At 60.1% G+C, this 57,671-nt stretch carries 55 protein-coding genes, 1 tRNA gene and 2 riboswitches (2 of these 58 cut by a window edge); of the genes, 39 read left to right on the forward strand and 17 right to left on the reverse strand.

The genetic code is table 11. From position 1 onward, the window contains the following. From KI811_RS14235 to KI811_RS14300, 14 genes are all read left to right on the forward strand, one after another. Positions 1–2,138, forward strand: partial view of a type IV pilus secretin PilQ gene (locus KI811_RS14235; protein WP_214187142.1) — the 3' portion only. It extends 481 nt beyond the left edge of the window; the window shows 2,138 of its 2,619 coding nt (coding positions 482–2,619); its start codon lies beyond the left edge, outside the window; the stop codon is at positions 2,136–2,138. 17 nt (positions 2,139–2,155) lie between these two features. Continuing rightward, the gene (locus KI811_RS14240; RefSeq protein WP_214187143.1) at positions 2,156–2,941 is read left to right on the forward strand and encodes a hypothetical protein; all 786 of its coding nucleotides are present in this window, start codon (positions 2,156–2,158) and stop codon (positions 2,939–2,941) included. 78 nt (positions 2,942–3,019) lie between these two features. After that, complete coding sequence (gene aroC, locus KI811_RS14245; protein ID WP_214187144.1) at positions 3,020–4,201, forward strand: chorismate synthase; 1,182 nt, start codon at positions 3,020–3,022, stop codon at positions 4,199–4,201. Further along, complete coding sequence (locus tag KI811_RS14250; protein ID WP_214187145.1) at positions 4,170–4,709, forward strand: shikimate kinase; 540 nt, start codon at positions 4,170–4,172, stop codon at positions 4,707–4,709. The genes aroC and KI811_RS14250 overlap by 32 nt, the downstream gene beginning before the upstream one ends. A 1-nt stretch (position 4,710) precedes the next feature. Next, on the forward strand, positions 4,711–5,793 hold the full coding sequence (gene aroB / locus KI811_RS14255; RefSeq protein ID WP_214187146.1) for a 3-dehydroquinate synthase: 1,083 nt from the start codon (positions 4,711–4,713) through the stop codon (positions 5,791–5,793). Between the two features lie 2 nt (positions 5,794–5,795). Next, positions 5,796–6,788 (forward strand): tetratricopeptide repeat protein, encoded by a 993-nt coding sequence (locus tag KI811_RS14260; RefSeq protein WP_214187147.1) that lies wholly within the window; start codon positions 5,796–5,798, stop codon positions 6,786–6,788. Further along, positions 6,767–7,129: a roadblock/LC7 domain-containing protein gene (locus tag KI811_RS14265; RefSeq protein ID WP_214187148.1), complete on the forward strand. Its 363-nt coding sequence runs from the start codon at positions 6,767–6,769 to the stop codon at positions 7,127–7,129. Before KI811_RS14260 ends, KI811_RS14265 begins: the two co-directional genes overlap by 22 nt. A 43-nt stretch (positions 7,130–7,172) precedes the next feature. Next, positions 7,173–7,625, forward strand: coding sequence for a type II 3-dehydroquinate dehydratase (gene aroQ, locus KI811_RS14270; protein WP_214187149.1), 453 nt, complete (start codon positions 7,173–7,175; stop codon positions 7,623–7,625). 3 nt (positions 7,626–7,628) lie between these two features. Further along, a complete protein-coding gene (locus KI811_RS14275; protein WP_214187150.1) occupies positions 7,629–8,702 on the forward strand; it encodes a M24 family metallopeptidase in 1,074 nt (357 codons plus the stop codon). A gap of 95 nt (positions 8,703–8,797) precedes the next feature. Continuing rightward, the gene (gene accB, locus KI811_RS14280) at positions 8,798–9,277 is read left to right on the forward strand and encodes an acetyl-CoA carboxylase biotin carboxyl carrier protein (protein WP_214187151.1); all 480 of its coding nucleotides are present in this window, start codon (positions 8,798–8,800) and stop codon (positions 9,275–9,277) included. A 76-nt stretch (positions 9,278–9,353) separates the two neighbouring features. Then, entirely contained in the window at positions 9,354–10,694 is a 1,341-nt protein-coding gene (accC, locus tag KI811_RS14285; protein ID WP_214187152.1) for an acetyl-CoA carboxylase biotin carboxylase subunit, read from the forward strand. Positions 10,695–10,697: 3 nt separating this feature from the next. Beyond that, positions 10,698–11,096, forward strand: coding sequence for a glycine cleavage system protein GcvH (gcvH, locus tag KI811_RS14290; protein WP_214187153.1), 399 nt, complete (start codon positions 10,698–10,700; stop codon positions 11,094–11,096). Between the two features lie 93 nt (positions 11,097–11,189). Beyond that, complete coding sequence (locus tag KI811_RS14295; protein ID WP_214187154.1) at positions 11,190–12,026, forward strand: menaquinone biosynthetic enzyme MqnA/MqnD family protein; 837 nt, start codon at positions 11,190–11,192, stop codon at positions 12,024–12,026. Between the two features lie 240 nt (positions 12,027–12,266). Beyond that, a complete protein-coding gene (locus KI811_RS14300; RefSeq protein ID WP_246551773.1) occupies positions 12,267–14,426 on the forward strand; it encodes a putative bifunctional diguanylate cyclase/phosphodiesterase in 2,160 nt (719 codons plus the stop codon). A gap of 2 nt (positions 14,427–14,428) precedes the next feature. Here KI811_RS14300 and KI811_RS14305 read toward each other — a convergent pair whose 3' ends face one another. Next, the gene (locus tag KI811_RS14305; protein WP_214187156.1) at positions 14,429–14,881 is read right to left on the reverse strand and encodes an NUDIX domain-containing protein; all 453 of its coding nucleotides are present in this window, start codon (positions 14,879–14,881) and stop codon (positions 14,429–14,431) included. A 69-nt stretch (positions 14,882–14,950) separates the two neighbouring features. Further along, positions 14,951–15,247 carry a PxxKW family cysteine-rich protein gene (locus KI811_RS14310; RefSeq protein ID WP_214187157.1) on the reverse strand — a complete coding sequence of 99 codons (297 nt, stop codon included), beginning with the start codon at positions 15,245–15,247 and terminating at the stop codon, positions 14,951–14,953. Positions 15,248–15,539: 292 nt separating this feature from the next. Between KI811_RS14310 and KI811_RS14315 the strand changes: the two genes are divergently transcribed. The 10 genes from KI811_RS14315 (at position 15,540) to KI811_RS14360 (ending at position 28,581) form a co-directional block, all read left to right on the forward strand. Next, entirely contained in the window at positions 15,540–16,958 is a 1,419-nt protein-coding gene (locus KI811_RS14315) for a phosphoglucomutase/phosphomannomutase family protein (RefSeq protein WP_214187158.1), read from the forward strand. Between the two features lie 265 nt (positions 16,959–17,223). Continuing rightward, positions 17,224–18,084, forward strand: coding sequence for a Fe-S cluster assembly protein NifU (gene nifU / locus KI811_RS14320; RefSeq protein ID WP_011365755.1), 861 nt, complete (start codon positions 17,224–17,226; stop codon positions 18,082–18,084). Continuing rightward, positions 18,081–19,256 carry a cysteine desulfurase NifS gene (nifS, locus tag KI811_RS14325; protein WP_214187159.1) on the forward strand — a complete coding sequence of 392 codons (1,176 nt, stop codon included), beginning with the start codon at positions 18,081–18,083 and terminating at the stop codon, positions 19,254–19,256. Before nifU ends, nifS begins: the two co-directional genes overlap by 4 nt. Before the next feature lie 198 nt (positions 19,257–19,454). Further along, a complete protein-coding gene (locus KI811_RS14330; RefSeq protein ID WP_214187160.1) occupies positions 19,455–21,293 on the forward strand; it encodes a UbiD family decarboxylase in 1,839 nt (612 codons plus the stop codon). Positions 21,294–21,338: 45 nt separating this feature from the next. After that, the gene (locus KI811_RS14335) at positions 21,339–24,764 is read left to right on the forward strand and encodes a DEAD/DEAH box helicase (RefSeq protein WP_214187161.1); all 3,426 of its coding nucleotides are present in this window, start codon (positions 21,339–21,341) and stop codon (positions 24,762–24,764) included. A 165-nt stretch (positions 24,765–24,929) separates the two neighbouring features. Continuing rightward, positions 24,930–25,006, forward strand: a riboswitch (cyclic di-GMP riboswitch). Positions 25,007–25,081: 75 nt separating this feature from the next. Continuing rightward, positions 25,082–26,071, forward strand: a complete 990-nt coding sequence (locus KI811_RS14340; RefSeq protein ID WP_214187162.1) for a hydrogenase small subunit — start codon at positions 25,082–25,084, stop codon at positions 26,069–26,071. A gap of 72 nt (positions 26,072–26,143) precedes the next feature. Continuing rightward, complete coding sequence (locus KI811_RS14345; RefSeq protein ID WP_214187163.1) at positions 26,144–27,613, forward strand: nickel-dependent hydrogenase large subunit; 1,470 nt, start codon at positions 26,144–26,146, stop codon at positions 27,611–27,613. Positions 27,614–27,618: 5 nt separating this feature from the next. Then, positions 27,619–28,089, forward strand: coding sequence for a hydrogenase maturation protease (locus tag KI811_RS14350; protein ID WP_214187164.1), 471 nt, complete (start codon positions 27,619–27,621; stop codon positions 28,087–28,089). Further along, a complete protein-coding gene (locus KI811_RS14355; protein WP_214187165.1) occupies positions 28,077–28,340 on the forward strand; it encodes a TatA/E family twin arginine-targeting protein translocase in 264 nt (87 codons plus the stop codon). Before KI811_RS14350 ends, KI811_RS14355 begins: the two co-directional genes overlap by 13 nt. 67 nt (positions 28,341–28,407) lie before the next feature. Next, complete coding sequence (locus KI811_RS14360; RefSeq protein ID WP_214187166.1) at positions 28,408–28,581, forward strand: twin-arginine translocase TatA/TatE family subunit; 174 nt, start codon at positions 28,408–28,410, stop codon at positions 28,579–28,581. Positions 28,582–28,733: 152 nt separating this feature from the next. Here the strand turns inward: KI811_RS14360 and KI811_RS14365 are convergent, their stop codons facing one another. Continuing rightward, complete coding sequence (locus tag KI811_RS14365) at positions 28,734–30,998, reverse strand: MlaA family lipoprotein (RefSeq protein WP_246551774.1); 2,265 nt, start codon at positions 30,996–30,998, stop codon at positions 28,734–28,736. Between the two features lie 236 nt (positions 30,999–31,234). Here KI811_RS14365 and KI811_RS14370 point away from each other — a divergent pair, with 236 nt between their 5' ends. From KI811_RS14370 to KI811_RS14420, 11 genes are all read left to right on the forward strand, one after another. After that, positions 31,235–32,305 carry an ABC transporter substrate-binding protein gene (locus KI811_RS14370; protein ID WP_281874437.1) on the forward strand — a complete coding sequence of 357 codons (1,071 nt, stop codon included), beginning with the start codon at positions 31,235–31,237 and terminating at the stop codon, positions 32,303–32,305. 79 nt (positions 32,306–32,384) lie between these two features. Continuing rightward, positions 32,385–33,128, forward strand: a complete 744-nt coding sequence (locus tag KI811_RS14375; RefSeq protein WP_281874434.1) for an ABC transporter ATP-binding protein — start codon at positions 32,385–32,387, stop codon at positions 33,126–33,128. After that, a complete protein-coding gene (locus KI811_RS14380; RefSeq protein WP_214187169.1) occupies positions 33,118–33,900 on the forward strand; it encodes an ABC transporter permease in 783 nt (260 codons plus the stop codon). Before KI811_RS14375 ends, KI811_RS14380 begins: the two co-directional genes overlap by 11 nt. Before the next feature lie 168 nt (positions 33,901–34,068). Beyond that, positions 34,069–34,911 (forward strand): formate dehydrogenase accessory protein FdhE, encoded by an 843-nt coding sequence (locus tag KI811_RS14385; protein ID WP_214187170.1) that lies wholly within the window; start codon positions 34,069–34,071, stop codon positions 34,909–34,911. A 586-nt stretch (positions 34,912–35,497) separates the two neighbouring features. Beyond that, entirely contained in the window at positions 35,498–36,601 is a 1,104-nt protein-coding gene (locus KI811_RS14390) for a hydrogenase small subunit (RefSeq protein WP_214187171.1), read from the forward strand. Then, on the forward strand, positions 36,585–37,502 hold the full coding sequence (gene hybA / locus KI811_RS14395; protein ID WP_214187172.1) for a hydrogenase 2 operon protein HybA: 918 nt from the start codon (positions 36,585–36,587) through the stop codon (positions 37,500–37,502). The genes KI811_RS14390 and hybA overlap by 17 nt, the downstream gene beginning before the upstream one ends. A 1-nt stretch (position 37,503) precedes the next feature. Beyond that, positions 37,504–38,829, forward strand: a complete 1,326-nt coding sequence (gene hybB, locus KI811_RS14400; RefSeq protein WP_214187173.1) for a Ni/Fe-hydrogenase cytochrome b subunit — start codon at positions 37,504–37,506, stop codon at positions 38,827–38,829. 29 nt (positions 38,830–38,858) lie between these two features. Further along, positions 38,859–40,541 (forward strand): nickel-dependent hydrogenase large subunit, encoded by a 1,683-nt coding sequence (locus KI811_RS14405; protein WP_214187174.1) that lies wholly within the window; start codon positions 38,859–38,861, stop codon positions 40,539–40,541. An 83-nt stretch (positions 40,542–40,624) separates the two neighbouring features. Next, positions 40,625–41,122, forward strand: a complete 498-nt coding sequence (locus tag KI811_RS14410; protein ID WP_214187175.1) for a HyaD/HybD family hydrogenase maturation endopeptidase — start codon at positions 40,625–40,627, stop codon at positions 41,120–41,122. A gap of 41 nt (positions 41,123–41,163) precedes the next feature. Beyond that, positions 41,164–41,337: a twin-arginine translocase TatA/TatE family subunit gene (tatA, locus tag KI811_RS14415; RefSeq protein ID WP_214187176.1), complete on the forward strand. Its 174-nt coding sequence runs from the start codon at positions 41,164–41,166 to the stop codon at positions 41,335–41,337. Positions 41,338–41,525: 188 nt separating this feature from the next. Next, entirely contained in the window at positions 41,526–42,779 is a 1,254-nt protein-coding gene (locus tag KI811_RS14420; protein WP_246551775.1) for a sensor histidine kinase, read from the forward strand. Positions 42,780–42,788: 9 nt separating this feature from the next. Here the strand turns inward: KI811_RS14420 and amrS are convergent, their stop codons facing one another. Beyond that, positions 42,789–43,799 carry an AmmeMemoRadiSam system radical SAM enzyme gene (gene amrS / locus KI811_RS14425; RefSeq protein WP_214187177.1) on the reverse strand — a complete coding sequence of 337 codons (1,011 nt, stop codon included), beginning with the start codon at positions 43,797–43,799 and terminating at the stop codon, positions 42,789–42,791. Positions 43,800–43,816: 17 nt separating this feature from the next. Next, positions 43,817–44,209 carry a TraR/DksA family transcriptional regulator gene (locus KI811_RS14430; protein WP_214187178.1) on the reverse strand — a complete coding sequence of 131 codons (393 nt, stop codon included), beginning with the start codon at positions 44,207–44,209 and terminating at the stop codon, positions 43,817–43,819. A 133-nt stretch (positions 44,210–44,342) separates the two neighbouring features. Between KI811_RS14430 and KI811_RS14435 the strand changes: the two genes are divergently transcribed. After that, complete coding sequence (locus KI811_RS14435; RefSeq protein WP_214187179.1) at positions 44,343–44,969, forward strand: nucleotidyltransferase domain-containing protein; 627 nt, start codon at positions 44,343–44,345, stop codon at positions 44,967–44,969. On the opposite strand, the gene KI811_RS14440 is transcribed toward KI811_RS14435, so the two are convergent. Continuing rightward, the gene (locus KI811_RS14440) at positions 44,966–45,496 is read right to left on the reverse strand and encodes a YbhB/YbcL family Raf kinase inhibitor-like protein (RefSeq protein ID WP_214187180.1); all 531 of its coding nucleotides are present in this window, start codon (positions 45,494–45,496) and stop codon (positions 44,966–44,968) included. The two genes, KI811_RS14435 and KI811_RS14440, sit on opposite strands and share 4 nt — an antisense overlap. A gap of 255 nt (positions 45,497–45,751) precedes the next feature. Next, positions 45,752–45,828: transfer RNA gene (locus tag KI811_RS14445), tRNA-Arg, on the reverse strand. A 142-nt stretch (positions 45,829–45,970) separates the two neighbouring features. Between KI811_RS14445 and KI811_RS14450 the strand changes: the two genes are divergently transcribed. Continuing rightward, positions 45,971–46,819: an MBL fold metallo-hydrolase gene (locus KI811_RS14450; RefSeq protein WP_214187181.1), complete on the forward strand. Its 849-nt coding sequence runs from the start codon at positions 45,971–45,973 to the stop codon at positions 46,817–46,819. Between the two features lie 15 nt (positions 46,820–46,834). Here the strand turns inward: KI811_RS14450 and KI811_RS14455 are convergent, their stop codons facing one another. Beyond that, a complete protein-coding gene (locus KI811_RS14455) occupies positions 46,835–47,530 on the reverse strand; it encodes a DUF1573 domain-containing protein (protein WP_214187182.1) in 696 nt (231 codons plus the stop codon). A 199-nt stretch (positions 47,531–47,729) separates the two neighbouring features. Between KI811_RS14455 and KI811_RS14460 the strand changes: the two genes are divergently transcribed. Beyond that, on the forward strand, positions 47,730–49,238 hold the full coding sequence (locus KI811_RS14460) for a DUF3426 domain-containing protein (protein WP_214187183.1): 1,509 nt from the start codon (positions 47,730–47,732) through the stop codon (positions 49,236–49,238). A 112-nt stretch (positions 49,239–49,350) separates the two neighbouring features. On the opposite strand, the gene KI811_RS14465 is transcribed toward KI811_RS14460, so the two are convergent. Next, complete coding sequence (locus KI811_RS14465) at positions 49,351–49,521, reverse strand: DUF362 domain-containing protein (protein WP_214187184.1); 171 nt, start codon at positions 49,519–49,521, stop codon at positions 49,351–49,353. 264 nt (positions 49,522–49,785) lie between these two features. On the opposite strand from KI811_RS14465, the gene KI811_RS14470 reads away from it, so the two are divergent. Beyond that, complete coding sequence (locus tag KI811_RS14470; protein WP_214187185.1) at positions 49,786–51,051, forward strand: acetate kinase; 1,266 nt, start codon at positions 49,786–49,788, stop codon at positions 51,049–51,051. 140 nt (positions 51,052–51,191) lie between these two features. On the opposite strand, the gene pta is transcribed toward KI811_RS14470, so the two are convergent. From pta to KI811_RS14510, 8 genes are all read right to left on the reverse strand, one after another. Next, positions 51,192–52,193: a phosphate acetyltransferase gene (gene pta / locus KI811_RS14475; protein ID WP_214187186.1), complete on the reverse strand. Its 1,002-nt coding sequence runs from the start codon at positions 52,191–52,193 to the stop codon at positions 51,192–51,194. 118 nt (positions 52,194–52,311) lie between these two features. Then, a complete protein-coding gene (locus KI811_RS14480; RefSeq protein ID WP_214187187.1) occupies positions 52,312–52,803 on the reverse strand; it encodes a MogA/MoaB family molybdenum cofactor biosynthesis protein in 492 nt (163 codons plus the stop codon). Continuing rightward, positions 52,800–53,282 (reverse strand): cyclic pyranopterin monophosphate synthase MoaC, encoded by a 483-nt coding sequence (gene moaC, locus KI811_RS14485; protein ID WP_214187188.1) that lies wholly within the window; start codon positions 53,280–53,282, stop codon positions 52,800–52,802. The genes KI811_RS14480 and moaC overlap by 4 nt, the downstream gene beginning before the upstream one ends. Positions 53,283–53,479: 197 nt before the next feature. Beyond that, positions 53,480–54,697, reverse strand: coding sequence for a molybdopterin molybdotransferase MoeA (locus tag KI811_RS14490; protein WP_214187189.1), 1,218 nt, complete (start codon positions 54,695–54,697; stop codon positions 53,480–53,482). Then, on the reverse strand, positions 54,652–55,395 hold the full coding sequence (locus KI811_RS14495) for an energy-coupling factor ABC transporter ATP-binding protein (protein ID WP_214187190.1): 744 nt from the start codon (positions 55,393–55,395) through the stop codon (positions 54,652–54,654). The genes KI811_RS14490 and KI811_RS14495 overlap by 46 nt, the downstream gene beginning before the upstream one ends. 6 nt (positions 55,396–55,401) lie before the next feature. Then, positions 55,402–56,088, reverse strand: coding sequence for an ABC transporter permease (locus KI811_RS14500; protein ID WP_004513213.1), 687 nt, complete (start codon positions 56,086–56,088; stop codon positions 55,402–55,404). Between the two features lie 56 nt (positions 56,089–56,144). Further along, positions 56,145–56,954 (reverse strand): ABC transporter substrate-binding protein, encoded by an 810-nt coding sequence (locus KI811_RS14505; RefSeq protein WP_214187191.1) that lies wholly within the window; start codon positions 56,952–56,954, stop codon positions 56,145–56,147. A gap of 76 nt (positions 56,955–57,030) precedes the next feature. Further along, positions 57,031–57,152: riboswitch (molybdenum cofactor riboswitch) on the reverse strand. A 103-nt stretch (positions 57,153–57,255) separates the two neighbouring features. After that, positions 57,256–57,671: the 3' end of a HesA/MoeB/ThiF family protein gene (locus KI811_RS14510; RefSeq protein WP_214187192.1), read on the reverse strand. It continues 427 nt past the right edge of the window; the window shows 416 of its 843 coding nt (coding positions 428–843); its start codon lies beyond the right edge, outside the window — the gene reads right to left on this strand; its stop codon occupies positions 57,256–57,258.

Here is a 57,671-nt window from a genome sequence, read left to right on the forward strand (position 1 = left end):
AGCCGCCGGCGCCTGCCGCTGCGCCGGAACCAGTAGCTCCGAAGCCTGCTAGTACGCCTGTAGCTGTAGAACGTAAAACCGCCGATGCCATCACCGCCATTACTTCCCGGAAAGACTTCCTTGAGATCCAAACTACGGGCGAGGTGGCCGATTTCAAGACATTCCGGCTCACGAAGCCCGACCGCCTTGTGCTCGATGTCTTTGGCGTCAAGTCGGCCCTGGCCCAAAAGGTTGTGCCGGTCAACAGCCTCGGGATCGAGACCGTCCGGGTCGGTGCCTATCCCGATAAGGTGCGTCTTGTCCTCGATGCTTCAGGTGACAGTCTTCCCGCCTTCACGGTGGAAAAGACCGCCGCCGGCCTCGCCGTGGTTCCGTCATCAGCCCCGGCTGCCGTCGCGGCGAAACACCGTGAGCCTGAGCAGGAGACCCCAGCCCTTGTGACGGGCGCGGCACCCAAGGCGGAATCCAAGCCTGTTGTGCATGCCGGGGCACCCGAAATAGATTCGATAGAATTCAAGGTGGTGGATACTATCTCCCGCATCGCCATCGAAACGACTGCCCCGTGCGACGTTGAGAAGCCCGTCAAATCCGCCGAAGGTCTGACGCTTACTCTCAAGAACTGTATTCTGCCGCGCAAATGGCAGCGGCATCTCGACACGAGTGCCTTTGCCAGCGTTGTCCAGAAGGTGACCCCCTACCAGGTCAAGGTAAAGGGGCGTCACGACGTGAAAGTGCAGGTCGCGTTACGGAGACAGACTTCCTACGAACTGCGCAGGGAAGGGGGCGTCATCTACCTCGACCTGAAGAATCCGGCGGACATCACCGCACCGCCTGTTGCCTCGGAGTCGACCATGCCGGCCGAGTCTGAACGACCTGCTCCTGTGGTTGTCAAATCACAGGCTGTTTCACCTGGTGATGGGAAAAAGGTCTACACGGGGCGCCGCATCACCCTCGAATTCTCCGATGCCGACATCAGGAAGATTTTCCAGCTCATCGCCGAAGTCAGCAACCTGAATTTCATTGTCGGCGACGATGTCACCGGCACCATCAGCCTGAAGCTGGTGAACGTTCCCTGGGACCAGGCCCTCGACGTGATTCTCGAGAACAAGGGGCTCGGGATGCAGCGGGACGGCAACATTGTGCAAATCCGTCCCAAATCGAAGATCCTGACCCTTGCCGATGAAGAGCAAAAGGCCAAAAAGACCCGTGAACAGGGCATGGAACTCAAGACCGAGGTCTTTGACGTCAACTACGCCGCGGTCGGCGATATTGCAAATCAATTCAATGCATTGAAGAGCGAGCGGGGTCTGATTTCGTCAGATGTACGAACCAACCGCGTCATTGTCAAGGATATCGCACCGGCCTTGGCCGAAATGAAAGCTCTCTTGAAAAGCCTCGATATTCCTGAGAAGCAGGTCCTCATCGAGGCGCGGATTGTCGAGGCCACTTCCGACTTCTCCCGTGATATTGGGGTCCAGTGGGGAATTCACTACAAGGATGGCTCTGCGTCGATCCTCAACATCAACGGCGTCGACACAGGCTTTGGAGGAATTGTGACGCCTCCGCCCCCCGTTGGGTTTCCGTCCGCGAGTACGCCCGGTGGCCAAGTTGGCATCTCGTTCGGTACACTCACCAGCAACCTGCAGGTAGATATGCGTCTGTCCGCCGCCGCCACTGCCGGTTTAGTCAAGATTGTTTCATCACCTAAAGTGGTGACTCTCAACAACAAGGCAGCCAAGATCTCGCAGGGTAAGATGCAGCCCTATTTGAATACCTCCTCAACGGAGGGGGCAAAGACCGAATTTGTTGAGGCAGCCCTCAGCCTCGAGGTGACGCCGCACATTACAGCCGACGGCAGCATATCCATGAAGATCAAGGCCACCAATAACTCTGTAGGTGCCGCTGCTGTTGGCGCTCAGCCACCCATCAACAAGAAGGAGGCCACTACGGAACTCCTCGTGAAGAACGGTGAAACAACAGTTATTGGCGGGATTTATGTAGACGACGATACGGAAACGAATACGGGTGTTCCGTTCCTCATGGATATCCCTCTGTTAGGATGGCTTTTCAAATCCAATAACAAAACCAAAACCAAGACAGAGTTGCTGATCTTTATTACACCTAAGATTGTGAGTTAAAATTGAAAGGAGTGTCAATGCGGGCTAGATTATTATTTTTGTTGCTCATAAGCGTAATTACTATTGTTGTTGCGGGGTGTGGAGGTGGTGGTGCTGACTCCAATACGACAGGCATTTTATCGGCTGCTCCATCCGCAACTGCAGTGGCTGCCGGGAAAAGTTTGACAGTTACAGCCACTTACACACATCCCACTAATTCTGCCCCCAGCGGTGTTCCTATCACTTTTTCGGATGCATCTGGCATCTTTGCGAGTACAACAGCTTACACTGGGCCGGATGGCAAGGCTACAGCCCTCCTCAACGCAACAAATGTTATTCTTGCCGATCAAACTGTAACAATTGTTGCCAGTACAGGAGGACTAAGAGCTACTTGTGACGTAACTGTCAAGGCAGACAAGCTGAACGTTGTCGCTGCAGGTGATGAAGCGTCATTTACAGATGCAAATACTCCCCAAAACACTTCAGTTCGCTTCGTGTCTTCCGGTGATTTCATAACCTTGGCTGATGGTGATGGTTTGCCTCTTGCTAACCGCACTGTCACGATAAAGGTGCATACAATTGTCAACGCTGGTGATGGGACAGGAACGGTCCTTTATTGGCAGGGTCTTCCAGTCGACCTATCATCTCCTCCTGCCACAATAACGGCAACAACGGATAGCGCTGGTAATATAGCTCCGCAGTATTCGGTAGATATGCCCATTCCAAATACAAAAAGCAGCAACGTGATAGCGGTGGTATTTGAAGCCCAGTACGGTAACATAATTACGAGAAAATCAGCCTTGTATACTGCCACCAGAAACTAACTCTGTAATCTATCTGCATTTCACAAGTAAACGAAAGCCAGGGCAATCCTGGCTTTCGTTTACTTGTAAGAGGTTCCCATGCTCCGCTACCTAACCGCCGGCGAATCCCACGGCCCGCAACTGACGGCCATCATCGAGGGAATTCCCGCTGGCCTGAAAATTTCCGAGGAAACCATTAACGTGGATCTGGCCCGCCGCCAAGGTGGCTACGGCCGGGGCGGCCGGATGATGATCGAGAAGGATCAGGTCCAGATCCTCTCCGGAGTCCGGTGGGGTGAGACCATTGGCTCCCCTGTCACCCTCTGTGTCGTTAACCGTGACTGGGTTAACTGGCAGGAGAAGATGTCGCCCCACGAGCGCCACCGGGATGATAAAATCCGCGTCACCCGTTCGCGTCCCGGCCACGCCGACCTTCCCGGAGTCATGAAGTATAACCACCGCGACGTCCGGAACATCCTGGAGCGTTCAAGCGCGCGGGAGACCGCTGTGCGGGTTGCGGTGGGCTCCGTTGCCAAGGCTTTTCTGGGCGCTTTCGATATCACGGTGAATGGCTTTGTGGTGGAGTTGGGGGGGATAAAGACCGAGCGGCACGGTCTCTCTTCCGATCGGCTTAGGGAACTGGCTGCCAAGTCCGAACTTGCCACCTACGACCCCGAAGCGGAAGAGCGGATGAAGGCGTTCATCGACTCGGTGAAGGATGCCGGCGATACGGCGGGGGGGGTCGTGGAGGTAGTTGTGACGGGAGCCCCGGTGGGGCTCGGCAGCCACGTCCAGTGGGACCGGAAGCTCGACGCTCGCCTCACCATGGCGGTCATGAGCATCCAGGCCATCAAGGGGGTGGAGATCGGTCTCGGCTTTGAGACGGCCCGGCGCCCCGGCTCCCAGGTCCATGACGAGATCTACTTCGACTCCTCCCGCATCACCCACGGTGAGGCCACGGGATTTTTCCGCAAGACCAACAATGCCGGCGGCATCGAGGGTGGGATCACCAATGGCGAGGAGATAGTCATCCGCGCGGCCATGAAGCCGATCCCAACCCTCTACAAACCCCTCAGTTCGGTGGATATGCTCACCAAGGAACCCTTCGAGGCCACGGTGGAGCGCTCCGATGTCTGCGCCGTGCCCGCCGCGGCCGTGGTGGCCGAGTCGGTGGTGGCCATCGAAATTGCCAACGCGTTCCTGGAGAAGTTCGGCGGCGACTCCCTTGCCGAGATACAGCGCAATTACGATGGCTACCTCGACTATCTCCGCTCCTTCTAGCATGCGCAACGTCATCCTCACCGGCTTCATGGGGACGGGGAAGAGCAGCGTCGGCAGACTTCTGGCCCATCGGCTCGACTTCCGCTACTGCGACCTGGATGCGCTCATCGTCGAGGAAGTGGGAATCTCCATCAATGAGATCTTTGCCCGGCATGGGGAACCCCACTTTCGGGCTCTCGAAACCGAGGCGGTGCGATCCGTTTCCCGGGAAGAGCGCTGTGTCGTTTCCACCGGCGGCGGAGCGGTTATCTCTCCCGAAAACCGTTGTCTGTTGCGGGAGGCGGGGGTGGTGGTGAATTTGACCGCCTCGGTGGATGAGGTCTGTCGGCGGCTGCGGGAGGAGACGGACCGCCCCCTTCTGAAGGACGATCGTTCGGGCGAGCGGATTGCAGCCATGATGGCAGAACGTGAACAGTTCTACGCAGATGCGGAGTTGAGGATTGACACTACCGGCAAAAGCGTGGAAGATGTGGTCGCTGAAATCATCGGGTACTTGGAAGGAAGATAGCGTGGAAACGCTGACGGTAGGACTTGGCGACAGAAGCTACACGATTCGGGGAGGGAGCGGGATACTCCCGGGGATCGGTGCGTTCTGCAGGGAACTGGGGCTGGGGAGGATTGTCGCGGTGGTGACCAATACCACAGTGGGTCCCCTCTACTATGGCCCGGTGGCCGACTCTCTCGCCGCGGCTGGTTTTTCGCCCCTCCGGGTGGAGCTTCCCGATGGCGAGGAGTTCAAGACCAGTGCCACCCTGAACGCCATCTACGACGCCCTCATCGACGGGGGACTCACCCGCGATTCATTCATCGTCGCCCTCGGTGGCGGCGTGGTTGGTGACATGGCGGGGTTTGCCGCCGCCACTTACCTGCGTGGTATCCCTTTCGTGCAGGTGCCGACCACGCTCCTTGCCCAGGTGGATAGCAGCGTCGGCGGCAAGACCGGCATCAATCATCCCCGGGGTAAGAATCTTATCGGTGCATTTTACCAGCCCCGCGCGGTTATCATCGATGTGGAGACCCTCACGACGCTTCCCGAGCGGGAATACCTGGCAGGGATGGCCGAGGTGGTGAAATACGGAGTGGTTCTTGATCCTCTGCTTTTCGCCGAGGTGGAGCGAAATATTGCGCCGATCCTTGTCCGCGACCGTGACGTCCTCACCAGGATCATCATGGCCTGCTGCGCCATAAAGGCGTCGGTGGTGGAGAAGGACGAGAGGGAATCGGGACTGAGGGCGGTGCTCAACTACGGTCACACCCTTGGCCATGCGGTCGAAACCCTTGCGGGCTACGGAACTTACCTCCACGGCGAAGCGGTTGCCATCGGCATGGTGCAGGCCGCCAAGCTGGCTGAACATCGGGGTGAGGCCACGGCCGACGATACCGGCCGGCTCCGTGCGCTTCTGGAGTCCCTGAAACTGCCGGTGGAGCTTCCTGTCTTCGCCGCAGAGGCCTATCGCGAAGTTCTCCTGCGGGACAAAAAAGCCCGGGATACGGGGCTCAGTTTCGTGCTCAACAACGGGATCGGCGGCTTCTCCATCGTCAGGCTCCGGGACCTCTCCGAGGTGCTCGACGTCTGCGGGATCGGAGGGTGATCATGGCACCGGAAAACGAATCATTCCGGGCAGAAATCAAACGCTACGAGGATATTCTTAACGGTGATCCTGCGTCGTACTGCTTTGCCCCTCTGGCGGAACTCTACCGTAAGGCGGGGCTCCTCGACGAGGCCATCGGCACTGCTCGCAAGGGGATAGAACTCCATCCCGACTACGTGGGAGGGTATCTGGCCCTAGGGCGCGCCTGCTTCGACAAAGGAGAGCAGACGGAGAGCAGGGCCGCTCTGGAGCGGGTCGTTCGGGTAACCCCCGATAACCTCACGGCCCAGAAGCTCCTTAGCCGGATTTACATCGATATCGGCGAAAATGCCCTGGCCCGCAAGGCTTTGGAGACAATCCTCGTCCTCAATCCCGGCGATCAAGAAAGCCAGGCTGCCCTTGACGGTCATGCTCTGCGGGAGCGGAACTTCGAGACGGACACGGACCTGTTTTCCGCTGCAGGGGAGGCTCCGGTCGACGCTTCGGCTGGGTTTGCTGAAGAATTTCTTCTGGAAGATGCAGAGATTATCGAAGAGTTAACCGACGAAGTCATCGATGAGGAAGTCGCTGAGGCGAGCCTTGCCGGAGAGTTCACCGTGGAAGCGGGTTTCAGCAGGGAACCGCTGATAGTAGAGGAACCCGGGGCAACGGATGAAGCCGGTTCCGACCCCCTGGCAACGGCCACTATCGCGGAGCTTTACATCGAACAGGGGTTCCTGAAGAAGGCCCTCAAGATCTACCGGGACCTTCTTGATGCCAACCCCGGCAACGACGACCTGCGGCAGCGCATCGTCGACCTTAAGCACCGTATCGATGAAGACGATGCCCGCGCCCGGGAAAATGCCTTCACCGCAGCCATGCCCTTTGGTGAAGAGCTTGCCGAAGCTGTTCATGATAAGGCCGATTCCGTGGGGCGGAACGACACCGTTGCCGTTCTGGAGGGGTGGCTTGACACCATCGGGAGGATGAGGCAATGCCGTTCAGTGAAACACTGAAGAGTATTGTGGAGAGCGTCGAGGGTGGGCTCGGAGCTATCATCATGGCAGACGACGGCATCGCCATCGATGAGTACTTTCTGGACGGCGCCGGCATGGACCTTAACCTGATGGCGGTGGAGTACGCCTCCCTGCTCAAGGAGGTCAAGCGCACGGCTGACGTCCTCAAGACCGGTATGCTTGAAGAGCTGGCGGTGAATACCGGCCAGTCACGGGTCATCGTAAGGATTATCAACGATGAGCTGTTTATCGCCCTTATCCTCGGCCGGGACGGCAACTATGGCAAGGGTCGCTACCTGCTGCGCCGTGAAGTCTCCGGGCTGCGCGAGCGCCTTTCCTAGCATTCGCGCCTGATCCACCCCCTTACCTGTCATGGAGGCAACGATGAACGTTCTTGTGGTTCACGGCCCGAACCTCAATCTCCTCGGCACCCGGGAACCGGGAATTTACGGCTCCCTCACCCTGAACCGGATTGATGAGGAGATTTCCGCGCTGGCGGAAGAACTCGGCTGCTCGGTCTCCTTCTTCCAGTCCAACAGTGAAGGGATGATCATCGACGCCATACAGCAGGCCTGCGGTGCCTGTGACGGAATTCTCATCAACCCAGCAGCCTATACCCATACCAGTGTCGCCATCCGTGACGCCCTTTCCGCCGTGGCCCTTCCGGTCGTAGAAGTTCACCTGTCCAATATCCATCGCCGCGAGGAGTTCCGGCACCACAGTTTCATTGCCCCGGTGGCCGTCGGCCAGATCGCCGGGTTCGGTGCCGACAGTTATCTGCTCGGGCTACGTGCGCTTTTTACTTATATTAAAAAAGAGATTGTCACCAAGGCGTGAAGCATGCTACAAAACAGGATTATTAAAGCCCGAGGATGCGCGGAAAAACAGGATGTTGACGCGATTCTCTTTTTTAATCTGAGTAACGTCCGCTACCTTGCCGGTTTCACCGGAAGTGACGGTGTTTTGGTTGTCGGCCGTGATTCGTGCTGGTTTCTGACGGATTCCCGCTACACGACCCAGGCGGCCCGCGAGGTGACGGGGTGCCCCACGGTCGAGTACCGCGTGAAGCTCGACGGCATCGCGGAGCTTTGTGCCGGTCAGGGATTCAGGCGGGTCGGCTTCGAGGCTGAACACACGACGGTCGCTCTCCTCTCGGCCCTCACCGCAAAGGTTCCCGGCGTGGAGTTCGTTCCCCTCGGGGAGGAGCTTGCTCCACTCCGTATCGTGAAGGATGCGGATGAACTCGATCTGCTGGCCGAGACTGCCCGCATCGCCTCCGAAGCCCTGTTGGCGTCCCTTGACGGACTAAAGCCGGGGGTGGTCGAGCGCGAGTATGCCCTGGATCTTGAGTTCGCCATGCGGCGGGCAGGGGCCGATGACAAATCGTTCGATTTCATCGTCGCTTCCGGCGAACGGGGTGCGCTTCCCCATGGCAGGGCCAGTACCAAGGTTATCGGGGCCGGCGAACTTGTCACCATTGATTTCGGCGCCATTTATGGCGGATACCACTCAGACGAGACGGTCACGGTCTGTGTCGGCGAGCCCGATGCCCGGCAGCGGGAGATCTACGGCATTGTCAAGGGGGCCCATGATCGGGCATTGGCTGCCGTGCGGCCGGGGGTGAGCTTCAAGGAGTTGGACGCCATTGCCCGCGGTTTTATTGAAGAGCGGGGATACGGGGCCTTTTTCGGCCACGGGCTCGGCCACGGGGTCGGGCTTGATGTGCATGAAAAGCCGGTCGTTTCCCCCCGCGGCGAAGGGGTGGCGGAAGAGGGAATGGTTTTCACCATTGAACCGGGCATCTACATCCCCCAGTGGGGCGGGGTGAGGATAGAGGATACGGTCGCGGTGACGGGCAACGGATACCGCCTCCTTACCAGGGTGCCCAAGGAACTCATCATCTTGAATCCGTGAGCCGGGGAGATGTCTCTCTTGGTTTACGGGTTACTTTGTAATAACCGTCTGTTAGCCATAGAGGCCGGGCGGTATCTGCCAAAAGGAGAAAACGTATGGATATCAAGGATCTCAAGTCGCTGATAAAGATGGTAACTGAAACAGACATCACTGAATTCGAGCTGGAGGGGGCCGAGGAGAAAATCCGGATCAAGCGCGGCTGCACGGCCCCGATGGTCCAGTACCAGGCACCCCAGCCCATGGTCGCCATGCAGCCGGCCATGGTCCAGGCCGCTGCTCCGGCTGCATCGGCCGCTCCCGTGGAAGCTGTCGCGCCGGCAGCCGCCAAGGCCAAGGGGAATGAAATCACGTCCCCCATCGTCGGTACCTTCTACCGGGCACCGGCGCCGGATGCTGCTCCCTATGTGGAAGTGGGGCAGATTGTCGAGAAGGGGCAGGTCCTCTGCATCGTCGAGGCCATGAAGCTCATGAACGAGATTGAGGCCGAGTACCGGTGCAAGATTGTCGAGATTTGCAAGGAAAACGCCCAGCCGGTCGAGTTCGGCGAGGCGCTGTTCATCGTCGAGCCGCTCTAACCCGAGACAACGGACGACACGTACGGGGACGGCACCAAGCAGCCGCCCTTTTAACCCATGAGCGGAGATTTCGTACATGTTCCATAAAGTTCTGATTGCAAACCGGGGGGAGATTGCCCTGCGGGTCATCCGAGCCTGCAAGGAGTTGGGGATCAAGACGGTGGCCGTCTATTCCGTCGCCGACAAGGATTCCCTTCACGTCAAACTGGCCGACGAAAGCGTCTGCATCGGGCCGGCGCCGAGCCTCCAGAGCTACCTCAATATCAACGCCATCATCAGCGCCGCCGAAGTGACCGACGCCGAAGCAATCCACCCCGGCTACGGTTTTCTCTCTGAAAATGCCGCCTTTGCCGAGATCTGCGAAAACTGCGGCATCACCTTCATCGGTCCCTCCTCCGAGAGCATGCGGATCATGGGGGACAAGATCAGCGCCCGCCAGGCGGTGATCAAGGAGGATGTACCGATCCTCCCCGGCACCAAGGAGGGGGTAAACGACGTTAATGAAGCCATAAAGATTGCCAAGGGGATCGGCTTCCCGGTCATCATCAAGGCGACGGCCGGTGGTGGCGGACGGGGAATGAAGATCGTTCACTCCCCGGCAACCCTCCCGAACGCTTTTGCCACGGCACGGGCCGAGGCCCAGGCCGGCTTCGGAAACCCCGAGGTCTACATCGAGAAGTACTGCGAAGAGCCCCGCCACGTGGAGATCCAGATCATGGCCGACAAGCACGGCAACGTGATCCACCTGGGCGAGCGGGACTGCTCCATCCAGCGGCGCCACCAGAAGATTATCGAGGAGGCTCCGTGCCCGGTCATGACCCCGGACCTCCGCAAGGCCATGGGCGATGCAGCGGTCAGGGCCGCAAAGGCCGTTGGCTATGACAGCGTCGGTACGGTCGAATTTCTGGTGGACAAGAACCTGAACTTCTACTTCATGGAGATGAACACCCGGGTCCAGGTGGAGCACCCGGTCACCGAGATGATTACCGGCATTGATATTGTCCGTGAGCAGATCCGTTCGGCGGCGGGGCACAAACTACGCTACAAGCAGAGCGATGTGAAGATCCATGGGCACGCCATCGAGTGCCGCATCAACGCCGAGGATCCGGTGAAGTTTACGCCGTGCCCCGGCAAGATCACCGGCTACCACACCCCCGGCGGACTCGGGGTGCGGGTCGACTCCTTCGTGTACGACCAGTATTCGGTGGTCCCCCACTATGACTCCCTCATCTCAAAGCTCATCGTCCATGCCGAAACCCGCGAGGACGCCATCCGCCGCATGGCCCGGGCACTGGACGAGTACATCATCGAGGGGATCAAGACAACGATCCCGTTCCACAAGCGGATCATGGCCAACAAGGACTTCATGGAAGGGAACGTGGATACCGCCTTCCTTGAGAAGATCGTGCTGGAGTAAGGTATGGATTTTCCTGATGAACTGAAGTACAGCAAGGAACATGTCTGGGTCAGGGTCGAGGGTGACCGTGCCGTGATCGGCATTACCGATTATGCCCAGGAGAGCCTCGGAACCATCAGTGCCGTGGAGCTCCCGTCCGTCGGCGACGAGCTTGAGCAGGACGACTCCTTCGGCTCGGTGGAGGCCCGCAAGTGCCTGGCTGAGCTCTACGCACCCGTAAGCGGCACCGTAGCCGAGGTTAATGACGAACTGGAGTCGGCCCCTGAGATCCTGAACGACGACCCCTACGACGGAGGGTGGATCGCGGTGGTGGACCTTGCCGACCCCGAGGAGTTGAAATCCCTCCTGTCGGCAGAGGACTATGCCGAATCTGTAAGTCAGGAAGACGAAGAGGACCAATAGCCCCACTTGGGTTCAGATGCAGGCAAAGGCGAGATTACCTATCTCGCCTTTGTTTTTGAGCAATTCATTCCATGATGCAGGAGCGGTATCGCCATGTCACTCACCATAGGTCACATAGAATACTCCAACTGCACCCCCATATTTACGGCGCTGCAACGGAGTATGGATTGTAGCGGCTACAGCTTCGTCAGGGGGGTACCGGCGCATCTGAACCGGCTGCTTTCCACGGGAGAAATCGATGTCTGCCCGTCATCGTCCATCGAGTACGGAAAATATCCCGACCGCTATCTCATTCTCCCCGATCTTTCCATCAGCGCGGTGGGGCCGGTGAAAAGCGTCCTCCTCTTTTCCCGCGTGCCGCTGGAGCGCCTTGATGGTGCCGTTATCGGCATGACGACGGAGTCCGACACGTCGGTGAATCTCCTCAGGATCATTCTCACCACATTTCAGGGCTTCACGAACAGTTTCGAGCGGACCTCCCTTCCCCTGGCCGAGGCCCTCGATTCCTATCCGGCCCTTCTCCTCATCGGTGACAGGGCCCTCAAGGGGGCGCTGACAGGGGGGGGGTACCACATTTACGACCTCGGCGACCTGTGGTACCGGGCAACGGGGCTCCCCTTCGTCTTTGCCCTCTGGCTGGTGCGGAGGGAGGCGGCGGAGAACAAGCCCCACGAGGTTGCACGGCTCGCCGCTGATGTTGTCCGGGCAAAGCGGATCGCCTACGACTCCTATCCAGAGATAGCCGCCCAGGCGCCGGAACGGGAGTGGATCGACAGTGCGGTGCTTGTCGACTATTGGCGGACCATCTCGTACGATCTGACTCCTGCCCATCTGAAGGGGGTGCGGCTCTTCTACAATTATGCCGCCAGCCTCGGGGTACTCCCTGCTGCTCCGGAAGTGCGGCTCTATGGAGAGAATCGTGGCGTGTGATTTGCATGCAATCGCCCCATGGGCCTCGATACTTCATGGACATCAGATTGGTTTGACGTCGCAATACGCCGCCTGAGAAGGGCTTCGGAAAAACTGGAATTAAAGGAAACACAACGGTTGGAAGAGGCGAAGTCCCGCACACACATCGTTGTCAGAACGCGCTGGATCCTTCTCTTGTTTGTGGGCGTTTACTGTTTAATGGCTGGCGGTTTCTTCTATTTTAGCCGGTTTGGCCTTTTTTTGTCACCATCGCAACATATACTCCTTCTTGCCGCTCTTACCGCGGTCGTTTGCTACAACCTGCTCCTTCAGTTTTCCCTCGACCGCCTTGCCCGTGGGTTCCGCCTTCTCAATTTCCTCCAGATTATCCTCGACCTTGTTCTGGTGTCGGTGCTGATCCATACGAGCGGCGGAGCGGCCAGCTGGTTCTGGCCCGCGTACCTGTTCGTCACCATAGAGGCATCATTTATCATCGAAGAGCGTCGCGAAGTCTGGCTCGTGGGTGGATTGGGCGGCCTTCTCTACGGAGCGGTGCTGGTGCTCGAGCATTTGAACATCGTTCCCTATGTACAGATGCCTTTCGTGGGGGCCGAGCTGCACCATGATCACCTGTACCTGTTCCTGAGTTGGCTCTGGGTGTCGCTGCTCAATGCTGCCATGGCGGCCATAGCGTCCTATTTCATGACGGTTATCCGTCGGGAAACCGACGCGGTCCGTGAGGGGGAGGAGCGGCTCGCCACATTCCTCGACACGGCCAATGACCTGATCCACAGTGTGACCCCGGATGGTCGGCTCCTCTATGTGAACGAAGCATGGCAGCGGACCCTTGGCTATACGGCTGAAGAGGTGGAAGCGGTTTCTTTCTTCGATATGCTCCATCCCGACAGCCGCGAGCAATGCTGTGCCGAACTGCAGCGGGTGGTTTCCGGTGATGCCCTGAGTCCCATGGAGGCAGTTTTCACGGCCAAGGACGGTCGACAGGTCATCGTGGAAGGAAGTCTTACCTGCGCCCACGGCGGAGACGCACCCTCGGTCATCTGGAGCATCTGCCGCGACATTACGGAACGAAAGCATGCAGAGGAGCAGCTTTACCGCCTCGCCCACCACGACACCCTCACGGAGCTGCCGAACCGGATTCTCTTCATGGACCGGCTCCAGCAGGCCAAGGCCCTGGCGAACCGCTACCGTCACCAGGTGGCGATCCTGTTCCTTGACCTGGACCGCTTCAAGATCATCAACGACACCCTTGGGCACCCCGTGGGGGACCGGTTGCTGCAGCAGGTGGCCCAGCGGATTGTGGGGTGCGTGCGGGAAGTGGATACGGTGGCCCGCATCGGGGGGGACGAGTTCACCATCATTCTCGTGAATGTTGACACCGTTGAGGACGTGAAGAGGATGGGGCAGAAGATTCTCAAGGCTCTCGCCGCCCCCTTCAATATCGACACCTATGAACTTTTCGTTACGGCGAGCATCGGCATTTCCCTCTATCCGTCTGATGGCGATAACCTGGACCAACTGGTGAAGAAGGCCGATATCGCCATGTATTGCGTGAAGGGGGAGGGGAGGAATAACGTTCAGTTCTATTCTCCCCAGATGGACGCCAACGCAGACAAGCGGCTGCTGCTGGAAACGAGCCTGCGCAAGGCCCTCGACAACAGGGAGTTCAGGGTCTACTACCAGCCGAAGGTTGATATCGTTTCCAAAAGAATTACCGCCATGGAAGCGCTGATACGATGGGAACACCCCATTCTGGGGCTCGTTTCGCCCGGTGAGTTCATTCCCCTGGCTGAAGAGACGGGGCTCATCATCCCCATAGGCGAGTGGGTGCTCCGGACCGCCTGCTTCCAGAACCGCGAGTGGGCCAGGCAGGGAATCCCCCCTATGCGGGTGGCGGTGAACCTCTCCGGTTATCAGTTCCAGCAGAAAAATTTATTGGAGACGATCAGGGACATTCTTGACGAAACTGGGCTTACCGCGGATCTGCTGGAACTTGAGATCACTGAGAGCGTCATCATGCAGAATCCGGATTTTGCCGTGTCGGTGCTCAACCAGTTGAGGGATCTCGGGGTCCACATCTCCATCGACGATTTCGGCACCGGTTATTCTTCCCTGGCACACCTGAAGCGGTTCTCGGTCAATACGCTCAAGATCGACAAGTCATTTGTGCGTGACGTGGAGATCGATACGGCCGACGCTGCCATTGCCACAGCCATCATCGCCATGGGAAACAGCCTCAACCTGAAGGTCATCGCCGAAGGGGTCGAGACCGAAGGCCAGCTAACCTTTCTCTCCGACAACAAGTGCGACGAGGTGCAGGGATACCTTTTCAGCACCCCGATGCCGCCGGACAAGGTCATCGAGTTTATGCGGGAGCATGGGAGATCGGCCGGAGGGGGGTAGGATCAGGTGGAGGGGCGTTCGCGGAAGCGGAGATAGTCGTCGAGAATCCTGCGGTGGTCGAAGCAGAGTTCTGACGGGAGAGCAGTGACGGGAAAGACCGCGAGGTTTGCGGCATCGTCGGCTGCAGCGGGAACGCCCGATGCCCGGGCCACGTACACGGTGGATATGGTGTGCTGGCGGGGATCCCTGGATGGGTCAGAGTAACAGCCGAGAAGGCGCAGGTTGGTTACGTGGAGGGAGGTTTCTTCCTTGGCCTCACGCGTGGCGGCCGCTTCGAGGGTTTCTCCGTAATCCACGAAGCCGCCGGGAAGTGCCCATCCCCTGGGCTCGTTTTTTCGCTCGATCAGCACGATTCCCCCCTCCGTCTCGATGATGATGTCGACGGTGGGAAAGGGGTTGCGGTAGCGCTTGACCTCTGCGCCGCAACGGGGGCAGGTGAGGTGATCGAAGGACATGGGAGCCTCGAAAAAGAAAAGGGAGGAACGAGTCCTCCCTTTTCCGGTTCTTGGAGAGCAGTGGAAGAATTACTTCTTCTTGCCGCCACCGCCGGAGGCCTTCTTGGAGGCCTTGAGGGGGTTCACCTTCAGTTCTTCGCTGGCGATTTCGACCTTCACGTGGGTGGCGAAGTTGCAGATGCCTGCGGACCACTTTTTGACAGGTGCCGGGTAGGCGCTGCAGACCTTGCCGATGCTTCCGTCGACAATGCGCTCACATCCTTCGCAGTTTTCAACCACAATCTGGCAGGAACCGCCGGTGAAGATGCAACCCTGCTTTCCCCAGAAGGTACACTCGGTACCGGGAAGAACTGTTTGACACTGCATACTGAATCCTCCTGAATCGTTTTGTTCCCTAGAACTGTCTATTAGTCAATCTAGCAATTCCAAAAGAAAAAAGTCAACTGTAAAATCCCCGGTGCACATTGCGTCAAACAGCCCTTCCACCCAGCCTTTCCATCATTCGCGTCTGTGGATGAAATCTTCATTCGAAGGGACGTTGGAGGACGTGAAATCAGGCTCGGCGGGGTTGACTCGCCACGGGGTATGTATTAGGCTTTCACTGCATGAAAAATCGGGTCTCCGCGCCATGCGGGGCCATTTCCCCAAGGGAGGGACAATGCATCGAATCGCTTTCGGCACGTCGGGTTGGCGCGGCATCCTCTGTGAGGATTTCACCTTCGAGAATGTAAAGGTAGTGACCCAGGCCATTGCCGATCACGTGACGTCCATCGGCGAGAAGGATAAGGGGATCATCGTCGCTTACGATACCCGTTTCATGGGGGAGCGTTTTGCCAAGGAAACCGCCCGGGTCCTGGCCGGCGCCGGCATCAAGGCCTATGTCTGCAAACGCGACACGCCGACCCCGGTTGTTTCCTTCGAGATCATGCGGCGCAAGACCGCCGGAGCAATCAATTTTACCGCCAGCCACAATCCCCCCGAATATAATGGCATCAAGTTTTCCCCCTCCTGGGCCGGCCCCGCGCTCCCCGAGACCACCAAGGACATCGAGCGGCGGGCCAACGAGATGCTGGGGGAGGTCTGCTACCGGGAAGTGGCCCTGGACGAGGCGGCCCGCTCAGGGCTCGTGGAAGAGATCGACCCGCGGGAGACCTATCTGGCAGATATTGAAACGAAGGTCGACTTCGCCGCCATCGCCTCCCTCGGGACCATCGCGGTGAACGTTCTCTACGGCACCGGCAGGGGCTACCTGGACGAACCCCTCGTGAAGCACGGGGCGAAGATCAAAACCCTCAATATGCATCCCGACCCCTACTTTGGCGGTTTTCCCCCCGAACCTTCCGAGAAGTACATCCAGGACTTCATCGGCTTGGTGAAAAGCGATCCGGAGGTGAAACTGGGGATCGCCACCGACGGCGACGCCGACCGCTTCGGCATCGTTGATGCCGACGGTTCCTTTATCGAGCCCAACTACATCATTGCGCTGCTCTTCGACTACCTGGTGCGGGTCCGGAAAATGACCGGCGCCGTTGCCCGCAGCGTCGCCACCTCGCACCTGATCGACGCCGTGGCGAAGAAACACGGCATCGAGGTGATCGAGACGCCGGTGGGCTTCAAGTATGTGGGCGAGCTGATCAGCCAGGACCGGATCATCATCGGCGGCGAGGAGAGCGCCGGCCTTTCCATCAAAGGGCACGTGCCGGAGAAGGACGGCATCCTTGCCTGCTTCCTGGTTGCCGAGATGGTTGCCCGGGAGAGGCTGTCGGTAAAGGCCCTGCTGGAGCGGCTTTACGGCGAAGTGGGGAAATTCTTGACGAAAAGGGAGAACATCACCCTCTCGCCGGCCCTGGAAGCCGGGTATGCCGACAAGCAGCGGCAGGCTCCTGCCGAGTTCGCCGGCCTGAAGGTGAAAGACATGGTGACCGTGGACGGGAGCAAGTTCATCCTTGAGGACGGCAGTTGGCTCCTGTTCCGCAAATCGGGGACCGAGCCGGTGGTCCGGCTTTACGGCGAGGCGTCCAGCGAAGAGAAGCTGGCTGCGGTCATGGCCGCGGGGAAGAAGTTCATTCTGGGGTAAGGCACGCAGGTGAATAACACGGAGAAGCGGAGCCCACGGAGAAAGCCAAGGCAAGCTTTTCGGTTATTTTTGTTCTCCGTGATCTCCGTCTCTCCGTGTTATTACGGTTTAGGTTTATAGAAAGAGCAATGGCGCTCCGGCAGGTTATTCCTTCCGGCACTGCGCCATTCGTTTTTTCGACATGCAGAAGAATGGAGTCTTGAATACCTGACAATTTTGCTATAGTATTGCGTAGCGATGAACGTTACTCCAAGGAGGATTTTCCATGTGGGATTATACTGAAAAGGTTCGGGAACATTTCCTGAACCCGCGCAACGTTGGCGATATTCCCGATGCGGACGCGGTGGGGGAGGTGGGAAGCCTTGCCTGCGGCGACGCCCTTAAGCTCTATATCAAGCTCGACGATGCCAAGGAGCGGATTGTCGACGCCAAGTTCCAGACCTTCGGCTGCGCCAGCGCCATCGCGTCGTCATCGGCTCTGACCGAGATCATCAAGGGGAAAACCCTCGACGAGGCTCTGGCCACCACCAACCAGGAGATCGCCGATTTCCTCGGCGGGCTTCCCGAGGAGAAGATGCACTGTTCGGTCATGGGGCAGGAGGCCCTTGAGGTGGCCATCGCCAAGTATCGCGGCGGTCCGGTGCCGACCCACCACGACCACGGCCACGAGGAGGTGGAGCCGGGAGAGATCGTCTGCAAGTGCTTCGGCCTCACCGACACCTTCCTGAAGAAGGTCATCGCCGCCAACAAGCTGACCACGGCGGAGCAGGTGACCCACTTCACCAAGGCCGGCGGCGCCTGCGGCGGCTGCATCCCGAAGATCAAGGAGCTGATCAGCGAGGTCCTCGGCGCCCAGCCCACCGAGGAGCGGAAAAAGCCCGAAAAGCTCACCAACCTCCGCAAGATGCAACTCATCCAGGAGACCCTTGAGAAGGAAATCCGCCCGCTTCTGTGGGCCGACGGCGGCGACCTGGAGTTGGTGGACATCTCGGGGAGCGAGGTTCAGATCGCCTTCCGCAAGGCCTGCGCCGGCTGCGCCTCGTCGGGCAACACCGCCAAGTTCGTGGAGTTGAAACTGCGGGATCTGGTGGCTGACGACATCGTTGTCCAGGAGGTGGAGGGATGAAAGAGATCTACATGGACAACAACGCCACCACCAAGGTGGACGAGGCTGTCTTCGAGGAGATGCGCCCCTATTTCTGCGACCTTTACGGCAACCCCAGCTCCATGCACTTCTTCGGGGGCCAGGTGCAGAAGAAGGTGGACGAGGCGAGAAACCGCGTGGCAGCCCTCCTGGGGGCTTCGCCCGAGGAGATCGTCTTCACCGCCTGCGGCACCGAGAGCGACAACGCAGCCATCCGCTCGGCCATCGAGGTCTATCCGGAGCGGCGCCACATCATCACCACCCGGGTCGAGCACCCGGCGGTTCTGACCCTCTGCCGCAACCTCTCCAAGCGGGGATACCGGGTCACCGAACTGAACGTGGACGGCGAGGGGAGGCTGGACCTGAACGAACTGCGGGCAGCGGTTGACGAAGACACGGCCATCGTGTCGGTCATGTGGGCCAACAACGAGACCGGCGTGGTCTTTCCCATCGAGGAAGTGGGTAAAATCATCAAGGAGAAGGGGAAAGGGGCCTTCTTCCACACCGACGCCGTCCAGGCCGTGGGAAAGATTCCCATCGACATGGCCGCCTCAACCGTGGACATGCTCTCCATTTCGGGCCACAAGCTCCACGCACCCAAGGGGATCGGGGTCCTCTACGTCCGCAAGGGGGTTCCGTTCCGGCCGTTCATGGTCGGCGGACACCAGGAGCACAATCGTCGGGCCGGCACCGAGAACACCGCCGCCATCATCGCCCTCGGCAAGGCGTGCGAGCTGGCCGGCCAGTGGATGGAGGACGAGAACACCCGCGTGAAGGCCATGCGGGACCGGCTCCAGACAACGCTTCTTGAGCTGATACCCCGGGCCCGCATCAACGGCGGCCAGGCGGAGCGGCTTCCCAACACCCTCTCCATTGCCTTCGAGTTCGTGGAAGGGGAGGCGATCCTGATGCTTCTGTCGGAGAAGGGGATCTGCGCTTCGTCGGGGAGTGCCTGCACCTCAGGCTCCCTGGAGCCCTCCCACGTGCTTCGCGCCATGGGGGTGCCGTTCACCTGCGCCCACGGCTCCATCCGCTTCTCCCTGTCCCGCTTCAACACCGACGAGGATATCGAGACCATCATCCGGGAACTGCCGCCGGTAGTCCGGAGGCTGCGGGAAATGTCCCCCTTCGGGCGAGAGTTTCTCAACGCCTGACCACAACAGGAGATTGTCACCGGAGAAGGGAAGGGGGCGCCGCGAGAAGGGCGTCCCCTTTTGTATGCACGCTCGGCGGAATCCCCCCTGTGACGATTGCGTATTTCCTTTCGCAAGTCCCCGGTTGACTTGAAGGCGGCGTGGCTTTAAAGTCGTACGGTTGCTCTGACGAGTCGAACAAAGGAGGCCTCCGGAACCATGGGCTATCGTAACCTGCAGGATTGCGTCTTTGACCTGGAAGCACGCGGCGATCTCGTCCGCATTGATGTGGAGACCGACCCGAACATCGAGATCGGCGCCATCCAGCGCCGGGTCTACCAGGCAGGGGGGCCGGCGATCCTCTTCACCCGGGTCAGGGGGTGCCGCTTTCCCATGCTTGGCAACCTCTTCGGCACCATGGCCCGGACCAAGTTCATCTTCCGTGACACCCTGGACGACATCCGCCGTCTCGTGGAACTGAAGATCAACCCGACCGCCGTGCTGAAAAATCCCAAGGAATACGCGGGAACCCCCCTGGCGGCGCTCCGGCTCCTTCCGCGCCAGGTCTCCCGGGGGCCGATTCTCGGCCACCGCACCACCATCGCCGAACTCCCCCAGCTCAAATCGTGGCCCATGGACGGCGGCCCCTTCGTGACCCTCCCCCAGGTCTACTCCGAGAGCCCCAAGCGCCCCGGTTTCCGCTTCTCGAACCTGGGGATGTACCGGGTGCAGTTGGCCGGCAACGACTATCGCCTGAACGAAGAGGTGGGGGTTCACTACCAGATCCACCGGGGCATCGGCGTCCACCACGCCGAGGCCATCGAGCGGGGCGAGCCCCTGCGAGTCAACATCTTCGTGGGAGGAGCGCCGTCCATGACCGTAGCCGCGGTCATGCCCCTTCCCGAGGGACTTCCCGAGCTTTCCTTCGCCGGCCTCCTTGCCGGGCACCGGCTGGCCATGGTCTGCCGGCCGGGGGAACTCCCCATGCCCGCCGAGGCCGACTTCGTCATCACCGGCACCATCGACCCCTCAAGAACCCTCCCCGAAGGCCCCTTCGGCGACCACCTGGGATACTACAGCCTGGCCCATCCCTTCCCGGTCTTGCAGGTGGAGAAGGTCTGGCACCGGGACGACGCCATCTGGCCCTTCACCTCCGTGGGGCGTCCCCCCCAAGAGGACACCACCTTCGGCGCCTTTATCCACGAGCTGACCGGCGCTCTCATTCCCGAGGTTCTTCCCGGCGTGAAGGGAGTCCATGCCGTTGACGCCGCCGGGGTTCACCCCCTGCTCCTGGCCGTGGGGAGCGAGCGGTACGTCCCCTACGAGGCCGAGCGGATGCCGCGGGAACTCCTCACCATCGCCAGCGCCATCCTCGGCAACGGCCAGCTCTCCCTGGCCAAGTACCTCTTCATCACCCCCAACGAGGACAACCCGCCGGACATCCATCACATCGACGAGTTCCTCACCTTCATCCTGGAGCGGGTCGACTGGCAGCGGGACCTCCATTTCCACACCCGCACCACCATCGACACCCTCGACTACTCGGGAAGTGGCCTCAATGAAGGGTCCAAGGTGATCGTGGCCGCTGCCGGACCGAAGCGCCGCGACCTCCCCACCGAGGTGCCGGCGGGGTTCCGGCTCCCGGACGGCTTCACCGCTCCCCAGGTCTGCCTCCCCGGCATCCTGGCCGTCACCGGTCCGGCCTTCCCCGGTTACGGGGACAACGGTTCTCCCGACCTGGAGCGCTTCTGTGCCTCTTTCGCCCCGGATGACCCCATCAACCGCTTCCCCCTGGTGGTGATCGTGGACGACAGCGCCTTTACTTCCCATACTCTCAACAATTTCCTCTGGGTCACCTTCACCCGCTCCAACCCTGCCGCCGACATCCACGGCATCGGCGCTGCGGTCCGGTGCAAGCACTGGGGATGCGGGGGAGCGCTCGTCATCGACGCCCGGGTGAAGCCGCACCACGCGCCGCCGCTTCTGGACGTGCCGGAGATCGAGCGGCGGGTCGATGCCCTTGGTGCGCCCGGCGGGCCGCTGCACGGAATTATTTGAGCGAGATGGCGAGGGACTGAGGGCGTGAGGGGAAGAAAAAAACGGATGCCGGCACGACCCGGCGCCGCCAGGGAGCGGATACGCTCGACCGGGGCGCCTGCCGTTGGTGAGAAGGTGCTCAATGCCCTGCGGGATCTCCCGGCGGGGATGATCTATACCCTGGCAGCCAAGCCCACCGTGCTGCGGGGGCTCGCTCTTGCCATCGAAAAGCGGGTGAAGGGAGTCGACTGGAGTCCCGATCTGTCCACGCTCTTCGTCGAGGTCATGGACGGCAGCCGGCACCACGAGGTGCGCCTGGAGGCGAGCGGAGGCTTTCTCACCCCATCCTGCGACTGTCCGCTCTGGCGCCCGACCGGCCACTGCTCCCACGTTATCGCTGCCCTGGCGGTTCTGAAAAAGGGGCTGGTACATCAGGCCATTACGAGTCTCCGGCTCGACAATGATTACCTGACGCAGGTGGGGAGCTGGCTTTCGGGCGTTGAGGCCACGCAACCGGCCGCGCCGGTCGTGCCGCGCCTCGTGGTGGAGCGGAGCACAAACGGCATCCAGGCGCGGATATGGCAGGGGGAGAATCCCGTCTCCATCCATGACCAGGCGCTCCCCAGGACGGTGCGTGATTTCCTCTGGACCCTCCTCAATCCACGGGAGAGCGGTTTTATCATCGAGCGTTACCTGGAGGCCTTCGGCGACGGCGCCCCCATGGCCCTGCGTCAGGATGGCAATGAGATACCCCTGCGCTTCGATCGGGGCAGGGCCCATGGCACCCTGACCCTCCTGGAACAGGCCCGCGGCATGGTCATTGCCCGCAAGGGGCTGGAGGACGGCCTTCCCATTCCGGACACCTGTTTTGCCACCCACCGCTACTATTTCGACATCCCTGCCGGTGCTGTCCGGGGCATCGACTCCTTCGAGGGGTGGGATCTCTGGAATACCCTCAACTACGAGGCCGCCGAATGGAGCCTCGACACCGGCGTTCCCGTCGAGCGGAATTCCCGGACAATCTCCCTTCCTGCCGATGCCTTCAACGCCATCGGGCTGACCGTTACCGAGAAGGGGCTTCCCACGATCCTCGAACGCATCCGGTTTTCCGGTGCCGGCGGGGTGAGCGAACCCGCACGGATCACCCACGACTATCGCCTGCGGGTGGCCGACATGAACGACACCGCTGCCCTGCTGCTGGCCGAGGGGGTCCACGGTGACGCTGCAATTCCCCTTTCCGCCAGTACTTTCAACTTTTTCACCAGTCGGGGCCGGTCCATGGCATCGGTTCCCCTGAGGACCAAGAAGCGGAGCAGTGCGGTGATCGCCGGTTGCTTCGCAACCCTTGACTGCGTCACCAGGGCCGAACTGGAGCGGACCATCAGGCACGCCCTTGCGGGCGACGATTTCCTGAAACGCACCGTGAAGAGCGAGGCGAAGCGGATCATCGCGGCGTTTGCCGCGGCCTGCGAAACCCGCGAGACGACGCTCCTGGCGGCCGATGGCGCCTGGCTCATGTCTGTGGCCGATCCGAAGGTGGAGTCGCGGCTCCTGGAGATCCCCTACCGGCTCTTCGGTGCAGAAATCTTCGGCTCGTCGGACCTGGCGGGCGCCATGACGGTTTCCCGCGAAGCCCTCTTCCGGTACCTCCCCGAACTCCACGGCCGGCTCGCCGAAGCGAGCTTTGCCCTGGTGTTCCAGGACCGCCCCGTGGAGGCTGTCACCCTCGACGTGACCCTTGACGCCACCCGTTCCACCATGGACTGGTTCGAGCTCCGCCCCGAGATCCGTTGCGGCACCGACGAGCTCACCGAACAGGAGATCGCCGAAGCCTTGACCAGCGGCGTCTTTCACCGGGGCGACTCCTTCCTCCTCATCAACGAGGAATCGGCCCGCATCCTCGCCATGCTCTACCCCGAGTCCGGCGTGAAGAAGCGCAAAAAGGTCGAAGTGGTTCGCATCCCTCGGCTCCAGATCCTCGACTGGCTCGTCCTGCGGCGCCACGGGGTCTCGGTTCGCCTCTCCCCCGAGGATGAGAGGATCTTTGCCAGCCTTGCCACCTTCGAGCAGATACCCTCGTCCCCCCTCCCCGAAGGGCTCCGGGCAACCCTGCGTCACTACCAGGTGGACGCCTTTCACTGGCTCGCCTTTCTCTACACCCACTGCTTCGGCGCCTGCCTCGCCGACGACATGGGGCTCGGCAAGACCATCCAGGCCATCAGTCTTCTGGCGGCGCTCCACGAGGGGAAACTCCCCTCGCGGGTGACTGAGCCGCGTCCTCACCTCATCGTCGTTCCCCCGAGCCTCCTCTTCAACTGGGAGAACGAGTTGGCCCGCTTCTACCCCGCATTCACCGTCCTTACCTACCGGGGCACCGGCCGCAGCGCCGACTTCACCGGAGTCGACATCGTCCTCACCAGCTACGGCATCATTCCCCGTGATATCGAGATTCTGGCGGAGATTCCTTTCCACTGCATCGTCTTCGACGAGGCCCAGGCCGTGAAAAATATCCAGGCCGACACCACCGGCGCCTGCCGCCGGCTGCGGGGCGCGTTCACCCTCTGTCTCACCGGCACCCCGGTCGAGAACCACCTCGGTGAGTATTACTCGGTCATGGACCTGGCCGTGCCGGGACTTCTGGGCTCCTACGACGAATTCCGGCGCCAGGCCGGCAGCGCCGCGGCTCCCTTCCTCGAAACCCTCATCCGGCGCACGCGCCCCTTTGTCCTGCGCCGCTCCAAGCAGATGATCGCCGCCGAGCTTCCCCCCAAGATCGAAACCGACATCTACCTGGAGCTGACCCCCCGGCAGAAGGCCCTCTACTCCCGCACCGTCGAAGAGGTACGCGAGACCGTGCTCGAAGCGTGGCGCAGCAAGTCATCCAGCCAGGCGCGTATCATTGCCCTCACCGCCATCCTGCGGCTGCGCCAGCTCTGTCTCTCCCCCCGGCTCCTCATTGCCGACTCCAGGGAGCCGTCCCCCAAGGTGGAGTTCCTCGTGGAGCAGGTGGAGGAGCTCTTCGCCGAGGGGCATAGCGTTCTCGTCTTCTCCCAGTTCACCTCCTTTCTCGACATCGTCGAAGGAGAACTGTCCCGCAGAGGGGTTCACCACTATCGCCTCGACGGCTCCACTCCGGTCCCCGAACGGAAAAGACTCGTCACCGCCTTCCAGAAGGGCGATGAGCCTTGCGTCTTTCTCCTCTCCCTGAAGGCCGGCGGCAAGGGGCTCAACCTCACCCGCGCCACCTATGTCTTTCACCTCGATCCCTGGTGGAACCCTGCAGTGGAAAACCAGGCCTCCGACCGGGCCCACCGCATCGGCCAGACACGCCAGGTCACCATCACCCGCCTCGTCATGCGCCACACCATCGAAGAGAAGATGATGGAATTGAAAAAACGCAAGCTCAAGCTCTACCATTCCCTTTTGGAGGAGAGCGCCGCGGGGGAAGGGGCCGGCATCAGCCGGGAGGACTTCGATTTCTTGCTGGGGTAGGGGAGGAGGAAGTGGAGAGATGCTAGTTGTTTAACTGGCTAATTTTGCGTAATTAGGGCAAGGGTAAGTGATTTATAATACAGCTCCGGGTCTTTTTTCTGTTGCTTTTTGGGAGCAAGAATTTTATAAGGCCACAGACTAGTTACAAAAAAATAACGCAACGATACTCGATAATACTAAACCATCCGCGAGGATGGGGCGGAAAGCCTACAGGGTCTCACAGAGACAGCCGGGTCGCCGAAATATCTCCCGATATTCGCGACCCGGCTTTTTTTTGTGCGCAATTTCGCAAAATCGCCCGTACGAGGAGGAAACAAATGAAAGTGACAAGACGAGAGTTCATGAAGTACTGCACCGCGTCAGCGGCTGCGTTGGGCCTGACGTCCGCGCTGGGACCCCTCTCAAAGGCCCTGGCGAGCACCAGCGGTCCTCCGATCATCTGGCTGAAGGGGGCCAGTTGCACCGGTTGCACCGTCTCTTTGGCAAACCTCGTATCTAGCAGCGGTCCGGTGGACGTCGCTGATCTGCTGATCAACACCATTGATCTGGCCTTTCATCCCACCCTGATGGGGGCGGCAGGAGATCAGGCCGTCCAGACCCTTCGCAACGCCGCAGCTGGAACGTTCATCCTGGCGGTCGAGGGGGGTATCCCGACCCTGTACAACGGCAGAACGTGTACGTTGTGGACCGAGAACGGCACCGACGTCACCGCCCTGGCTGCGGTCAAGGAACTGGCACCGAAGGCTGCTAAGGTTCTCTCCATCGGCACCTGTGCCAGCTTCAACGGCATATGCGGCGCCAATCCCAACCCGACCGGCATCAAGAGCGTCAGTGCCGCCACCGGGGTTTCAACCATCAACATCCCGGGCTGCCCGACCCATCCGGACTGGATCGTCTGGACCATTGCCCAGCTTCTCGCCGGCACGGTTCCCACCCTGGATTCATTGGGAAGACCCACCGCCCTCTTCGGTAAGACGGTGCACAGCCAGTGCTCCCGGCGCAGCAAGGACTGGGCGACCTCTTTGAGCGATACCGGACTCTGCATGAACAATCTGGGATGCAAGGGGCAGCAGACCTACGCCGACTGTCCGACCCGCAAATGGAACAACGGGACAAACTGGTGCGTCGGTACGGTCACCGCAAACGGCAACGGCGCGGATTCCCTCTGTCTTGGCTGCACGCAAAGCGGCTTCCCGGACAAGTTCGCTCCGCTGTTCAGCACCATGGGGGCGACTCAAAAAGGACACAAGACTATAGCGACCAATACCACCTGCACCGCATGCCACACAGACGGCAAGCCCCATTAATCCCTGGTACCGTCACACGGCCGACTCTAGAGTATTCGAGACTTAAAAGCTTGTATCAACAGGAGATTACATATGGCAACTGTAACAATCGTTGATCCGGTAACCCGGATAGAAGGACATTTAAAGGTCCAAGTGACCATTGATACCGTGAACGGAGTGCAGCAGGTTGTCGATGCCCAGTGCACCGGAACCCAGTTCCGGGGCTTTGAAAACATCCTCAAGGGGCGCGATCCCAAGGACGCCGCCTACCTGACCCAGCGCATCTGCGGCGTCTGTCCCGTATCCCACGGAATGGCAGCGACTCTCGCCCTGGAAGCTGCCGCTGGAATGACGGCTCCCTCCAATGCGAGGCTTCTGCGCAACCTGGTGCTGGGCGCGAATTTCCTCCAGTCCCACATCCTCCACTTTTACCTTCTTGCCTCCCTCGACTACATTACTCCCCCTGCAAGCGCCCCATGGACTCCTTCCTGGGACGTGGATCTGATGAGGAGTTCCAGTCTCCAGCAGATCGCCGGCAACTTCACAAATGCTGTCACCCTGCGGAGAAAGGCCCACGAGATGGGGGCGATTTTCGGCGGGAGGATGCCTTCGCCTCCCTCGTTTGCGGCTGGCGGGTTCACGACCAAGCCCACGTCGGCAATGATCAGCTCTTTCAGAAAGTATCTCAATGAGCTGATCCAGTTCATCACCTATGACTATATCCCCGATGTGAAGCTTCTTCAGAGTGTGTATTCTGACTATAGCAAGATCGGCAAGGGCCACGGGAATCTCATGGCTTACGGCGTGTTCGACCTGGTCGATAGCGGCTCGACAAAGCTCCTGAAGCGGGGTCTCGTCTACAATACGGCACCCACCAGCGTCCAGGCGGTCTCGATAGGCAATATCACCGAACAGGTAACGTATTCCTGGTACGCGGATTCCACCAACAACAAGAACCCGGCAAGCGGAACCACCGTGACGGTGGATCCCGCAACGAAAACAAAGGCATATTCCTGGCTCAAGTCGCCGAGATACAGCGGCAAGCCGATGGAAACCGGCCCCCTTGCCCGGATGTGGGTGAACGGCGACTACCGCACCGGCATTTCGGTAATGGACCGCCATATGGCGCGGGCCATCGAGGCCCAGAAGGTGGCCAATGCCATGAACGACTGGTTGAGCCAGCTTGCCGTCGGGGGCGCCGTCTACAGCACGTATACCACCCCCTACAGCAAGTCCGGCGTGGGACTCACCGAGGCTCCCCGCGGGGCCATCGGCCACTGGCTGACCACCTCCACCACCGCTGTAAAGTCCCCCACGGGCGGCCCGGCAATCTCGAACTATCAGGTCATAACCCCCACCTGCTGGAACGCCTCGCCGAAGGACACCAACGGCGTCCACGGCCCCATGGAGCAGGCATTGATCGGGACGAAAATCACCGACCCGAAGCAGCCGATCGAGGTGCTGCGCGTCATCCACTCCTTTGACCCGTGCCTCTCCTGCGCCGTGCACGTCATGCGCCCCGAGGGAAAGCCCGTTGTCATCGTGAACGCCGGAGCCCGATAAGAGCCGTGAGATCGCTTGTTCTCGGCATAGGCAACCTCCTTCTCTGCGACGAGGGGGTGGGTGTGCATGTCGCCCGCCTCCTCCAGCAGGAAGTGTTACTGGAAGATGTCGTCATACTCGATGTGGGGACCGCCTTTCTCGATGCGCTTCCGGAGATCGAAAAGGCAGACCGCGTCATCATCGTGGATGCAATGCAGGCGGACCATGCGCCCGGATCAATCTACCGGGTTCCCTTCGACGAATGCGTCAAGCCTGAATGCATCGCCTCCCTCCACGGATTCGACCTCTCGCGGACCCTGTTCCTGGCGGGGAGGGATACGCTCCCCGACGTGGTCGTCATCGGCGTGGAACCGGCCCGGATCGATTGGGGAGTTGACCTCTCCCCCGAGGTTCAGAAGATGGTTCCTTCGGTGCTCGACGCAGTGAAAGCGGAGATAGCACGGGAACAGACAGGAGCAGCAGCATGTTCGGAATAGGAATGCCGGAATTGATAGTAATCCTGGTCATAGCACTGGTTGTCATCGGACCACAAAAACTTCCCGATATGGCCCGCTCTCTCGGGAAAGGGCTCGCCGAATTCAAGCGAGCCTCCAATGACTTCAGAAGGGGGCTGGAAGAAGAGGCTCGGGCCGCCGAAGAAAAGGAGCGGATTGCCCGGGAAAACGCCGCAAAAGAGAAAACGGGGCCGGAAAAGGCCCCTGGAGAGGCCACGCGTAACGCTGCGTGACAACGTCGGGCCTGCCCGTTTCTTTCTCCAGCAAGCATACTAAACGCAAACTGTGTGGAGGTTTTTCATGTTCGGATTTGGCGTGCCTGAATTGTTGATTATTCTCTCTATTGTGCTGGTGGTGTTTGGCGCCGGAAAGCTGCCGGAAATAGGGAGCGCCTTCGGTAAGAGCATCAAGAATTTCAAAAAAGCGTCTGAAGGAAAGGACGAAATCGAGATCAATCCGAAGGAAAGGGCTTGATTACACTATCTTTTGAGGAATGAACGGAACGGCTTACTGTGAGTGTAGAAGCTCTGCAACAGGCTGTTCGCAGTAGGCCAGAATGAATAATAGCCCCCGGTTTTGTAGCCGGGGGCTTGTTTTTTGGCCAGAATCCCGTTGTTCTAAAAAAATTACCGCGCTATGTCCAGCTCCCGTTTCTTCTTGTAGAGCAGGCGTACCAGGTCGTATTCGAAGGGGGAGCCGGTCTGGTAGTACCGGAACGGGATGTTGTGCCGCGTATCAATGGCGTTCCCGCCTGTATAGGCAGATCCCGCGCCGATATTCTGGTCCATGTCCGTTGGCTGGTAGAGGTAGAAATAGCTCGCAGCGGAATCCCCCACGAGGCCGGTCGTGTCACGCAGGCTGGAAGGCCCGAAGATCGGCAGCATGATATACGGCCCCTGCTTCAATCCCCACCATCCCAGCGTCTGGCCGAAATCTTCCTCATGCTTCGGAAAGCCCAGATCGGTGGCGGGGTCCCACATCCCGCCGATGCCGAGGGTCGAGTTGACGAGGAACCGGGTAAAGACCGTTGCGGAGGTCTTGGGCCGCAACTGGAGGATCGAATTGAGCAGGTTGCGGACCTCGGAGATGTTGGCGAAGATGCCGGAGATCCGGTCCTGGAGAAAGACCGGGGTGATGAATTCGTAGGCCCGGGTTACCGGCAGGAACAGGTATTCGTCAAACATGGCGTTAAACCGGTAGAGCGCCCGGTTCACCGGTTCGATGGGGTCATGCACGTCGATGACGTATGACAGGCCCGGTTTGGCCTCTGAGCGGCGCGGGGCGATGATCTGCCGTGTCCCTTTGGCGGAGGTCTCGGGATTTCGCGCCCCTGTCTGTCCGCTCACCATTCCTGTGGAAATGACGGCCGGGCGGGGTGCGGTAAATGCTTCATTGCGCGGTCCACCGGAATCCCTCAGTGGAGGAGCGGCTTCCCGGGACAGAAGCGCGGTTTGCGTCTGCTCCCCCGGTTCGGCTCCGGGCTTCATCTCTTTCCCCGCGCCGGCAGCCCCCTCACTGTCCGGAGCTGTCGTGCCCGTGCTTCCGCCAGTTGTCTCCCCCTTGAAGATTTCCAGCATGTGCGCCACGTTCACCCGGTGGTCGATGTTGCCGCAGTGGCCGCCCCGTGGATAGATCCTGGCCCGGGAGCCGAACACATCCTTCAGATAGTTGATGTCTCCCGGCGCCAGGAGCAGGTCGTCGACGTTATGGACCAGGTAGACCGATGGGGAATTGCGGAGGAATTGCTCGATGCTCCTGAGGCTGAGTTGTTCGATCAACTGCTGCTCGGTCATCCCCGGAATCTGTTCCAGGTAGTAGGGGGCGAGGAGATCCCGGAAATAGTCCAGGAACTTGACCAGATCCGCCACCTTGAAATAGTCGGTCAGGGAGTCGGTGGTGGAAAGTTCGAGGTTTTTCGGTTTGATGTAGCCGGCATTGGTGAAGACATCGGACGTGAAGGCCAGGTTTGCCACGGCCAGCCGGAACGAAAGGCCGATCAGAGCCGCCAGGTTTTCGTCATTGGGTTTTCTGCCCCTGAAGAGAAAATCGCCCGTAAATTCGACCCGTTCGTTCGACTGGTAGATGGCCGTAAAGGCCCTGAAGGCATTGTCGAAGAATTCCTGGAATTTTTCCTCCCCTCCCGGGATCTTCTTGATCATCTCGTCGAGGACCCCTGCCGCATGGTAGAGGCTGACCGGCGGATTGATGAGGAGCACCTTGTTGAACCTGAACTGGCCGAGCCGATTGTCCAGCTCGGCCAGAAACGCGGCGTGATCGGCACCGAGGCTGTATCCGGCCAGATCAAAGCCGGTGATTGCCACATCTTCGCGGACATCGCGGATAATCAGCTCCATGGCCCGGTAGAGGTCTCGGGCGTCTTCCATCAGGAAACCGGGAATGCCGCTCCCCGAGGCAGCGGGAATGAAGTTCGGGTGGGTTGCGGAGGGGAGGCAGACCACATGGAATCCCGCCTTGAAAAACACCCGCTGCAGGAACTGGATTTTCGGGTCGTTGTGCCCGGCTCCCATGCCGGCAATGAGGAAGATGAGCGGCGCTGGCCGGCGCTGGGTGGCAATGGAATAGCGCAGTTTCCTGTCGTACCAGAGGATGTCGGGAACCGGCCGGTCCTCGAACACCGCCACCTCCGGCTCCCTGAGGGGGATTTTCTGCGGCACTTCGGCCTGCAGCTCCTTTGGCGTGCCGATCACGGTGGCGGCGTACGGATCGGCAAACGGGTATTCGTAAGGTTCTTCCGCTGCGCCGACCGGCGAAACCAGCGTGTGGCAGCAGATGGCCAGCGCCAGCAGCGCGCCGATGATCGGGGGGATTGGACTCCCTTTCCCGCGGATGCATAACCCCTTGAAGATCATCTCAGCCTCCTTGCGTGACATATAACGTCCAGCCCTGCACACTAACCATTCAGCCTCAAGGGTACACCTCCCTCAACACAAGACAAGGGTAGTGGAGCAGTTTCCTTGGGCGAAAACCCGTCATCGAACATGGCAGGCTTTTTTGTGCCTTTCCGGTGAACGACATAAGGTAATCTCCCGGAATTACTTTATACTGTCTCTGACGTCGGTACCTTTCCGCGGCAATGTCGCCGCAATACGATTCACGGGAGCGCCAGGTGGCCGGAGCTATTGGATGGGAAATAGCGATAAAGTCGCGCCGGGAAACCTGTCGGCTCATGTGGGGAGCTTTTCTCCTTTGCCTGCTCCTTGTGCCCTGCTTCCAGGCCCAGGCAGGGGCCAAGCGGCTCCGGCTGGGGTACTTCCCGAACATTACCCATGGGCAGGCCCTCTACGCGCGGGCAACCGGCGAACTGGAGAAAATGGTGGGCGTCCCCGTCGAGTGGATTCCCTTCAATGCCGGGCCGTCGGTCATCGAGGCCCTGTTCGTCGATGCGCTTGATGCAGCGTTCATCGGTCCCAGTCCGACGATCAACGGGTACATAAAGTCCAAGGGAGAGAAGTTCGTCATTGTGGCGGGCGCTTCCAGTGGCGGAGCAGGGCTGGTGGTGCGAAACGATTCGGGAATTGGGGGAGAAAAAGATTTTCACGGCAGGGTCATCGCCACGCCGCAACTGGGAAACACACAGGACCTCGCCGCCCGGGCCTGGTTCGCGGCCAAGGGGTACAGGCTCAAGGAAACAGGAGGGACGGTTTCATTGGTTCCCCTTTCCAACCCTGATCAACTGACCATGTTCAAGAAAAAGCAGATTGACGGGGCCTGGACCATCGAGCCGTGGCTTTCCCGTCTGGAACTGGAGGGTGGGGGCCGTCTGTTCCTCGATGAGAAAAGCCTCTGGCCCGAGGGACGCTATGTGACCACCCATCTGGTCGTGCATAGAAAATTTCTGACCGAGAACAGGGATTTGGTGAACAAGCTTTTGACGGCCCATGTGGAGATAACCCAGCGTATGAATGCCGACAAGGCTGCAACCGCCAGGCTCCTCAACGGGCAACTGGAGAAAGACACGGGCAAGGAGCTGAAAGACGAGGTCATCAGCCGGGCCCTCAGTCGTGTGGAATTTACCTGGGATCCCATTGCCCCGTCCTTGGCGAAATTGGCTGAAATTGCGCATAGGATAAAATTTCTCAGGCCAAGTCCACGACTTGACGGAATCTATGAGCTCAAACCCTTGAATGCGGTGTTACGGCAGAAGAACCTGCCCGAGGTGAGTGATGGAGTTCGGTAACCGAACGAAAACACAAGCGCCACTGCCGCAAAATGCTTCGGCGGAACCATCTCGGGCGAAGCTGCTGCAGCTTACGAATGTGTCAAAGACCTTCCAGAGTGCCACGCAGGCAGTGGAGGCGCTGGCACCCTCCAACCTGGAAATCGAGGAAGGGGAGTTCGTGGTATTCTTCGGCCCCTCCGGCTGCGGGAAGTCCACTCTCCTCGACATCATTGCCGGCTTCGAAACGCCCACCACCGGAGAAGTCCTCTTCGAAGGCAGCCCCGTCACCATGCCGGGCAGTGATCGCCTGATGATGTTCCAGGAACACACGTTGTTCCCGTGGCTCAACGTTGTCAGAAACGTCATGTACGGCCTGAAGCACAAACGGGAATTCCGGTTCCGCCTCCGGAAACAGCGCGAAACCGCACGCTCGTGGCTCAAGATGATCGGGCTGGAGGAATTCGAGAAATCCCTGGTCCATGAGCTCTCAGGGGGCATGAAGCAGCGGGTGGCGCTGGCCCGGGCCCTGGCCCCCGATCCGAAAGTGCTGCTTGTCGACGAGCCGTTTCCCGCCCTCGATGCCTTGGTCCGGACAAAGCTGTATGCCGATCTGCAGGATATCCTGGTCCGTACCGGCAAGACCATCATCTCCGTTACGCACGATCCGCGGGAAGCCGCGTGCCTGGCGGACCGCGTCCTGGTTTTCACGCCGCGGCCCGGCAGGGTCCAGAAGGAAATCCGCGTGGACCTGCCGCGGCCGAGGGATATCAACGATCAGGAAGTAGGTGAATACGCCGGCCGGATCATGGAAGAACTGGAGAACCCTCCCGATGAAAAGTGAACAGGCCAACAAGGCAACCATGGTTGTGGCGCTTTTCTACGTCCTGATTTTCGCCCTCTGGCAGACGCTGTTCAGCGTCGGCCTTATCCCGGAATACCTGTTCCCTTCACCGGTCCAGGTGACAAAGCGGTTGTGGGAGCTGGGGGCGGACGGCTATCTGCTCCCCAGTGTCGAGGCCACTCTCGTGCGGATGGGGAAGGGGTTCATCCTTGCGGCGGCAATCGGGCTGAGCATCGGCCTTGTCATGGGGGTCAGTCCCATAACCAATCTCTGTTTCAAGTCGCTCTTCCTCGGTCTCCAGACCCTGCCGACAGCGGCGTGGGTACCGATCTCCCTCCTCATCTACGGGCTGAGCGAGCGGGGGATCTATTTCGTGATTATCATGAGCTCAGTGCCGGCCATGGCCCTTGCCACGTCGAGCGGCATTCTCCAGATTCCGCCCTTCTACCTTCGGGCGGCGAAAACCCTCGGCACCCCCTGGTACGCGATGCCTGCGCGGGTGATCCTTCCCGCAGCGCTTCCCGCCATCGTTACGGGCCTCAAGCTGGGGTGGACCCTGGGGTGGCACGGCGGCGTCTCTGCGGAACTGATCAAATCCACCATTGGCCTTGGTTTTCTGCTCTACATGGGACGCGAACTGAACGACGCGGCCCAGGTCATGGGTATCATGGTGGTGACGATTTTGTTCGGCCTCCTGCTCGACCGGTTCTTCTTCGGGATCATTGAGCAGCGGATTCGTATCCGCTGGGGGCTTGAGAAGAGGGGGGGGTAGGTTCTGAGAGGACCACGTGATGGCGCCAACGCTTGACCTTCCGGGCCTTCCCTTCCGGTCATGGTCGGATTTGCACCGTAGATCGTCCCGCAACAGTTGCGATACGCGGCAAAGAAGGGTAATAGTGGGGGACGTTGTGATTCTCTCCTGAAAGGAAAACCATTCGCCATGCCACGAGCCGCCGAAAAGAAGGCCTTTGTCGATACGCTGTGTCGCGAGAACCCCGAGTACACTGAGGTGCTGGCCATCTTCAGCGAGCTGTATGCCGCCATCGAGGGGAAGGAGGGGGAAACGGGCCTGACGGTCACCCTTCCGGATAGCCCGGCGGCCGACTGCTTGCGGGACGGGATTCCGCTTGTCTCCTTCGGTGCCATTGCCGTTGACCGCGAGAAGGCGCTTGCGTTCATCGGCACGGTGATCGACGTGATGCAGAGAGTGGGGAACGACGGCGGCGAGAGCCTGGAGCGTCTCCGGACGGCCCTTGCGGAGGGAGAGGCCGACCTGCTGGCGCTTCTGCGGGGTGTCTTGGACCACGAGCGGAGGGTCATCCTCGAAACGGCCCTGGCGATCCGCATTGACCCGGGGCTCGTGGAGTTCGCCTTTCACACTCCCCTGAGGGTTGCCCTTGAGCGGGTGGCCGAAGGGGTCGACCCTGCGCTCTATGCCGGCTGGAACAAACACTTCTGCCCGGTCTGCGGCTCCCCCGCTGCCATGGCCGAACTGGTGGGGGAGGAGGGGGAGCGCCACCTTTCCTGTTCCACCTGTTTCAGCCGCTGGACCTACAACCAGCCGAACTGCCCCTTCTGCGACAACGACGACCCGGAACAACTCACTCATTTCACCACGGGCGAAGGCCCCCACCGGGTTGATATCTGCCTTGCCTGCTCACAGTACCTAAAGACCCGCCTCTCCCCCACGGGGAGCGCCGGCGTGCCGCCGGAACTGGATGACCTTGCCACCGTGCTCCTGGATCTGCTGGCTGCCCAGGAGGGGTACCGGCGGGGGAGATGAATCCTGTTGCCGATCCCTCGGTGTTACCATTCTGTGTTTTGCCCTCTTCCAGCAGGATTCCTTCTGTATTGATACCCCCAATATCTCCCCCTATGTGACCCCTGACAGGTGGGGGCGGCAGTAACAAACGTGCGCCGCCCTTGCCGTTTTCCTTTTCCCCATTGTTGCCGTTCACATTGTCGATAGCTGCGAATATCCCCACTGTTAGCCCTGTCTCTAACCCTTGAATCATTTATTGTTACCGTTCTGTAATCTAATGTCCTGCTAATCGGCACGACAAAAATTAGTGGCAAGCAGGACAAAACGATACATCGGTGGACAGAATGACCCATCCCTTGAGGTTTGGATGCGTGGACACGGATGCATGATTTTAAAGGCAGTTGCAGCCGGATTCAATTATTACAGCCGGTTATGCGGTTAATGCAAAAGATTGGAATCGCCTCAGTGTCTGGCATGTAAGTTGATGTATACACGCCTGACAAATCAATCAGGTTTGAAGCAACTAATCAAACCGGGCCTGTTGTGGTGTCGTAAAACCAATAAACGCGGCCATGTGTCGCAGAAAATCGATATGACAGGGGGGGGTATGGGAAAAGAAGCAGCACTTCGTGACGGCGTATCACGGAGGGATTTCATCAAGACCTGCGTCGCGGCAACGGCCATCATGGGGTTGCCGTACAGCATGCACACGAAGGTTGCCGAGGCGGCCCAGAGGGCGAACAAGCCGCCGGTGATCTGGCTCCACTTCCAGGAGTGCACCGGGTGTTCCGAATCATTGCTCCGCTCTAATCATCCGGACATCGCAAGCGTGATCCTCGACACCCTTTCCCTCGATTACCACGAGACCCTCATGATCGGCTCCGGTGCCCAGGCGGAGAAATCGCTCCACGATTCGATGCACGCCAACCACGGCAAGTACATCCTCGTGGTGGAGGGGGCGATCCCCACGAAGGACAAGGGGATCTACTGCAAGGTGGGGGGGATGACAGCCGTCGATTCCCTCACCAAGGCAGCGGAAGGGGCAGCCGCCATCATCGCCATCGGCACCTGCGCCGCCTACGGTGGCATCCAGTCTTCTCCCCCCAATCCCACGGGGGCCATGGGGGTCCGCGACATCATCAAGAACAAGCCGATCATCAACATCCCCGGCTGTCCGCCGAGCCCCTACAATTTCCTCTCTACGGTCCTCTACTACCTGACCTTCAACAAGCTCCCTGAGCTGGATTCCCTGGGCCGCCCCAAGTTCGCCTACGGCCGCAAGATCCATGAGCACTGCGAGCGGCGTCCCCACTTCGACGCCGGGCGCTTCGCCGTTGCCTACGGCGACAAGACCCACGCCGAGGGGTACTGCCTCTACAAGCTGGGGTGCAAGGGTCCTGCGACCTATGCCAACTGTTCCGTCCAGCGCTTCAACGACGTGGGGGTCTGGCCCGTCTCCGTGGGGCACCCCTGCATCGGTTGCACCGAGCCCGACATCCTCTTCAAGAAACCCATTGCCGAAAAGCTCCAGATTCATCTACCGACTCCGCCCGACACCTACGCTCCGGCCGATCTGGGGCAGAAGGGTCCCGGCGTGAGCCCCCTCGCAACCGGAGTGGTCGGCATCGCCGGCGGCCTGGCCCTGGGGGCTGGCGCCATGCTGACCAAGAAGCTGCCCACCGGGGAGGAAACCCATGAAAAGCACGAGTAGGCGCGACTTCCTGAAGCTCATGGGACTCACGGGCGCCGCCTGCCTGGCCACTGCCGCTCCCCTCTGTGCCTCGACGGAAGGTGGAGGGGAGAGCGAGACCGCCATCGCCATGCTCTACGACGCCACCATGTGCGTCGGCTGCAAGGCCTGCATGGCGGCCTGCAAGCGGGTGAACATGGACCAGAACAACCTCTCCTACGAGCATCTGGCCACTGACGGCGACAAGCTCTGGGACGCCCCCAAGGACCTCTCCGGCGATACCCGCACCATCATCAAGCTCTACAAGGAGTCGGACACCCGCTTCTCCTACGTGAAGCACTCCTGCATGCACTGCACGAAGCCCGCCTGCGTCTCCGCCTGCCCGGTGAAGGCCATGACCAAGGACCCGGTCACCGGCGTGGTCGCCTACAACAAGAACGCCTGCATCGGCTGCCGCTACTGCCAGGTGGCCTGCGCCTACAACATCCCCCGGTTCCAGTGGGCAAAGGCCATCCCCCAGATCGTCAAGTGCGATTTCTGCAAGGAGACGAACCTGAAGGCAAAGGGGAAGCCCGCCTGCGGCGAGACCTGCCCCGTGGGGGCCATCTCCTTCGGCAAGCGGAAGGATCTGCTGGCCGAGGCCCACAAGCGGATCGCCGACCAGCCCGGACGCTATGTCAATAAGGTGTACGGGGAGAAGGAGGTGGGGGGAGCCAACCACCTCTACCTGGCCGCGTTCCCCTTCGAGAAGCTGGGGCTCCCCGCGTTGAAGGAGGAGTCGCCGGCAGCCCTCTCCGAGCACATCCAGCACACCATCTACAAGGGGTTCATAGCCCCGGTGGCGCTCTACGGCGTCCTCTGCGCGGTCGCCATGAAGAACAAGAAGGAGCAGGAACAACTCGGACACGGGGAGGACAACTGAGATGGGACACCACGACGAATATCAGGTCCAGCACGGCAAGATCCTGACCAAACCGTTCTTCATCCTCCTTGCCCTGGTCGTCATCGGCTTCGGGCTCATCGCCTACCGGTTCATTGCCGGCGTTGGGGCGGTGACCGGTCTCTCCGACGGCTATCCGTGGGGGATCTGGATCGCCTACGACGTGGCCACCGGCACCGCCTTCGCCTGCGGCGGCTACGCCCTGGCCCTCATGATCTACATCATGAACCGCTGGAAGTACCACCCCCTCATCCGGTCGGCGCTCCTCACCAGCGTCTTCGGCTACTGCCTGGCCGGTTTCTCGGTCATGGTGGACCTGGGGCGCTACTGGAACGCCTACAGCTTCTTCCTCCCGAGCCGGTGGCAGCCCAACTCAATCATGTTCGAGGTGGCCCTCTGCGTCATGACCTACTCGACGGTACTCATCATCGAGTTCCTCCCCGCGGTCCTCTACACCCTGGAGCACAGCAAGTGGCAGTGGGTGAGGGAGTCGGCCCAATGGCTCCATCCGCGTCTCCTTCCCGACACCGATTCACTTCATTCGGGGCTGTCGGTGGTCAGCAAGGCTGCGGGACACGTGCAGGTTCGGCTCGACAAGGTGCTGATCTTCTTCATCGTCCTCGGCATAACGCTTCCGTCCATGCACCAGTCGTCCCTGGGCTCCATGATGATCATTGCCGGCGACAAGCTCCATCCCCTCTGGCAGACCGGGTTTCTGCCGCTGCTGTTCCTCATCAACTGCATCTTCATCGGCTACGCCACGGTGATGTTCGAGTCGATCATCTCCTCCTACAGCTTCAAGCGGGCCTACGAGACCCATGAGATCTCGGGCCTCGCCAAGGTGGTCCCCATGGTCGCCGGCCTCTGGATGGCGGTCCGCTTCGGCGATCTCATCTGGCGCGGCCAGATCCCGGCCATTTTCGCCTTTGACAGGAACTCCTTCTTCTTCCTGCTGGAGATGGCTCTCATCGGCGGAGGCGCGTTTATGCTCCTGTGGAAGAAGAACCGTCTCTCGCCGCGGATGCTTTTTGTTTCCGGCGCGATCCTGATGCTCGGCGGCGGTCTGTTCCGCTTCAACGTCTACCTCATCGGGTTCAACCCTGGAGCGGGATGGAGCTACTTCCCCTCCTTCGCCGAGTTCATGATCACCGTCGGCATCATCGCCCTGGAGATCCTCGGGTACCTGGTGCTCGTGAAGATCTTCCCGGTCATGCCGAATCCCAAAAAGCACTTCGAGGAAGAGGTGGAGGAAGAGGCTGGCGAGCTGGTTGCCGATCCCGTCCATGCCCGGGTGTTTGTGGGGAAATAGAGAAGAATTACTAACTACTGGAGGAATACATGTCTAAACGCATCACCATCGACCCAATCACCCGTATCGAGGGTCACCTGAGAATCGACGTTGAAGTGAACGGGGGGCAGGTCTCCAAGGCCTGGTCCTCGGCCCAGATGTGGCGGGGGATCGAGACGATCCTGAAAGGGCGCGATCCTCAGGATGCCTGGAGCTTCGCCCAGCGATTCTGTGGTGTCTGCACCACGGTCCACGCCATCTCCTCCATCCGCTCGGTGGAGAACGCCCTGAACGTGGAGGTGCCCCTGAACGCCCAGTATATCCGCAACATCATGATCGCCCAGCACTCGGTGCAGGACCACATCGTCCACTTCTACCACCTGTCGGCCCTGGACTGGGTCGACATCGTCTCGGCCCTGAAGGCCGATCCGAAGAAGGCCGCATCCATTGCCCAGAGCGTCTCCGACTGGCCCGGCAACAGCGAGAAGGAGTTCAAGGCGGTCCAGGACAAGTTGAAGCACTTTGTTGAAGGTGGCCAGCTCGGCATTTTTGCCTCGGGCTACTGGGGGCATCCGGCCATGAAGCTTCCGCCCGAGGTGAACCTCATAGCCGTGGCCCACTACCTGAAGGCCTTGGACTACCAGCGCCGTGCGGCCCAGGCCGTGGCCATCCTCGGCGGCAAGAACCCCCACATCCAGAACCTGGTGGTGGGGGGGGTCGCCACCGCCGTCAACATGGAGAATATCGCCACCCTCAACATGGAGCGGATCGCGTACCTGCGCACCCTCATGAGCGAGACCCGCGACTTCGTCCAGAAGGTCTACTACCCCGATCTCGTGACCATCGCCTCATTCTACAAGGAGTGGTTCAAACATGGGGCCGGCGTCACCAACTACCTGGCGGTCCCCGAGTTCGCCGACGACACCCGGAACACCACGTTCGCCCTCCCCGGCGGAATCATCTACGGAGGCGACCTCGCCACCTTCAAGCCCATCACCAACCACCAGGATCAGGCCCTCATCCAGGGGATTACCGAAGGGGTTGCCCATGCCTGGTACGAAGGGGCCGATTCCCTCCATCCGTGGGAAGGGGAGACCAAGCCCGAGTACACCGATTTCCAGGAAAACGGCAAGTACTCCTGGTGCAAGTCGCCGCGCTTCAACGGCAAGGCGATGCAGGTGGGGCCGCCGGCCCAGGTCATAGCCGCCTACGCCACCGGCAATCCCAAGGTCAAAAAGCTCGTGGACGAGGCGGTTGCGAAGCTCGGCATCAGGCTCGGCGACATCCACTCCACCCTCGGCCGGCTCTTCGCCCGGGGCGTGCGGGCCCACGTCATGGCCGACTACTCCCTCGACTATCTGGACAAGCTGGTGGCCAACATCGGCAGGGGTGACACCACCTACGCCAATCACACCGAGATTCCCGACGGCGAGTACCGGGGGGTCGGCTTCCACGAGGCTCCCCGGGGCACCCTGTCCCACTGGATGGTGATCGACAAGAAGAAGATCAAGAACTACCAGGCGGTGGTCCCCTCCACCTGGAACGCCTCGCCCCGGGACGAGCACGGCAACCCCGGCCCCTACGAGGCCTCCCTCGTGGGTAACCCCGTGGCCCAGCCCGACAAGCCCCTGGAGGTGCTCCGCACCGTCCACTCCTTCGACCCCTGCATCGCCTGCGCGGTTCACACCATCGACCCGGCAGGGGAGGAGATCACGAAGATCAAGGTACTGTAGATCTGTTTGTAGGGGCGCCGCTTGCTGCGCCCGTCATCGACGTGCATCAGGGCGCAGCAAGCGACGCCCCTACGGGAGAACCCATGAAGACCCTTATTTTCGGCGCCGGCAACCTGATCCTCTCCGACGAGGGGTTCGGCGTCCACTGCATCAACTATCTGGAAAAACACTTCGAGTTCCCCGAAGAGGTGGAGCTCTTCGACGGCGGCACCCTCGGGATCATGGTCACCCACAAGATCGAGGAGGCGGACCGGGTCTACATCGTCGACACCGTGGAGACCACCGGCGCGCCGGGGGAGGTCTTCCGCTTCGAAAAGGAAGACATCATGCTGAACCGCCTGCCGGTGAAGCTCTCGCCCCACCAGATCGGCATCCAGGAGATGCTCTTCATCAGCGAGATGAGAGGGGGGTGCCCGCCGCGGATCAGCCTCCTCGGCGTGATCCCCGAAACCCTCGATCCAGGGGACGAGCTGTCCGGCACCCTGGGGGAGCGGCTTCCCCAGGTGGCCCGTCTTATCGTGAATGAACTGAAGGAGATGGGGCACGCCGTCCGCGAAAAGGGCGGCGCTGCGCTGCACTGAATACCAACCGCCGGCCTGCGTCGGCTTCAAGGAGTTTATGTATGTTCGGAATCGGAATGCCTGAAATTATCATCATCCTCGTCATCGCCCTGGTAGTGGTCGGTCCGTCCAAGCTCCCCCAGCTGGGACAGTCCATGGGGAGCGCCATCAGGAGCTTCAAGAAGGGGATCAACGAAGATGACGTTAAAGTCGTCAACAAAACCAACGAAGCCTGACGGACGATACACAACACACAAGTAACGGAAAAAGGAGCCATGGGCTCCTTTTTCCGTTACGGAGGGGGGATTTCCTCCTGCGGATTGACATGGCCTGGATGCACGGTATATGAGAGATGGTAAACCGTCCGCTGTCCGTTAACGACACCTTTTGCCCGACACTGCTAGAAAGGCGTAGGGGAGTGGTGATGGAAGATATTTTTCGGCAGGGTGAAGACCACGACCGGCAGGAGTGGGAAAAATTCAGGGATATCTTCGAGAGTGCGCCCGTCGGCATCTTCCAGTCCACCATTGGTGGCAGGTTTTTGAGGATCAATGCCACCCTCGCCGTTATGTTTCGCTACGATTCTCCCGAAGAGATGGCCGGCGCTGTTACCGATATTGCGTCGCAGCTATTTGTCGATCCTCTGCAGCGCACCGATCTTATCCGGTCGGTCCTGGAGACGGATACGTTCGCCCGGAGCGAGGTCTTGTATCGACGTAAGGATGGTTCGGTCTTTATTGCCACCCTTTCCATGCGCGCTGTGCGTGATGACAACGGTGACACCGCGTTCCTTGAGGGATTTGTGGAGGACATCACCGAACGGAAGCATGCGGAAGAGGAAATACTCAAACTCAACACTGACCTGGAGCAGCGGGTCAGAAACAGGACCGCCGAGCTGGAGGCGGCCAATTCCGCCTTGAAAAAGGAGATAGAGCACCGGAAGAAGGCGCAGGGAGAGATAACGCGGTTGAACCTGGATCTGTTGCGGCAGAAGGCGGCACTGGAAACGGTCAACAGGGAGCTGGAGAGCTTCAGCTATTCGGTCTCCCACGACCTTCGCGCGCCGCTCCGCCATCTCGATGGGTTCAGCAGGATCCTCGAGGAGGAGTGCGCCTCGAAACTGGGCGAGCCGGGGAGGGACTGTCTCCAGCGGATTCGCGCCGCAGCCGAGAAGATGGACACCTTGGTCAACGCCCTGCTTCAACTGTCGCGTATGATACGCACGGAAATAGACCTGCACCCCGTCGATGTCTCGGCCATGGCCAGAGAAATCGTGGAGGAGCTTGCCAAATCCGACCCGGACCGGAACGTAACGGTTGACATCGAAGGTGGTGTCGTGGTCATGGCCGATCCCCATCTTCTGCGGATAGTCATGGATAATCTTCTCGGCAATGCGTGGAAATATACGTCGAAGAATAATGACGCCTGCATAGAGTTCGGGACCACAGAGGTGACAGGGAAACGCGCCTGCTTTGTGCGGGACAACGGGGCCGGCTTTGACATGGCCTATGCGGGGAAGCTGTTCGGAGCATTCCAGCGGCTGCACAGCGAGGCGGAATTCGAGGGAATCGGGATCGGGTTGGCCACGGTCCAGCGTATCATCCACCGCCACGGGGGAAAGGTCTGGGCTGAGGGGCAAGTGGGAAAAGGGGCAACGTTTTATTTCATGCTGGAATGAAAAGCCGTATCACATGCCGATGCCGACAATGGTTGTGCCGCAGTCGGGGCATCCCCCATCCCGGATCTGGTTATTCTCGATCAGGTAGCCGTAGCGCTCGATGAGCAGGGCCGAGCAGGATGGGCACCAGGTATTCTCTCCCCCCTCTCCGGGGACATTCCCTTCATAAACGTAGTTGAGTCCCGCCGACTTGCCGATGTCGCGTGCTCGCCGCAGCGTCTCCACCGGCGTCCGGGGACGGTCGGTCAGCTTGTAGGTGGGGTAGAACTGGGTTACATGCCATGGCGTGTCGGCCCCCAGGTTGTCGACGATGAAGGAGGCGATACCCTTCAATTCGCCGTCGGAGTCGTTGAGACCCGGGATGACGAGGGTGGTGAGCTCGATCCAGATCCCCTGCTTCCGGTACTCGATAATGGAGTCGAGAACCTCTGACAGACGGCCATGGACGTAGTCGCGGTAAAAGCCCTCAGTGAACCCCTTCAGGTCGATGTTGGCCGCGTCCAGATAGGGGGCGATGGTCGTCAGCGCCTCCCGGGTGATGTAGCCGTTGGTGACGAACACATTCAGAAGCCCCGCCTGGCGGGCGAGCCGGGCGGTGTCATAGGCGAACTCGAAGAAGATGGTGGGCTCGGTGTAGGTATAGGCGATGGAGCGGGATCCCGTTGCCAGGGCCTTTCCCACCACAGATTCCGGTGTCTGTCGAATCCCGGCAACGGGGCCTTGGGGAGCCACCTGGGAGATGGAATAGTTCTGGCAGTGGTGGCAGCGGAAGTTGCACCCCATCGTGGCGATGGAAAATGACTTGCTCCCCGGCAGCACGTGGAAGAGGGGCTTTTTCTCGATGGGGTCGACGTTCTCGGCAACCAGCTTGCCGTAGACCAGCGAATAGAGGGTGCCTCCCCGGTTTTCGCGAACCGCGCAAATGCCCCGGGCGCCGTCGGCGATCATGCACCGGTGGCGGCAGAGGCCGCACTGAACCCTGGTGTCGCTCTCCCGTGTGTAGAACATGGCTTCTTTCATGGCATAGCCTCCGACTTTCAGAGCGTTACGCCCGGCCCGTACGGGGGGCCTTCCCGGCGAGTCTGGCAACTGATGCAGCAGGGGGCGTAGGGGGCCACCCGGAGCCGGTCCTCGTCGATTTCCGCGCCGCACTCCTCGCAGAAGCCGTAGCGTCCCTCCTTCAGCCGGCCCAGGGCCTCGTCCATCCGGGTCAGTTCCTGTCGGCGAATATCGGCCACGGCCATGTCGGTGTCCTCCAGCGTATCGATGAGCCCCCGATCACCCACATCCTGGGGAAGATCGTTCTGGCTCTGCAGCTCTCCTCCCACCTGGCCGAACAGCTCCCGCCGCACCTCGCCCCACAGCCGCCTCTTCTCGGCCAGCAGCAGTTCCATAAGCCGTTCCTGACGCTCTCTGGACATCCGTGTCATGTTCTCCTCCGAATCTCCCGTGATGGAGCCCGTTCGGGTATACTTAAGGATAAGGATGAATTATCAGAAGGAAGTATACCACGTATCCGGCATTGAGCTTCACTGGGGGCTGGAAGGGGCACCGAGGGCAATCGTGCGAAGGGAAGACAGGATACGGCTCAGCGTCGCCCAGGAGGCGGCGCGGCTCATGTACGAGGAAGGGGTGCGGGAATACCGTGACGCCAAGCGGAAGGCGGCCCGGCGCTTCGGTCCCGAGAAGGCCCTGTCCTTGGGCTCCCACCTTCCGTCCAATGCCGAGATCCATGGGGAGTTGCAGCGCCTCATCGGCCTCCACGAAGAAGAGGTGCTGCCGGAGCGGCTGCTCCGCCTGAGGTGTGCGGCCCTCCGGCTCATGGAAATGCTGGCGCCGTTCGAGCCCCGTCTCGTGGGGTCAGTCCTCACCGGCGCGGTGACGGAGCAGAGCGACATCGACCTCCACCTCTTCGCCGCTTCCCACGAGGAGGTGGAGGAATTTCTCCGCGGCAAGGGGATACCGTACGAACTGGAGGTCGTCACCATCCGCCACGGCGGGGAGTTCTTCGACTATCCCCATGTCTACCTTGATGACGATGGGGTGGTTGTCGAATGCACCATCTATCCCCTCGCGGACATCCGTCGTATCCCCAAGAGCAGTATAACCGGGAAGCCCATGGAGCGGGCCAGCGCGAAGAAGCTGAGAAAGCTCGTCGCCGAGGGCGAGGAGTTCGATGGGAAGGGTTAGTGTCTGCGATAGGTCCCCATCAGCTCTCCCCGTGCCAGGATGTGCCCCGTCATGGCTCGCTCCAGCGCGGTTTTGGTGGTGGCCGGCGCCAGGGTAAGTTTCGAGTCGAGGGCGTAGAGCTTGAAGAAGTAGCGGTGGGTCCCCGACGGGGGGCAGGGGCCGCCGTAGCGGTTTTTCTTCCAGTCATTGAGCCCCTGGAGGGCGCCGGCGGGGACACTGTTCTCCCTGATCTCCCTCGTTTCAGGGGGGATGTTCCACATCACCCAGTGGACCCACATTCCCACCGGCGCGTCCGGGTCGTCGACGATGAGGGCGAGGGATTTGGTGCCGGCCGGGATATTGCCGAACGTCAGGGACGGGTTGATGTCCTGTCCGTCGCAGGTGAAACGGGCCGGGATCGCTCCCTCGTGGGCGAATGCCGGACTCGAAAGCTGCAGTTCACTCATGGTGCGTGCCTCCTTTCCGATCGCTGCCGGCGTCGCCATGAACAAGCCCGCCAGCAGCCACGGCATGATGCGATTACCCATTGCCGATCCTCCTGAACGCCTTCACCCCCCGTTCGAAATACCGCTGCCGGCCGACAGTTCCGTCAATTCCAGGCGTGCGGGGGCGTTGATGTCGTTGTTGAGTAGAGTATAGCGCAGGGGAGGAGAGTGGCAAAATTCTCTCAGGTCTGCTCTGTGCGTATGAAGGCGGGTGGGGAGCCGATAATTCCAACCAGGCAATGCCCCCATGAAAACAAAAAAAGAGGTTAGGCATCATGCCTAACCTCTCATCATTTTTGGCGGGCGGTATACGATTCGAACGTACGACCTCAGGCTTCGGAGGCCTGCGCTCTATCCAACTGAGCTAACCGCCCGTGAATTTTTATTGATACACTACGACGTAGAAATTCTCAAGAAAAAGTTTCCGTTTGGCTCAAAATAGTTAATGCCTGAGAGGTTCTGTCATTTTGGGGCCGGTTTTGTTACACTGGTCAGAAAAAAACGGGTGCGAGGTCCATGGAAAAGCTCTTTCTCTCTCTGACCCTTATGGTGCTCCTCTGCTTCATCGGGAGACCTGCAATAGCTGCAAACTATGAAATAAAGCTGGTCGACGAGGGGGTGTTCGCCGCCATAGCCCTCCCGGAGGGTAAAGCAGCCAGCAATGCCCTCATCATCATCACCCCCCACCAGGTCATTCTTGCCGGCGCCCACTTTGTTCCCGAAGGAATAAAGGAACTCATTGCCGACATCGCCGAGATTACTCCGCTTCCGTTGCGTTCCGTCATTCTCACCCATCACCACAAGGGTTTCAATTATGTCGACTTCGATTTCCCCGCCAATGTCGAAATTATCACGTCATGGCAGACATGGCAGGCGCTGAAGTCTGAAACCAGGCCCCTTCGCAACCCCGTCACATTTTTCGACAAAGGGCTGACTCTTCTCAGGAGCAACACCGCCATTGTCCTCAGCAGTGCGGACTTCGGCCACACCGAGGGAGACGTGTTTCTCTTCCTCCCCAACGAAGGGATTCTCTTTGCCTCGGACCTCTTTTACAACGACGTGGTGGGCTACATGGGCGAAGGGCACATGCGGGACTGGGTGATCACTCTGGAGACCCTGGAGGCTGTGGGGGCGCAGTATGTGGTGCCAGGGCTCGGCCAAGTGACAGACCGGTCAGGGCTCAGGCGCTTCCGGCTCTTTTTCAAGGATTTCCTTACCGAGGTCCTGCGCCATATCGAGGCGGGTAAGACCCTGGCCGAGACAAAGAAACTCTTCAGGCTTCCCGCCCATGAAGGGATGCCGGGGTATAAGGCCTTTCTGGATGTGAACCTTGAGAGGGCCTACCAGGATCTGCGGGATCAGTGATGCCGGTTTCGGAGGTTACTTGGCAACCGACCCGTAGAGGGGAAGCGTTATTTCCGGTTTGCCTGGGATGTCGGTGGCAATGATGATGAACCCGCTCAGGAAGCGGTCTTCGGGGCGGGGCGAGACAGTCACCGCTACCTGGGTCTTTTCACCCGGCTTAAGGGTCTGTTTCTTGATGGCTGCCTTTACCTGGGGCATGGGAGTGGTGACAGAGAGTATCCTGACGGTCCTCTCCCCATGATTTTCGAGGGTAACGGAGACTTCCTTGCTGCTCCCTACCTTGGTCTGCCCAAGGTTCATTTGGCGAGGGGTCATCACCAGCTCTTCGTTGATGATCCCCTTGATGGTAAGGGTTGTGGTGGGCGAAGCAGGGTCATTGCTCTCAACGGTAATCGTCTTGGTTACCTTGCCGCCGAAATTTGCCGAGTCAAAGGATATTTTCAGATCTGCGCTTTTCCCCGGGGCGATGGTCTTTGTTGAAACATTTGCAACAGTACAGCCGCATGACGTTCTCGTTCTGCTGATGGTGAGGGGGGAGTCTCCCTTGTTCATGAGCTTGAAGACGTGATCGAGCTTTTTGCCCTGGGGGATGGATCCAAAATCGAAAACGGCCCTGTCAACCTCCAGAGCCGGGGCGGCAAATGCCGGAAGAGACAATGCCAGGATCAGGAACGCAGCAACTGCGAGGGTGTGAAGGGGTTTGCGGATCATCGTTTGCTCCTTGCCCGATGGGGATTTGCTAGCTGGTACGCCTGCATTTCAGACTCTCAGTTTATATAGCATAAAAGAGGCTGCGGTGACCATAATGATTTGACACTAAGTCCTCTTTTCTGTTATAGAAAATGCCAAAAATCACGCTATTGCGAAGGGTTGTCCCATTGATACATACTCTCTATCTGCGGAGTGACAGATGATCATACAGTGCGCACAGTGCAAAGCCAGGTTCAGGCTCGACGATTCAAAGGTCAGCGATGCCGGGATCAAGGTCCGGTGCTCGAAGTGCAAGCATATTTTCGTGGTGAAGAGAGAGGCGCCGGTCGAGGAGAGTGATCTCGATGTTCTTCTCCAGGGTCTGGATTCATCGACAGTCGGTACTGCGCTTGCTTCGGCTGCCGGGACGGCTGCTGCTGTGTCCACCACACGGGAAGATCAGGCGCCGGAAGCAGCCACACCTTCCCGGGCCGATGAAGCGTTTTCCTTTAGTGGTGGCGCCGCGGAAGAGTATTCGTCATCGGTCATTGCAAAATCACCTGAAGAGCAGGAGGAGTTTTCGCTCGGCGTTGGGTCTGCAGAGCCGGAAAGTCCGGCTGGGGACTTCGAGGGGCAATCCCGTCAGGAAGAACCGATCGGAGGCTTTGAGTTTCAGGGTGATGATTCTGCTGGTGCCGCTGTCTCTGGAGAAGTTGATTTTACAGCCCCGGATTCGGCCATGTCCCTGGAGAAGGAAGAGCAAGCGGGGAGCGGCACCTTCGAACAGGACGAGATCAGTTTTGGCGAGGTGAGCCCCGAGGCTTTTGCCGCAGCGACCAGTGCGTCTGCTGCTGGCGTCGAAGGATCGGAAGAAGAGGAAATTTCTTTCGAGTTTGAAGAGGATGACGCGGCTGATTACGGAGAAAATGCCGAAGCGGAAGGGTCCGCGACCGGTGATGTTGACTTTGGTGAAATAGATTTCGGGATTGAGGATGCTGAAGCGGAGTCGGCCCGTGGCAATGAAAACCTGTTTTCAGTTTCCGCCGTTTCAGAACCGGAAAGTGCGCCTATGGGCAAACCTGCGGGCGAGGAGGTCCCGGTACCAGAGACACCACCCATCCTTCCTGCGGCGGCGGTCGAGGGCGAACCTCCACCCCTGAGCATTGCATCGCGCCGTAAAGGGAAATCGTTCCTTCCGACCGTTGTCATCGCGTTTTCAGTTTTAGCGATTGTTGCCCTTGCCGGTTTCGGGTTTTATTTCTTCAAGGAAGGGCCGGAATTTCTAAACAGGTTGGGGGTGGGGTTTCTTGCTGATTGGTTTGGCACGGAGGGGCGCGAGGAGGGAGTTATTTCCCTCGATAAGGTCGGTGGCGCTTATCTTGTCAACTCCGAGGCAGGAGAGGTGTTTGTCATACGGGGGGAGGCGGTGAATAATTATCGTAAGCCCCGTGCCGCCATTCAGGTTCGAGGTGCGCTTCTGGCCGCAGGGGGGCAGGCGGTTGTACAGAAGGTCGCCTATTGCGGTAACAATCTCACCGATGAGCAGATAAAAACCCTTCCGTTTGCGCGGGTTGAGGCGGCCATGGGAAACCAGTTCGGCGATTCCCTTGCGAACCTCGGAGTTCCGGCGGGCAAACGGATACCTTTTGTAATCGTAATTGCCAATGTACCGAAGGATGTCGTCGATTACAGTGTAGAGGTTGTCGGTTCGACTGTGGCAAGCCAGTAGAAGAATTGATTAAGGGCCGGATTTGTTCCGGCCCCTTTTATATGGATGCGCCAAAAGAAGAAGCCGGCACCGATTGCTCGGGCCGGCTTCGCGTGCTGTGAAACCTGGCGAATTAGGCAGCGCTGATGGCGCTGGTCGGGCAGGTGTCGACACAGGCACCGCAGTCGATGCAGGTGTCGGCGTCAATTTTGTGCTTGTCACCGGCCGGGGCGATGGCGTTCACCGGGCAGGAATCGACACAGGCACCGCAGTTAGTACAGTCATCAGAAATAACGTGAGCCACTGGTCCTACCTCCTTGTAAAGGTTTTTGGTCTGAGCCAAATTATCCGTAAACATAACATGACGGGTTTCTGAAGTCCAGCAGAAAGGTGCTGCCCCAGAATTGGAGTTCACAAAAAAACTTGAATTTGAGCCACCTGTATTGTATATATAAAAAACAGTTTTATTTTTTAGGGCTTGCGGCTCACGGCATTTGAAATTATCCTGATATTCCACGTTTTATTGCTGTTTAACGTTTTTTATTTTTACTCAATTTAGGAGGATATGATGGTAATTCTCGCCCTCAACTGCGGCAGCTCCTCGGTGAAATACCAGTTGTTCGACTGGGAAAAGAAAGAGGTCGTCGCCAAGGGTATGGTGGAGCGGGTCATTATCGGTGACTCGTTCATCATGCACGAGGTTCCGGGCCGTGAAACCTACCGGAAGGAATATGAGTGCCCCGACCACAAGGTGGCCATCGATCTGATTATCAGGACTCTCGTCGATGGGGAGCACGGTGTCCTCAAGGATATCAATGAGATTTCCGCGGTCGGTCACCGTGTTGTCCACGGTGGAGAAATGTTCACCCGCTCGGTTCTCATTGACGAGAAGGTGCTCGATGCCGTCAAGGATGTTCAGCATCTGGCACCCCTCCATAACCCGCCGAACATCGCCGGCATCGAGGCGGCCCAGGCCGTCCTCCCTTCAGTGCCGCACGTTGCCATTTTCGATACGGCTTTTCACCAGACCATGCCCGAGCATGCCTATCTCTATCCCCTCCCCTACGAGTGGTACGAGAAATACGGCGTTCGCCGCTACGGTTTCCATGGGACATCTCACCTTTTTGTCTCGAAGCGGGCTGCGGTGCTCCTCGGCAAAAAGCCTTCGGAATGCAACATCATCACCATGCATATCGGCAACGGTGTCTCCCACTGCGCCATCAGGGGAGGGGTCTCCGTTGATACCAGCATGGGGCTAACGCCGCTCGAGGGGGCGATGATGGGAACCCGGTGTGGCGACATCGATCCGGCCATTCCTGCCTTCATGATGCAGAAGGAAAACCTCTCCGCCAAGGAGATTGACAGCATCCTCAACAAGAAGAGCGGGGTGTTGGGCATAACCGGTCGCTTCACCGACCGCCGCGACGTGATTGAGAACGCCGCTAACGGCGATCATCGCTGCAAGGTTTCCCTTGAGATCGAGGCCTATCGCCTTAAAAAGTACATTGGCACCTACATGGCGGCGCTCGGTAGCCTCGATGCCGTAGTATTCACTGCCGGAGTGGGCGAGATGGGGTGGCCCATCAGGGAGAAGACCATTGAAGGGCTCGAGGGTATCGGCATCAAGCTGGACCGTGAGCGGAACAAGAGCGCCATGACGAGAAAGCGGGAAACGCTCATTACCACCGATGACTCCCCCATCAAGGTCTTCGTCATCCCCACCGATGAGGAACTGGTCTTTACCGAGGATGTGGTGGCCATACTCAACGGCACCTATACTGACCACATGAACTTCGACTATTCGTTTGCGCGGAATAGTTTCGTACGGTCTTAGCAAATGGTTAACTGACTGTCAGGAAAAAGGCCGCCCTGGGTTCCCGGGGCGGCCTTTTTGTTTAGACCGAAAACGAAACAGCGGCCGCCGGGCATTGTGCCTGGCGGCCGCTTAGTTTCATCCCGATTATCGCAAGAGGGTTATCCTTGCGCTTGGACCGCCGTGATTGCCGCAACGTTGACGATATCGTCCACGGAACAGCCGCGGGAAAGATCGTTAACTGGCTTGGCCAACCCCTGGATGATAGGGCCGACGGCTTCCGCTCCGGCGACTCGCTCCACGAGCTTGTAGGCAATGTTGCCGGCATCCAGGTCCGGGAAGACGAGGACATTGGCCTTGCCTGCCACGGCGCTGCCGGGGGCCTTGCGCTCGCCCACCTTGGGGAGGAGCGCCGCGTCGGCCTGGAGTTCGCCGTCGATCTGGAGCGCCGGATCGATGGCCTTGGCCAGCTCCATGGCCTTGAGGACCTTGTCCACGTCGGCGTGGCTGGCGCTTCCCTTGGTAGAGAAGGAGAGCATGGCCACCCGGGCGTCCACGTCGAGGAACGCCTTGCAGTTGCGGGCCGTTGCCACGGCGATGTCGGCCAGGGCCTGGGCGTCGGGGTTGGGGTTCACGGCGCAGTCGGCGAAGAAGATGATGCCGTTCTCGCCGAAGCTCGGGGTCTTGGTGACCATGAAGAAGAAGGAGGATACCGTCTTGATGCCGGGGGCGGGGCCGACGGTCTGGAAGGCTGCCCTAAGAACGTCGCCGGTGGTGCCCGTGGCGCCGGCTACCTCGCCTCCCGCGTCACCTTGGCGGACCATCATACCGGCATAGTAGAGGTTGTCGGGGGCGGTGAGAAGCTTCAGGGCCTCGTCCTTCGTGAGCCCCTTGCTCTTGCGCAGTTCCACGAGGGCCTCGGCATAGTCATTGAGCTTTGGGGAGGAGGCCGGATCAATCAGTTCGACCTTGGAGATGTTGGCGCCGAGGTCGGCGGCTTTCTTCGCGATGGCGTCAGCATTGCCGAGCATGACTACCCTTGCCAAACCCTGTTCGACGATCTGTTGAGCAGCGGCGTACATCCGGTCGTCGTAGCTCTCCGGGAGTACGATGGTCTGCAGCTTGTTCCGGGCTTTAGCCTTGATTTGGTCCATCAGGCCCATGGTCGATCCTCCTTGGTCTAAAATTAAAACGGAATTCTAGTTTATAGCCCATGCAGGGGGGGCGGTCAACAAAAAACCCGGCCTGGGCCGGGTTTATAAAGGTGAGGAGTTTGCCGATTCAAGTGGAGGGAGCGCAGTCGCGGGTGTCCCCCTGAATCTTTTCCACGGCGTGGGGCACCGCCGGCCAGACCGCCTCCAGGTTTTCGATGGCCCCGTTGGGGCTGCCGGGGAGGTTGATGATAAGAGTCTCTCCCCGGATGCCGGCCACGGCCCGGGAGATCATGGCGTGGGGGGTCTTTTCGAGGCTTCTCATCCGCATCACCTCGCCGATGCCCGGGATCACCCGGTCGAGCACCTTTATGGTGGCGTCGGGAGTGACGTCGCGGGGAGACACCCCGGTGCCGCCGGTGGTGAGTATCAGGTCGTAGAGGCCCGAATCCGCCCATTGGCTGAGCCTGTCCGTGATGAGATCCGCCTCATCGGGGATGATCTCCGTATGGGCGGTCTCGACGTCCCGCTCCGCCAGCCAGGCGGTGAGGGCCGGGCCACTGGCGTCTGCCCGCTCGCCCCGGGAACCCTTGTCGCTCAAGGTGAGAATTGCCGCTTTCATGCCGGTTCCTCCCGCTGCCAGGTGCCGCTCTTTCCTCCCTCTTTGAAGAGGAGGCGGATATCGCCGATGGTGATCCCCTTGTCGGCTCCCTTACACATGTCGTAGATGGTGAGGGCCGCCACCGCCGCTGAGGTCATGGCCTCCATCTCCACGCCGGTCCGCTCGAAGGCCCGTACCGTGGCCTTCACCGTGACGATTCCCGTCTCCGGCTCGGTCTCGAAGTCAACAGCGGCATGGTGGATGGCCAGCGGGTGGGAGAGGGGGATCAGTTCCGGGGTCTTCTTGGCGGCGGCGATCCCCGCCAGTCGCGCCACGCCCAGGACATCCCCCTTGGTGGTCCGTCCGGCCAGGAGGTCTGCCAGCGTCTCGGGCTTCATGGCCACCGTTGCGGCGGCGGTTGCGGTGCGCAGGGTAGGCTGCTTTCCGCTCACGTCCACCATGATGGCCCGGCCCTGGTCGTCGAAGTGATTGAAGGACATATCGTTCTCTCCCTTAGAACTTGTCCGTAAATAAGCTTTACGGTCCCGCATCCCGTCTTCACGGCATCTTTGCCTCGGCCTCAATCGCAAAATCCTCAACGTAGCCTTGCTACGCCTGCGGTTTTGCTCAATCGGTCAAGTCAAATATGCCCCAAATCCGGGCGCGGTCCGCGCGGCAGTTATTTACGGACAAGTTCTTAGCTCTCCAGCATGGTCACATCGTCCCTCAGGAGCATCAGGTCCACCTCGGTTTCCGCGGGGACGACGGACGCTTCCAGGGGGAGCAGCGCCAGGCCGTTGGCCCGGACCATGGTCCTGAGGATGCCGGTGTGCTGGTCGCCTGCGGTAGAGGCCACGAAGCGCCCTTCCTGCACCGTCACCTGGACCCGGAGGAAGTTGACCTTGCCCGGTTTCTTCTTCGCGTCTTCCCGGAGGATGGCCTTGACAAAGGGGCGCACCACGCGCCGGTGCCCCATCATCCGCAGAAGGGCCGGACGGGCAAAGAGCTCGAAGGTGACTATGGTGGAGACCGGATTGCCGGGAAGAGAGAAAACCGGCTTCGCCCCGTGCATCCCGAAAGCCGTGGGGCCGCCGGGTTTCATGTCCACCTTCCAGAAGATCTGTTCCACGCCCATCTCCTCCAGGACGTCCCGGACCAGGTCCCGGTCGCCGGCGGAAACTCCGGCGGAGGTGATGAGGGCGTCGGCCTTGAGCCCTTCGGCGAGCTTTTCCCGGTGACTTTCCCGGTTGTCCCGGGCGATCCCGATGACGATCGGCTCTGCGCCGCACTGGCGCACCGCCGCCGCCAGCGACAGGGTGTTGGAGTTGATGATCTTGCCCGGCACCGGCGGTTCGCCCAGTTCGATCAGCTCGTCGCCGGTGGAGAGGATGGCGACGCGGGCCCTGCGGAAGACCGGCACCAGGGCCTTGCCGAAGGAGGCGAGCATGCTGACCTCGGGGGGCTGGATAAGAGTGCCCGCCGGGATGACGGTCTCACCGGTGGCAACGTCCTCGCCCTTGAAGCGGATGTGCTGGCGTTCCTTCACGGGGGCCACGACCCGGATGGCAGCGCCGTCGTCCTCGGTTTCCTCTACGGGAACCACGGCGTCGCAGCCGGGGGGGAGGGGTGCGCCGGTCATGATCCTGATGGCGCAGCCGGGCTCCACTGCTCCGGTCACCTCGCCGCCGGCCGGGATATAGCCGGTCACCTTCAGTGCTGCCGGGATAGCTGCGCAGTCGGCGGCTCGCACGGCAAAGCCGTCCATGGCGGAGTTGTCGCAGAGGGGCATCTCCCAGGGGGCCACCACGTCCTCGGCCAGGACGCGGCCTGCGGCCTCCAGAATCCCCACCCGCTCGACGCCGAGGGGGGTTATGCGATCGAGAATGATGTTGCGGGCTTCGGTGAAAGACGGCACGGTTGGATTTCTCCTTCCTCGACAGATGTGTTGCTGAACGATTGCGGTGCGGCGAGACGGCCCGCTGTCAGGTGGATGCGTTCGCCCTTCAGGCGTTCCAGATGTTCAGGATCGTGGGTGGTCATGACAACGGTGGTCCCCCGGGCGGGGAGTGCGGATATGATGTTCTCCAGCAGGTCGCTCGTGTTGCGGTCCACGTTGGCGAGGGGCTCGTCCAGGAGGAGCACCTTGGTCTCAAGGGCCAGTGCCCGGGCCAGGGCCACCCGCTGGGCCTCGCCGCCGGACAGCTCCCGAGAGCGGCGGTGCCCGAAGCCGGCAAGGCCCACAAGTGCCAGCGCCTCCTCGACCCGCTGCTTCAGGCCGTCGCCGTGGACGCCGCGCAGCTTCAGGCCGTAGGCCACGTTGGCGGCGACGCTGCCGGTGAAGAGATAGGGAGACTGGTGGACAAGGGTCACGTCACGCCGTTGGCGCTGGAGGGCGCTGTTGCTCCAGTGCACCGTCTCCCCCTCGAAGACGATCTCGCCTGACGTCGGCGCCGTGAGAAGGGCCAGATGGGAGAGGAGGGTGCTTTTCCCCGCTCCGTTGGCGCCGGTGAGGATGTAGAGACGGCCCGCACGGAGGGTAAGCCGGCCGATGTCCAGGACGGTCCGGGAGTCGTAAGAGGTCTGGATGCTGTCAAGTCGGTAGCGGATGCTCACGAAGGGTTACCTCTGCTGCAGGGCGTTGAGGGCCATGTTGATCATCAGGGCCACTGTCATGAGGATGAGCCCCAGGGCAAGTCCCAGGGCGAATTCCCCCTTGCCGGTCTCCATGGCGATGGCGGTGGTCATGGTGCGGGTGTATCCCCGGATGTTGCCGCCGAGCATCATGGCGACCCCCACCTCGGCGATGACCCGGCCGAAGCCGGCGATCACCGCCGCCATGATCCCGAAGCGCATCTCCACCACCAGCCGGCGGATGCTCTCGAATGGCCCGGCCCCCAGGGTGAGGGCCGTGGGAACGATGCGGGGGTCAGCCCCCTTGATGGCGCTCATGGTCAGGTTGGCCACGATGGGGATCGCCAGGAGCGTCTGGCCCACCACCATGGCCCAGGGGGTGAAAAGGATTCCGAACCCTCCCAGGGGCCCCTGGCGGCTGATGAGGCTGTAGACGAAAAGGCCGACCACCACCGTCGGCAGGGCCATGAGGGTGTTGAGGAGCGTCACCACGGCCCGCTTGCCGGTGAACTCCGTCACCGCCACCGCCACCCCGGCCGGCACGCCGGCCAGGGAAGCGAAGAGGGTCGACCAGAGCGACACCACCACCGAAACGGTTACCGCGCTCACCACGTCGGGGTCCCGGGAGGTGATCAGTTCCAGAGCAGTTTTGAGAGATTCGGAGAAAAAGTCCATTTGTGTACTATCACAGAATTCAGGAGTCAGAATCCAGAAGAATATCTTCTGAATATCTACTTCTTGTAGATAAAGAACACCGGTTCGCCGTGGGCCTTATAGCCGGAGATGATCTTCAGCCCTTCGGGGCCGGTGACGTAGTCGATGAATTTCATGGCCAGGTCATACTTCACGTGGGGGAATTTTTTCGGGTTCACGGCGATGATTCCGTAGGGGTTGAAGAGCCCCTTCTCCCCTTGGAAGACGATGGCGAGGTCGGTCTTCTGCCCCTTGAAGGCGTTATAGGTACCCCGGTCGGTCAGGGTGTAGCCGCGTCGCTCGGTGGCCATGGTGATGACCGGACCCATCCCCTGGCCCGCCTCGATGTACCAGCCCCCCTTGGGGTCGGTGCCGGCGGCCTTCCAGAGTTCCAGTTCCTTCATGTGGGTGCCGGATTTGTCGCCCCGGGAGACGAAGGTGGCCTGCTTGGCGGCGATCAGCTTCAGGGCCTCGGCGGCGGTCTTCGCCTTGGCGATGCCGGCCGGGTCGTTCTTGGGGCCGATGATGACGAAATCATTATACATGACATCCTTGCGGTTCACGCCGAAGCCGTCAGCCACGAACTTGTCCTCCAGCTTGCGGGCGTGAACGAAGACCACGTCCACGTCGCCTGCTTCGCCCAGCTTCAGGGCCTGGCCCGTCCCCACGGCAACCACGTCAACCTTGCAGTTGTTCTTTTTCTCGAAGGGGGGAAGGAGCACCTTCAGGAGCCCCGAGTCCTGGGTGGAGGTGGTGGTGGACATCTTGAGGCGCTCCTCGGCGGCGGCAAGGGAGACGAGCGACAGGGTGACGGCAAGGGTGATGAACAGCGGGCGAAGCAGTTTCACGGGCGTTTCCTCCTGCGGTGAATTCGGATAAAAAAACAAAAAGGCCCCCATCCGGATGGAAAGGGGCCTTGGACGCATGGCGCCGCAGGGAATCTCCTTTCCAAAAGGGAGGCGCCGCCGTTTCCAGCGGAACCCGTTGGCCCATGCACCATGAGGCTGTTGCCTGGTAGGTGTGGGGGCTCGGAGAAGGTGGCGTTCTTTTTTAAATTTGGTATTATGGTACCAATTTATAAATTGCTTGTCAATATGATAACCGAAAATGTTCACCAAGGGGAAGCTTTTGTTCAGACGCTGTGCCGGTTCATTCCCCCACCGCGGTCCGTGACGGCTCCAGCATTACCTCGTCGAATTCCATGTGGAGGAGATTCACGTAGATCATCCGGTGGCGGAGCGATTCGCCCTCACCCAGGAGGATCTTGCAGGCTTCGGCCACCTGGAGGCTCGCCACCACTGCCGGGGTGAAGGAGGGGTTGCCGAGCTGCGTTTCAACCCCCTTCGGCTCCGACCAGTTGCCAAACAGGGATGGGGTGATGTCGTCCCCCGGAAGCTGGGAGGCCACCTGCCCATACCAGCCGCCGATGGCGCCATGCACGAGGGGAATGGAGAGCCAGCGGCAGATTTCCGCCAACTCAAGGCGGGTATTGATGCTGTCCAGGCCGTCCATCACCACGTCGGACCCCGCAAGGATCCCCAGGCCGTTCTCGCGGGAGAATGCGA

The sequence above is a fragment of the Geobacter hydrogenophilus genome, from assembly GCF_018501225.1.
GTDB lineage: Bacteria > Desulfobacterota > Desulfuromonadia > Geobacterales > Geobacteraceae > Geobacter > Geobacter hydrogenophilus.

Coding starts and splice junctions, on each gene's coding strand:
- KI811_RS14240 (WP_214187143.1), top strand. CDS start 2,156: ATGCGGGCTAGATTATTATTTTTGTTGCTCATAAGCGTAATTACTATT.
- aroC (WP_214187144.1), top strand. CDS start 3,020: ATGCTCCGCTACCTAACCGCCGGCGAATCCCACGGCCCGCAACTGACG.
- KI811_RS14250 (WP_214187145.1), top strand. CDS start 4,170: ATGGCTACCTCGACTATCTCCGCTCCTTCTAGCATGCGCAACGTCATC.
- KI811_RS14260 (WP_214187147.1), top strand. CDS start 5,796: ATGGCACCGGAAAACGAATCATTCCGGGCAGAAATCAAACGCTACGAG.
- KI811_RS14265 (WP_214187148.1), top strand. CDS start 6,767: ATGCCGTTCAGTGAAACACTGAAGAGTATTGTGGAGAGCGTCGAGGGT.
- aroQ (WP_214187149.1), top strand. CDS start 7,173: ATGAACGTTCTTGTGGTTCACGGCCCGAACCTCAATCTCCTCGGCACC.
- KI811_RS14275 (WP_214187150.1), top strand. CDS start 7,629: ATGCTACAAAACAGGATTATTAAAGCCCGAGGATGCGCGGAAAAACAG.
- accB (WP_214187151.1), top strand. CDS start 8,798: ATGGATATCAAGGATCTCAAGTCGCTGATAAAGATGGTAACTGAAACA.
- accC (WP_214187152.1), top strand. CDS start 9,354: ATGTTCCATAAAGTTCTGATTGCAAACCGGGGGGAGATTGCCCTGCGG.
- gcvH (WP_214187153.1), top strand. CDS start 10,698: ATGGATTTTCCTGATGAACTGAAGTACAGCAAGGAACATGTCTGGGTC.
- KI811_RS14295 (WP_214187154.1), top strand. CDS start 11,190: ATGTCACTCACCATAGGTCACATAGAATACTCCAACTGCACCCCCATA.
- KI811_RS14305 (WP_214187156.1), bottom strand. CDS start 14,881: ATGTCCTTCGATCACCTCACCTGCCCCCGTTGCGGCGCAGAGGTCAAG.
- KI811_RS14310 (WP_214187157.1), bottom strand. CDS start 15,247: ATGCAGTGTCAAACAGTTCTTCCCGGTACCGAGTGTACCTTCTGGGGA.
- KI811_RS14315 (WP_214187158.1), top strand. CDS start 15,540: ATGCATCGAATCGCTTTCGGCACGTCGGGTTGGCGCGGCATCCTCTGT.
- nifU (WP_011365755.1), top strand. CDS start 17,224: ATGTGGGATTATACTGAAAAGGTTCGGGAACATTTCCTGAACCCGCGC.
- nifS (WP_214187159.1), top strand. CDS start 18,081: ATGAAAGAGATCTACATGGACAACAACGCCACCACCAAGGTGGACGAG.
- KI811_RS14330 (WP_214187160.1), top strand. CDS start 19,455: ATGGGCTATCGTAACCTGCAGGATTGCGTCTTTGACCTGGAAGCACGC.
- KI811_RS14335 (WP_214187161.1), top strand. CDS start 21,339: ATGCCGGCACGACCCGGCGCCGCCAGGGAGCGGATACGCTCGACCGGG.
- KI811_RS14340 (WP_214187162.1), top strand. CDS start 25,082: ATGAAAGTGACAAGACGAGAGTTCATGAAGTACTGCACCGCGTCAGCG.
- KI811_RS14345 (WP_214187163.1), top strand. CDS start 26,144: ATGGCAACTGTAACAATCGTTGATCCGGTAACCCGGATAGAAGGACAT.
- KI811_RS14355 (WP_214187165.1), top strand. CDS start 28,077: ATGTTCGGAATAGGAATGCCGGAATTGATAGTAATCCTGGTCATAGCA.
- KI811_RS14360 (WP_214187166.1), top strand. CDS start 28,408: ATGTTCGGATTTGGCGTGCCTGAATTGTTGATTATTCTCTCTATTGTG.
- KI811_RS14365 (WP_246551774.1), bottom strand. CDS start 30,998: ATGTCACGCAAGGAGGCTGAGATGATCTTCAAGGGGTTATGCATCCGC.
- KI811_RS14380 (WP_214187169.1), top strand. CDS start 33,118: ATGAAAAGTGAACAGGCCAACAAGGCAACCATGGTTGTGGCGCTTTTC.
- KI811_RS14385 (WP_214187170.1), top strand. CDS start 34,069: ATGCCACGAGCCGCCGAAAAGAAGGCCTTTGTCGATACGCTGTGTCGC.
- KI811_RS14390 (WP_214187171.1), top strand. CDS start 35,498: ATGGGAAAAGAAGCAGCACTTCGTGACGGCGTATCACGGAGGGATTTC.
- hybA (WP_214187172.1), top strand. CDS start 36,585: ATGAAAAGCACGAGTAGGCGCGACTTCCTGAAGCTCATGGGACTCACG.
- hybB (WP_214187173.1), top strand. CDS start 37,504: ATGGGACACCACGACGAATATCAGGTCCAGCACGGCAAGATCCTGACC.
- KI811_RS14405 (WP_214187174.1), top strand. CDS start 38,859: ATGTCTAAACGCATCACCATCGACCCAATCACCCGTATCGAGGGTCAC.
- KI811_RS14410 (WP_214187175.1), top strand. CDS start 40,625: ATGAAGACCCTTATTTTCGGCGCCGGCAACCTGATCCTCTCCGACGAG.
- tatA (WP_214187176.1), top strand. CDS start 41,164: ATGTTCGGAATCGGAATGCCTGAAATTATCATCATCCTCGTCATCGCC.
- KI811_RS14420 (WP_246551775.1), top strand. CDS start 41,526: ATGGAAGATATTTTTCGGCAGGGTGAAGACCACGACCGGCAGGAGTGG.
- amrS (WP_214187177.1), bottom strand. CDS start 43,799: ATGAAAGAAGCCATGTTCTACACACGGGAGAGCGACACCAGGGTTCAG.
- KI811_RS14430 (WP_214187178.1), bottom strand. CDS start 44,209: ATGACACGGATGTCCAGAGAGCGTCAGGAACGGCTTATGGAACTGCTG.
- KI811_RS14440 (WP_214187180.1), bottom strand. CDS start 45,496: ATGGGTAATCGCATCATGCCGTGGCTGCTGGCGGGCTTGTTCATGGCG.
- KI811_RS14450 (WP_214187181.1), top strand. CDS start 45,971: ATGGAAAAGCTCTTTCTCTCTCTGACCCTTATGGTGCTCCTCTGCTTC.
- KI811_RS14455 (WP_214187182.1), bottom strand. CDS start 47,530: ATGATCCGCAAACCCCTTCACACCCTCGCAGTTGCTGCGTTCCTGATC.
- KI811_RS14460 (WP_214187183.1), top strand. CDS start 47,730: ATGATCATACAGTGCGCACAGTGCAAAGCCAGGTTCAGGCTCGACGAT.
- KI811_RS14470 (WP_214187185.1), top strand. CDS start 49,786: ATGGTAATTCTCGCCCTCAACTGCGGCAGCTCCTCGGTGAAATACCAG.
- pta (WP_214187186.1), bottom strand. CDS start 52,193: ATGGGCCTGATGGACCAAATCAAGGCTAAAGCCCGGAACAAGCTGCAG.
- KI811_RS14480 (WP_214187187.1), bottom strand. CDS start 52,803: ATGAAAGCGGCAATTCTCACCTTGAGCGACAAGGGTTCCCGGGGCGAG.
- moaC (WP_214187188.1), bottom strand. CDS start 53,282: ATGTCCTTCAATCACTTCGACGACCAGGGCCGGGCCATCATGGTGGAC.
- KI811_RS14500 (WP_004513213.1), bottom strand. CDS start 56,088: ATGGACTTTTTCTCCGAATCTCTCAAAACTGCTCTGGAACTGATCACC.